General features: G+C 44.7%; 53 protein-coding genes (2 of these 53 only partly in view). 51 read left to right on the top strand and 2 right to left on the bottom strand.

The genetic code is table 11. From position 1 onward, the window contains the following. From MKY14_RS09525 to dut, 25 genes are all read left to right on the top strand, one after another. Positions 1–175, top strand: the final stretch of a protein-coding gene (locus tag MKY14_RS09525; protein WP_340976371.1) for an endolytic transglycosylase MltG. Its footprint begins 482 nt before the window's first position; 175 of the gene's 657 nt are visible here — the last part of the coding sequence; its start codon lies beyond the left edge, outside the window; it ends in the stop codon at positions 173–175. Positions 176–336: 161 nt separating this feature from the next. Next, complete coding sequence (rpsB, locus tag MKY14_RS09520; protein ID WP_036688493.1) at positions 337–1,038, top strand: 30S ribosomal protein S2; 702 nt, start codon at positions 337–339, stop codon at positions 1,036–1,038. Positions 1,039–1,170: 132 nt separating this feature from the next. Then, positions 1,171–1,821 (top strand): translation elongation factor Ts, encoded by a 651-nt coding sequence (gene tsf, locus MKY14_RS09515; RefSeq protein ID WP_036688492.1) that lies wholly within the window; start codon positions 1,171–1,173, stop codon positions 1,819–1,821. A gap of 102 nt (positions 1,822–1,923) precedes the next feature. After that, positions 1,924–2,652 (top strand): UMP kinase, encoded by a 729-nt coding sequence (gene pyrH, locus MKY14_RS09510; RefSeq protein ID WP_036688491.1) that lies wholly within the window; start codon positions 1,924–1,926, stop codon positions 2,650–2,652. Continuing rightward, positions 2,652–3,206, top strand: a complete 555-nt coding sequence (gene frr, locus MKY14_RS09505) for a ribosome recycling factor (RefSeq protein WP_076127832.1) — start codon at positions 2,652–2,654, stop codon at positions 3,204–3,206. The genes pyrH and frr overlap by 1 nt, the downstream gene beginning before the upstream one ends. A gap of 78 nt (positions 3,207–3,284) precedes the next feature. Beyond that, entirely contained in the window at positions 3,285–4,052 is a 768-nt protein-coding gene (locus tag MKY14_RS09500) for an isoprenyl transferase (protein WP_076127834.1), read from the top strand. Positions 4,053–4,072: 20 nt separating this feature from the next. Then, entirely contained in the window at positions 4,073–4,876 is an 804-nt protein-coding gene (locus MKY14_RS09495; protein WP_248548835.1) for a phosphatidate cytidylyltransferase, read from the top strand. Between the two features lie 23 nt (positions 4,877–4,899). Continuing rightward, on the top strand, positions 4,900–6,039 hold the full coding sequence (locus MKY14_RS09490) for a 1-deoxy-D-xylulose-5-phosphate reductoisomerase (protein WP_076190901.1): 1,140 nt from the start codon (positions 4,900–4,902) through the stop codon (positions 6,037–6,039). A 247-nt stretch (positions 6,040–6,286) separates the two neighbouring features. Continuing rightward, positions 6,287–7,561 carry an RIP metalloprotease RseP gene (rseP, locus tag MKY14_RS09485; protein ID WP_076127839.1) on the top strand — a complete coding sequence of 425 codons (1,275 nt, stop codon included), beginning with the start codon at positions 6,287–6,289 and terminating at the stop codon, positions 7,559–7,561. A gap of 25 nt (positions 7,562–7,586) precedes the next feature. Beyond that, entirely contained in the window at positions 7,587–9,035 is a 1,449-nt protein-coding gene (proS, locus tag MKY14_RS09480; RefSeq protein WP_036688477.1) for a proline--tRNA ligase, read from the top strand. 268 nt (positions 9,036–9,303) lie between these two features. After that, positions 9,304–13,632 (top strand): PolC-type DNA polymerase III, encoded by a 4,329-nt coding sequence (locus MKY14_RS09475; RefSeq protein ID WP_248548834.1) that lies wholly within the window; start codon positions 9,304–9,306, stop codon positions 13,630–13,632. Positions 13,633–13,831: 199 nt separating this feature from the next. Beyond that, complete coding sequence (gene rimP, locus MKY14_RS09470) at positions 13,832–14,299, top strand: ribosome maturation factor RimP (RefSeq protein WP_076182620.1); 468 nt, start codon at positions 13,832–13,834, stop codon at positions 14,297–14,299. A gap of 26 nt (positions 14,300–14,325) precedes the next feature. Next, positions 14,326–15,423: a transcription termination factor NusA gene (nusA, locus tag MKY14_RS09465; protein WP_076182615.1), complete on the top strand. Its 1,098-nt coding sequence runs from the start codon at positions 14,326–14,328 to the stop codon at positions 15,421–15,423. Between the two features lie 28 nt (positions 15,424–15,451). Then, complete coding sequence (gene rnpM, locus MKY14_RS09460) at positions 15,452–15,760, top strand: RNase P modulator RnpM (RefSeq protein WP_036688467.1); 309 nt, start codon at positions 15,452–15,454, stop codon at positions 15,758–15,760. Beyond that, complete coding sequence (locus MKY14_RS09455; protein WP_036688466.1) at positions 15,753–16,076, top strand: YlxQ family RNA-binding protein; 324 nt, start codon at positions 15,753–15,755, stop codon at positions 16,074–16,076. The genes rnpM and MKY14_RS09455 overlap by 8 nt, the downstream gene beginning before the upstream one ends. After that, positions 16,069–18,720 carry a translation initiation factor IF-2 gene (infB, locus tag MKY14_RS09450; RefSeq protein ID WP_076309717.1) on the top strand — a complete coding sequence of 884 codons (2,652 nt, stop codon included), beginning with the start codon at positions 16,069–16,071 and terminating at the stop codon, positions 18,718–18,720. The genes MKY14_RS09455 and infB overlap by 8 nt, the downstream gene beginning before the upstream one ends. A gap of 18 nt (positions 18,721–18,738) precedes the next feature. Then, positions 18,739–19,086, top strand: coding sequence for a 30S ribosome-binding factor RbfA (rbfA, locus tag MKY14_RS09445; RefSeq protein ID WP_076127845.1), 348 nt, complete (start codon positions 18,739–18,741; stop codon positions 19,084–19,086). 72 nt (positions 19,087–19,158) lie between these two features. Next, a complete protein-coding gene (locus MKY14_RS09440; RefSeq protein ID WP_340010502.1) occupies positions 19,159–20,136 on the top strand; it encodes a DHH family phosphoesterase in 978 nt (325 codons plus the stop codon). Beyond that, a complete protein-coding gene (gene truB / locus MKY14_RS09435; protein WP_076127847.1) occupies positions 20,133–21,047 on the top strand; it encodes a tRNA pseudouridine(55) synthase TruB in 915 nt (304 codons plus the stop codon). Before MKY14_RS09440 ends, truB begins: the two co-directional genes overlap by 4 nt. Positions 21,048–21,084: 37 nt before the next feature. Then, positions 21,085–22,032 carry a bifunctional riboflavin kinase/FAD synthetase gene (locus tag MKY14_RS09430; RefSeq protein ID WP_076127848.1) on the top strand — a complete coding sequence of 316 codons (948 nt, stop codon included), beginning with the start codon at positions 21,085–21,087 and terminating at the stop codon, positions 22,030–22,032. A gap of 148 nt (positions 22,033–22,180) precedes the next feature. After that, positions 22,181–22,450 carry a 30S ribosomal protein S15 gene (gene rpsO, locus MKY14_RS09425; RefSeq protein ID WP_036656390.1) on the top strand — a complete coding sequence of 90 codons (270 nt, stop codon included), beginning with the start codon at positions 22,181–22,183 and terminating at the stop codon, positions 22,448–22,450. A 292-nt stretch (positions 22,451–22,742) separates the two neighbouring features. Then, entirely contained in the window at positions 22,743–24,845 is a 2,103-nt protein-coding gene (pnp, locus tag MKY14_RS09420) for a polyribonucleotide nucleotidyltransferase (RefSeq protein WP_340976370.1), read from the top strand. A 235-nt stretch (positions 24,846–25,080) separates the two neighbouring features. After that, positions 25,081–26,064, top strand: a complete 984-nt coding sequence (locus MKY14_RS09415) for a polysaccharide deacetylase family protein (protein ID WP_076182607.1) — start codon at positions 25,081–25,083, stop codon at positions 26,062–26,064. A 78-nt stretch (positions 26,065–26,142) separates the two neighbouring features. After that, positions 26,143–27,411: a M16 family metallopeptidase gene (locus tag MKY14_RS09410; protein WP_036688449.1), complete on the top strand. Its 1,269-nt coding sequence runs from the start codon at positions 26,143–26,145 to the stop codon at positions 27,409–27,411. Further along, the gene (gene dut / locus MKY14_RS09405; protein ID WP_172628834.1) at positions 27,386–27,832 is read left to right on the top strand and encodes a dUTP diphosphatase; all 447 of its coding nucleotides are present in this window, start codon (positions 27,386–27,388) and stop codon (positions 27,830–27,832) included. Before MKY14_RS09410 ends, dut begins: the two co-directional genes overlap by 26 nt. A 314-nt stretch (positions 27,833–28,146) precedes the next feature. Here the strand turns inward: dut and MKY14_RS09400 are convergent, their stop codons facing one another. Then, entirely contained in the window at positions 28,147–28,359 is a 213-nt protein-coding gene (locus MKY14_RS09400) for a hypothetical protein (protein WP_340976368.1), read from the bottom strand. 80 nt (positions 28,360–28,439) lie between these two features. Here MKY14_RS09400 and dpsA point away from each other — a divergent pair, with 80 nt between their 5' ends. The 8 genes from dpsA to MKY14_RS09360 all read left to right on the top strand — a co-directional run bounded on the left by dpsA (position 28,440) and on the right by MKY14_RS09360 (position 38,419). Then, positions 28,440–29,336, top strand: a complete 897-nt coding sequence (dpsA, locus tag MKY14_RS09395; protein WP_076182605.1) for a dipicolinate synthase subunit DpsA — start codon at positions 28,440–28,442, stop codon at positions 29,334–29,336. Position 29,337: 1 nt separating this feature from the next. Next, positions 29,338–29,934 carry a dipicolinate synthase subunit B gene (locus MKY14_RS09390; protein ID WP_036688443.1) on the top strand — a complete coding sequence of 199 codons (597 nt, stop codon included), beginning with the start codon at positions 29,338–29,340 and terminating at the stop codon, positions 29,932–29,934. A 260-nt stretch (positions 29,935–30,194) separates the two neighbouring features. Next, positions 30,195–31,418: an aspartate kinase gene (gene dapG / locus MKY14_RS09385; RefSeq protein ID WP_036688442.1), complete on the top strand. Its 1,224-nt coding sequence runs from the start codon at positions 30,195–30,197 to the stop codon at positions 31,416–31,418. A 16-nt stretch (positions 31,419–31,434) separates the two neighbouring features. After that, positions 31,435–32,310, top strand: a complete 876-nt coding sequence (gene dapA / locus MKY14_RS09380; protein WP_340010494.1) for a 4-hydroxy-tetrahydrodipicolinate synthase — start codon at positions 31,435–31,437, stop codon at positions 32,308–32,310. Positions 32,311–32,820: 510 nt separating this feature from the next. Then, entirely contained in the window at positions 32,821–34,500 is a 1,680-nt protein-coding gene (locus MKY14_RS09375; protein WP_076127859.1) for a ribonuclease J, read from the top strand. 203 nt (positions 34,501–34,703) lie between these two features. Next, entirely contained in the window at positions 34,704–35,471 is a 768-nt protein-coding gene (locus MKY14_RS09370; RefSeq protein ID WP_076136428.1) for a ClpP family protease, read from the top strand. Beyond that, positions 35,468–35,680: a YlzJ-like family protein gene (locus tag MKY14_RS09365; protein WP_076127863.1), complete on the top strand. Its 213-nt coding sequence runs from the start codon at positions 35,468–35,470 to the stop codon at positions 35,678–35,680. Before MKY14_RS09370 ends, MKY14_RS09365 begins: the two co-directional genes overlap by 4 nt. Positions 35,681–35,758: 78 nt before the next feature. Continuing rightward, positions 35,759–38,419 carry an FtsK/SpoIIIE family DNA translocase gene (locus MKY14_RS09360; RefSeq protein ID WP_076127865.1) on the top strand — a complete coding sequence of 887 codons (2,661 nt, stop codon included), beginning with the start codon at positions 35,759–35,761 and terminating at the stop codon, positions 38,417–38,419. An 89-nt stretch (positions 38,420–38,508) separates the two neighbouring features. Here MKY14_RS09360 and MKY14_RS09355 read toward each other — a convergent pair whose 3' ends face one another. Continuing rightward, on the bottom strand, positions 38,509–40,473 hold the full coding sequence (locus MKY14_RS09355; RefSeq protein ID WP_340010491.1) for an AraC family transcriptional regulator: 1,965 nt from the start codon (positions 40,471–40,473) through the stop codon (positions 38,509–38,511). Between the two features lie 172 nt (positions 40,474–40,645). On the opposite strand from MKY14_RS09355, the gene sleB reads away from it, so the two are divergent. From sleB to pduL, 18 genes are all read left to right on the top strand, one after another. Then, on the top strand, positions 40,646–41,512 hold the full coding sequence (gene sleB / locus MKY14_RS09350) for a spore cortex-lytic enzyme (protein WP_076127869.1): 867 nt from the start codon (positions 40,646–40,648) through the stop codon (positions 41,510–41,512). A 176-nt stretch (positions 41,513–41,688) separates the two neighbouring features. After that, the gene (gene yfmF, locus MKY14_RS09345; RefSeq protein WP_340012748.1) at positions 41,689–42,927 is read left to right on the top strand and encodes an EF-P 5-aminopentanol modification-associated protein YfmF; all 1,239 of its coding nucleotides are present in this window, start codon (positions 41,689–41,691) and stop codon (positions 42,925–42,927) included. Between the two features lie 2 nt (positions 42,928–42,929). Continuing rightward, positions 42,930–44,210 carry an EF-P 5-aminopentanol modification-associated protein YfmH gene (gene yfmH / locus MKY14_RS09340; RefSeq protein ID WP_076179904.1) on the top strand — a complete coding sequence of 427 codons (1,281 nt, stop codon included), beginning with the start codon at positions 42,930–42,932 and terminating at the stop codon, positions 44,208–44,210. Then, the gene (gene ymfI, locus MKY14_RS09335) at positions 44,211–44,978 is read left to right on the top strand and encodes an elongation factor P 5-aminopentanone reductase (protein ID WP_036688412.1); all 768 of its coding nucleotides are present in this window, start codon (positions 44,211–44,213) and stop codon (positions 44,976–44,978) included. A 137-nt stretch (positions 44,979–45,115) separates the two neighbouring features. After that, complete coding sequence (locus tag MKY14_RS09330; RefSeq protein ID WP_036688409.1) at positions 45,116–45,379, top strand: DUF3243 domain-containing protein; 264 nt, start codon at positions 45,116–45,118, stop codon at positions 45,377–45,379. A gap of 177 nt (positions 45,380–45,556) precedes the next feature. Beyond that, on the top strand, positions 45,557–46,324 hold the full coding sequence (locus MKY14_RS09325) for a DUF3388 domain-containing protein (protein ID WP_036688406.1): 768 nt from the start codon (positions 45,557–45,559) through the stop codon (positions 46,322–46,324). Between the two features lie 93 nt (positions 46,325–46,417). Continuing rightward, positions 46,418–47,350: a helix-turn-helix domain-containing protein gene (locus MKY14_RS09320; RefSeq protein WP_339187533.1), complete on the top strand. Its 933-nt coding sequence runs from the start codon at positions 46,418–46,420 to the stop codon at positions 47,348–47,350. Between the two features lie 79 nt (positions 47,351–47,429). Continuing rightward, on the top strand, positions 47,430–47,591 hold the full coding sequence (locus MKY14_RS09315; RefSeq protein ID WP_169744781.1) for a hypothetical protein: 162 nt from the start codon (positions 47,430–47,432) through the stop codon (positions 47,589–47,591). Positions 47,592–47,801: 210 nt separating this feature from the next. Continuing rightward, entirely contained in the window at positions 47,802–48,293 is a 492-nt protein-coding gene (locus MKY14_RS09310) for a YajQ family cyclic di-GMP-binding protein (protein ID WP_076127877.1), read from the top strand. 155 nt (positions 48,294–48,448) lie between these two features. Then, positions 48,449–49,036 (top strand): CDP-diacylglycerol--glycerol-3-phosphate 3-phosphatidyltransferase, encoded by a 588-nt coding sequence (pgsA, locus tag MKY14_RS09305; RefSeq protein WP_036688397.1) that lies wholly within the window; start codon positions 48,449–48,451, stop codon positions 49,034–49,036. Positions 49,037–49,144: 108 nt separating this feature from the next. Beyond that, entirely contained in the window at positions 49,145–50,431 is a 1,287-nt protein-coding gene (locus MKY14_RS09300) for a competence/damage-inducible protein A (protein ID WP_036688393.1), read from the top strand. Between the two features lie 300 nt (positions 50,432–50,731). Continuing rightward, positions 50,732–51,796: a recombinase RecA gene (recA, locus tag MKY14_RS09295; protein ID WP_076127879.1), complete on the top strand. Its 1,065-nt coding sequence runs from the start codon at positions 50,732–50,734 to the stop codon at positions 51,794–51,796. 110 nt (positions 51,797–51,906) lie between these two features. After that, positions 51,907–52,632, top strand: a complete 726-nt coding sequence (locus MKY14_RS09290; protein ID WP_340976367.1) for a regulatory protein RecX — start codon at positions 51,907–51,909, stop codon at positions 52,630–52,632. 316 nt (positions 52,633–52,948) lie between these two features. Next, positions 52,949–54,493, top strand: coding sequence for a ribonuclease Y (rny, locus tag MKY14_RS09285; RefSeq protein WP_370510565.1), 1,545 nt, complete (start codon positions 52,949–52,951; stop codon positions 54,491–54,493). Positions 54,494–54,704: 211 nt separating this feature from the next. Continuing rightward, positions 54,705–55,499, top strand: coding sequence for a TIGR00282 family metallophosphoesterase (locus MKY14_RS09280; protein ID WP_076218617.1), 795 nt, complete (start codon positions 54,705–54,707; stop codon positions 55,497–55,499). A 199-nt stretch (positions 55,500–55,698) separates the two neighbouring features. Continuing rightward, on the top strand, positions 55,699–55,959 hold the full coding sequence (locus MKY14_RS09275) for a stage V sporulation protein S (protein ID WP_019910496.1): 261 nt from the start codon (positions 55,699–55,701) through the stop codon (positions 55,957–55,959). Positions 55,960–56,080: 121 nt separating this feature from the next. Further along, positions 56,081–57,046, top strand: coding sequence for a dipeptidase (locus MKY14_RS09270; protein WP_076281618.1), 966 nt, complete (start codon positions 56,081–56,083; stop codon positions 57,044–57,046). Between the two features lie 138 nt (positions 57,047–57,184). Next, a protein-coding gene (gene pduL, locus MKY14_RS09265) for a phosphate propanoyltransferase (RefSeq protein ID WP_036688383.1) crosses the window boundary here: on the top strand, positions 57,185–57,671 show its 5' portion. Its footprint extends 86 nt past the window's final position; only the first 487 of its 573 coding nucleotides appear in the window; its start codon is at positions 57,185–57,187; its stop codon lies off the right edge, out of view.

Below are 57,671 nucleotides of genomic sequence, written 5' to 3'. Positions count from 1 at the left end.
ATTGACCGCAACAACAGATATTTTAGCGAAGGCTGGCGTCATTAAAGATAAGTCTACTTTTCTAGAGGCTGCAAACAAACGTAAGATTAATACCAAAATTCAATCCGGTTCTTATAGCTTTAATAAGGGAGAAAGTATTGACTCCATAATAGAGAAATTAATAACTTTAAAGTGATCGTTGCATACACTGAGATAATATGGTATAGTAATTGACGGTGTTAAAACACACGCCGGTTGATTTCGACAAGGGGTGCTTTCTTCTGAAGAAAGTCTTGCTGAAAGATGACGCATGGCGGAGGAGACACACAATAAACCAAACTTAGGAGGTGTGTGAAGATGGCAGTAATCTCCATGAAACAGCTTCTAGAAGCTGGGGTACACTTCGGTCACCAGACTCGTCGTTGGAACCCAAAGATGGATCGTTATATCTTCACTGAAAGAAACGGAATTTACATTATTGACTTGCAAAAAACAGTCAAAAAGGTAGAGGAAGCTTACAACTTTGTAAAAAGCGTCGCTGGTGACAACGGCACAATCCTATTCGTAGGAACAAAGAAACAAGCTCAAGATTCCGTAAAAGAAGAAGCAGAACGTTCCGGTATGTTCTTCATTAACCAACGTTGGTTGGGCGGAACTCTTACCAACTTCCAAACTATCCAAAAGCGTATTGATCGCTTGAAGAAATTGGAATCTTGGGAAGAAGACGGTACTTTTGAAGTACTACCTAAGAAAGAAGTTATCCTTCTTCGCAAAGAGAAAGATCGTCTTGAAAAATTCTTGGGCGGTATCAAGAACATGAAAGGTCTTCCAAGCGCGCTGTTCATCATTGACCCGCGTAAAGAGCGTATTGCAGTTGCAGAAGCTCGCAAATTGGGTATTCCAATCGTAGCTATCGTTGATACTAACTGTGATCCAGACGAAATCGACTACGTAATTCCAGGTAACGACGACGCTATCCGCGCTGTTAAATTGTTGACTGGTAAAATGGCAGACGCTGTTGTTGAAGCTCACCAAGGCGAAGACACAACTACTGCTTAAGTAGCGACTAACACATACAAGAACTTAAATGAAAAGGGTGGTTGGCAGGTGGATAACCTCTCACTGCCCTTTTTTTAGGATAAAGGCCTTGAATAATGTAAGAAAACGACAATTACCTGGAGGGAATAAACAATGGCAGTTGATGCAAAAGCAGTAAAAGAACTTCGTGAAAGAACAGGCGCTGGTATGCTTGATTGTAAAAAAGCGCTTGAAGAAGCTAATAACGATATCACTAAAGCAGCAGAATTGCTTCGTGAAAAAGGTCTGTCTGCAGCAGCGAACAAAGCAGGACGTATTGCTACTGAAGGCGTTGTAGAATCTTACATCCACGCTGGCGGCCGTATTGGTGTACTTGTAGAAATCAACTGCGAAACTGACTTTGTTGGTAAAACAGATTCCTTCAAGGAATTTGCTCGCGATATCGCTATGCAAATCGCTGCAGCAAACCCACGTTATGTTCGTCGTGAAGAAGTTCCACAAGAAGATGTTGAGAAAGAAAAAGAAATCCTGAAAGCTCAAGCTTTGAACGAAGGTAAGCCTGAGAAAATCATTGAAAAAATGGTTGAAGGACGTATTGGTAAATATTACGAAGAATATTGCTTGCTTGAGCAAACTTTCGTTAAAGACCCTGACAAAACAATCTCCCAATTGTTGAATGAAAAAATCAGCACCATCGGAGAAAACATCTCGATCCGTCGTTTTGCTCGTTTTGAACTAGGCGAAGGTTTGGAAAAGAAAGTGGATAACTTTGTTGAAGAAGTTATGGCACAAGTTAATCAATAATAGTTTCATCATAAATGTGAAGAATTGAATAAAGGCAAGCATCAGAAGAGCGGAACACGTACACGTAGTGTTCCGTCTTTTGCAGAAAGTGAGGGTATACATTTGGAACAGCCGGTATTTAAGAGAGTAGTCCTTAAGGTAAGTGGAGAGTCTTTGGCAGGACAAAACGGATATGGTATTGATGCCGACATGATTATTTCCATCGCTGAACAGATCAAGGAAGTTGTAGAACTTGGCGTTCAGGTTGCGATTGTTTGTGGCGGGGGGAACATTTGGCGCGGGATCGCGGGCAGCGCAAGCGGCATAGATCGCGCTACTGCAGATTATATGGGCATGCTGGCAACAGTAATGAACTCACTTGCACTGCAGGATGCATTGGAGCAAATCGATGTGCCAACAAGAGTACAGACTTCGATCTCGATGCAGCAAATTGCTGAACCATACATTCGTCGTCGTGCGATTCGCCACTTGGAGAAGGGCCGTGTTGTTATTTTTGCAGCAGGCACAGGTAACCCATTCTTCTCAACAGATACTACTGCAGCGCTTAGAGCGGCAGAGATCGAAGCAGAAGTTATTCTGATGGCGAAAAATAAGGTTGATGGAGTATATTCTGCTGATCCGTTCAAAGATAGTACCGCTGAGAAATTCGAACAGCTTACTTATATGGATGTTCTGAACAAAAACCTCGGTGTTATGGATTCAACAGCTTCATCTTTATGCATGGATAACAATATACCGCTCATTGTATTTGCCATTACAGAACAAGGCAATATCAAACGTGTCGTTCTCGGTGAGAAGATCGGAACGATTGTTAAAGGGAGTGTAGATTAATGCCACAATCGGTCAAAAAAAATGCAGAAGAGCGTATGGAAAAAGCGATTTCATCGCTGAAACGTGACTTGGCGACATTACGTGCAGGACGTGCAACAACATCGCTTCTCGATCGTATTCAAGTTGAATATTACGGGGCACCTACTCCAATTAATCAGCTGGCCAACATTAGTACTCCGGATTCCCGGACACTGTTGATTCAGCCGTGGGACAAAACATCGATGTCTGATATTGAACGGGCGATCATGAAATCCGATATCGGATTGACACCTGCCAATGACGGCACCATTATTCGTCTTTCTATCCCTCCGCTGACTGAAGAGCGTCGGACGGACTTGGTTAAGCTGACTAAGAAATTTGGTGAAGAAGCGAAAGTAGCGATCCGCAACATTCGCCGTGATGCCAACGATGATATTAAAAAGATGGAGAAAAACGGTATCTCTGAAGATGAGTCCCGTGGCCATCAGGAAGACATTCAAAAAACAACGGATAAGTTCATAGCCGAAGTTGACAAAGTGCTTGTTTCCAAAGAAAAAGAGATTATGGAAGTTTAATGATATTCAAGAGACTTAAGGCCCCTCCGTTAATGGTGGGGTTTGTCTCTTTCTGATAAGAGCTTGGAGGAAACGGAAATGATCAAACGGATTCAAGCGTGGCTGAGCCGTAAAGACAGGCAACAGTCAGTCGAGATTTCACCGGATAACATTCCCCGGCATGTGGCTGTGATAATGGATGGTAATGGACGCTGGGCTAAACGGCGCGGCTTACCGCGCGTTATGGGTCATCAGAACGGCATGAAGGCTGTCAAACGTGCTACGATCGCTGCAGACGAATTAGGTATTAAATACTTAACGATGTATGCGTTCTCGACAGAAAACTGGATACGCCCGAAAGAAGAAGTCGATTACTTGATGCGTTTGCCTGGGGAGTTTCTGGCGATTGAGCTTGATGAGCTAATCGAGAAGAATGTTCAAGTACGCATGATGGGTGATGCTGACGCTTTACCTTCATATACCCGTAAGGCTATGGAAGAGGCGGTAGCTCGAACAAAAGAGAATACTGGATTGATCTTAAATTTTGCTCTTAACTATGGTGGACGCAATGAAATAGAAGGCTGTATGCGCAGCTTAGGGAAAGATATCCAAGCTGGTATATTGTCGCCAGAAGAAATTACATCAGAGTTGATTAACAACAGACTATTAACTGCTGGTTTACCCGATCCTGATTTGCTGATACGTACAAGCGGAGAAATTCGGCTTAGCAATTTTATGTTATGGCAGGTTGCCTATAGTGAACTGTGGTTTACTGATGTGTACTGGCCTGAGTTCGACAAAGAGCATTTGCATCAGGCCGTTGCTGAATATCAACGACGAACACGCCGTTATGGTGGACTGAAGTAGCTTGTTAGGAGATGGAACCTTTGAAGCAGCGATTGATTACCGGAATTGTTGCCGGAGTATTATTTTTAGGGTTATGTGTACTGGGAAACTGGCCGTATCAGGTTCTGCTTATTGCTATGGCTCTTATAGGTTTTTATGAATTTGTCAAAATGATAGGTATTCCTACGCTTTCCGGTACTACTGTTCTGGGTTACGCAGCTATTCTAAGCTTCATGATCCCATGGAATTTGCTTGGTGTTAATGAGCCGTTGTCCTGGGAGCAAGGGATTTGGATTCTGCTGTTATTGTTCCTTCTGGTCACCGTTTTTACTAAAAATAAATTAGATATTCGAGTAACAGCCTTGCTGTTTACTGGTATTGTATACATTGGAATGGGCTTCTCTTATATGGCCGTGGCTCGTGCATCGGATGACGGACATGGTTTGTTCTGGACTTTTTTGCTCCTGTTCTGCATTTGGGGCAGTGATGCGGGGGCATATTTTGTAGGCAGAAGCTTTGGCAAGAACAAGCTCTGGCCGGCCATCAGTCCTAACAAAACGGTGGAAGGTGCTGTTGGCGGGGTACTGATCTCGATGCTTATTTCTATCGTGTTTGCGCTGCTTGCTCCTGAATACTTGACGATAGGACGAGCATTGCTTATTGGGCTTTCTTGTGCGATATTAGGACAGCTTGGAGATCTTGTGCAGTCAGCTTATAAACGTGCGTATGGCATTAAAGACTCAGGTACACTTTTGCCAGGGCATGGCGGTATTCTTGATCGATGTGACAGCTGGATTATCGTATTTCCATTCGTACATATTGTAATGCTTATGCCTTACTATTAAACGAAGGGAGAGAGAGTATAACTATGAAAAAAATAAGTGTTCTAGGTTCGACGGGTTCGATCGGCACTCAGACTCTAGATGTCATCGCAATGCACCCAGACTCTTTTGAAGTAGATGGCTTGGCGGCCGGAACAAATACAACATTATTACTGGAGCAAGTTCGTCGTTTTAACCCGCGTAGAGTCTCTGTGGCAACGAAAGAGCTGGCAGATGAGATTAGATCCAGCCTACCTTCTGGTATAGAGCTTTACAGCGGGAATGAAGGGCTTGTTGAAGTGGCGGCTGGCGGCGATGCCGAAATGGTCGTAACGGCTGTTATGGGAAGCGTAGGGCTTCAATCAACACTAGCGGCAATTGAAGCTGGCAAACATATTGGACTCGCCAATAAGGAGACATTAGTAACGGCCGGACATTTGGTCACTGATCTCGCTAATCGTAAGGGAGTTAAGCTGTTGCCGATTGATAGTGAGCATTCAGCTATTTATCAATGTCTCAATGGCGAGAACATCTCAGATATTGCCTACATCACTTTAACAGCATCCGGCGGCTCATTCCGTGACTTTACGCGTGATCAGCTTAAGGATGTGACGGTAGAAGATGCGCTTCGTCATCCGAATTGGAGCATGGGCGCGAAAATAACGATAGATTCTGCTACAATGGTGAACAAGGGCCTAGAGGTTATTGAAGCACATTGGTTATTCGGTCTTCCGTATGAACAAGTGAATGTGCTGCTGCACCCGGAGAGCATCATTCACTCTTATGTTGAATTCCGTGACAGCAGTATTATTGCCCAGCTTGGCAATCCCGATATGCGTGTCCCGATTCAATATGCACTTACTTATCCAGCTCGTTGGGAATCTCCGGCACAGCGGTTGTCGTTAGCTGAGATAGGACGTTTGACCTTCCGTGAAATGGACTTTGAACGTTACCCTGCACTGAAGCTAGCGATAGATTGTGGAAAAGCTGGTGGAACGGCGACTACAGCTTTTAATGCTGCGAACGAAATAGCTGTTGCTCGATTCTTGAGTCATGAGATCTCGTTCCTGCGTATTGAGGAGATTATCGGAGAAGTGCTAGATCGTCATAATAACGAGCATAATCCGAATCTGGAACAAATTGAATCCTGTGATAGACGTGTTCGAGAACTGGCAGCTACGCTGTAGAACGTAGAAAGATATCCTTTTCAAAATATAAGAAAGTATAAGTTTCACTTTATACATTATCCTTATATTTCTCGCGTAAACGCGTACCGTCTCCTTAAGGGACACCGATGGCGTTATTGCTTGAATGGAAATACTTACTTTGCCCTAAAAATAGGTTGGGACAGTTGATTCTCTTGTGCCTGATCGGAGAATAATGATAAATTAAGAGGACATACTTCGGTCTTACACCTAAAGGGGGATGATACGTTTGGAAATGGTTCAGGTCGTTTTTTTAACGGTGCTCATGTTTTTTGTACTTGTGACTGTACACGAATGGGGTCACTATTATTTTGCCAAACGCGCCGGTATTCTCGTGAGGGAATTTGCTATCGGTTTCGGTCCGAAACTGTTTTCTTATAAACGGAATGAGACTCAGTTCACTCTTCGCTTACTGCCTTTTGGCGGTTATGCCCGCATGGCTGGTGAAGATCCTGAGATTGTCGAGATAGGTTCTGGACAGACCATTGCGGTAAGGCTCGGACAAGACAATAAAGTTAAAAACATTTATCTGGATGCACTAGACACCCGTAGAAATGTTATCCGTGGTGAGGCGCTGAATACCGATCTCGAGGATAAATTGCAGATTACCTTAGATGTGGACGGAGAAGTTACAACTTATGATGTTCATCCGCAAGCGATGATGATTAAAGGAACGCAACAGACACAAATTGCACCTAAAGATCGTCAATTCGGCAGCAAGACCGTGGGTCAGCGTGCGTTGGCTATTGTTGCGGGTCCTGTGATGAACTTTCTGTTAGCCTTTGTACTCTTCGCCATCCATTTGCAAATGGTCGGTATTCAAGTTGAAAATCCTACTTTTGTTAAGATTGGCGACGTCTCCGAAGGAATGCCTGCGCAAGAAGCAGGACTCCAAAAGGGCGACATCATTGTCTCCATCAATGGTGAGAAGATCGGTGCTGATTACCAAAAAATGATTAGCTTGACCTCGGAGTCCAAAGGGAAAGAAATGAACTGGACGCTGCAGCGGGGAGAGGAAACCCTTAACGTTACGCTAGTTCCTCGTAGTATGGAAGGGCAAGAAGGCGGTAAAATAGGCATCACTCCTGAGCTGCCTACTCGTAAAGCTGGTTTTGGCGAGACGATAACAGGTTCAGGAAAAGCTATGGTCGATACGACAGAAGCTATCTTTTTGGGCTTTAAACAATTGATCAATAAATTCAATATGGATGATATTGGAGGTCCGGTTCGTACGTTTGAGGTAACCGGTCAAATTGCTCAACAAGGTATTCAGTATCTTACATACTGGGCCGCTATTTTGAGTCTATATCTGGGGATATTTAACCTCTTGCCGATTCCGGCACTCGATGGAAGCCGTCTGGCATTCCTAGGTGTAGAGGCACTGCGTGGCAAACCTGTGGATCCGGGTCATGAAGGCATGGTTCACTTTGTAGGTTTTGCACTGCTATTTTTATTAATGATTGCTGTTACGTATAATGATATTTTACGTTTGATCAGCGGCTAATTTTCTTCGGGAGGCATTCCATTACATGGCAAAAGATAAACAATTCGTTACGGAAATCACGCCGCAAAGCGAGGATTTCTCACGCTGGTATATTGATGTTATTAAAAAAGGAGACTTGATGGATTACTCTCCTGTTCGTGGCTGTATTGTATTTAAGCCAGAAGGCTATGAAATATGGGAGCATATTCAGGAGGAAATGAACCGTCGACTCAAGGAAACTGGGCATCGAAACGCTTATTTTCCAGTGTTCATTCCAGAGAGTTTCTTTCAGAAGGAAAAGGATCACATTGAAGGCTTTAATCCAGAGCTGCCATGGGTAACAGAAGCGGGTGGTGACGTACTTGAGGAACGTCTCGCAGTTCGTCCTACTTCAGAGACCATGTTTGGCCACATGTACTCCAAATGGATTCAATCTTATCGTGACCTTCCTGTACTTATCAATCAATGGGCGAACGTGGTTCGTTGGGAGAAACGTACATTGCCATTTATCCGCACTACTGAGTTTCTTTGGCAAGAAGGGCATACCGCGCATGAGAATGAAGCGGAAGCTCGTGAAGAAACTATGCGGATGCTGGATAACTACCGTGATTTTGTCGAGACCTATCTTGCCATTCCGGTTATTACCGGACAAAAGACACCTTCCGAGCGTTTTGCCGGTGCGGTAGATACTTATTCTATTGAAGCGATGATGAAGGATGGACGCGCTGTTCAGGCTGCTACTTCACATTACCTTGGCACCAAGTTTGCCACAGCTTTTGAGATTCAATATTTAAGCCGTGACAATAATTTGGAGTATGTACACACTACTTCATGGGGCTCAACCACTCGCTTGATTGGCTCCTTGATTATGGTACATGGAGATGACCGCGGTCTTGTTCTGCCGCCTAAGGTAGCTCCAACGCAAGTTATTATGATTCCTATCGGACCTCCTAAGACCCGCGAAGCTGTGATTGGGCGGACGGACGAGCTGTTTAAGGAATTGAAGAATGCTGGCGTTCGTGTACGAGTAGATGATCGTTCAGATGTTACCCCAGGCTGGAAGTTTAATGAATATGAAATGCGTGGAGTGCCAGTACGTTTGGAGCTTGGACCACGCGATATGGAGAATGGCGTCTGCGTTCTCGTCTCACGTGTCACTGGTGAGAAGAAGGTTATTCAACAGGAAAACCTCGTAGAAGAGGTTCAAACAATGCTTGAACAGGTTCACAATGAAATGTTCGAACGTGCGCTGAAATTCCGTGAGGACCATTTCTATTCTGTAGATTCCTTGGAGGAAATGAAAGCTTCGATGGACGAAAAACGTGGATTTGCTCTAGCGGGATGGTGTGGTTCCGAAGAATGCGAGTCCAAAGTTAAGGAAGAGACAGGTGCGGGTAGCCGCAATATTCCTTTTGATCCAGCGGAGACTAAGCAAGTCTGCATTTGCTGTGGCCAACCAGCCAAGCATACTGTGGTTTTTGCAAAGGCGTATTAATCATTAGGCACCGATCAACAGTCTTGTAGTATTTTAATTTAGCTTCTGGCGAAAGGAGTCGGCGGGCCGTAAGAACCCAATGCTTTTTGAAACCAGAAGCTTTTTAAAATATAAGAATTTATAGGAATTCGCTATAAATTATCCTTATATTTTACGAGAAACAGTTGTCGTCTTTAAAAGGCGACTACATCGTTTCTTCTTATCATATTGTACTTTCACTGTATATCATGGATAGTTTTAACTGGGTTATTAAAGGTGGGAGGAAAGCATGGAACAAAACCAGGAGAGAAGAAAAAGGTTCGAGCTCTTGATGAAGCAGGGTGAAATTCCGCCTGCAATCATGGACCCCTACTTTTTGGACGGGTATATAGAACGTGTTGAGATCAGTCGCGGTAATCGGGACTGGCAAATCATTATTGCGAAAGAAAGTCTGGTTCCAGCACAGGTATATCGGACATTTTGCCTTAGAATGCGTGAGAAGCTACAGCATATAGCTAAAGTAAGCTTTTTGTTCCTATATGATGAGAAGGTTAGTAGAGCGGAGCTTGTCCAGGAATATTGGGGACTGTTTCTGGAGTGGGTGCATCGGGAGATTCCATCGGTGAACGGCTGGCTGACCCGCTCCTCACAGGAGCTTAAAGAGGATACTTTAATGTTAACGATGAGTGATTCCACCTCGATGGAGCTGGCTCGCAAAAAAGGCATCGATGGAGCAATTATTAAATTTTATGAAAAGTATTTCGGTCTCTCCTTAAAAGTTAAATTACTAATGGCGGAGAACGAAAATAATAATGTTGAAGCATTCGAAGAATTTCAGCAAAAGCTTCAGCAAGAACAACGCGAGATCGTTGAGCAGATGATGACTGCTGTGGAAACAGAAGCTCCTGCTGATGATAGCGATCCTAATGAAGTAATTAAGCTTCAAGTGGGGTATGAAATTAAGGAACAGGCCGTGCCGATTCTTGAAATTCAAGATGAAGAGAAGAAAATTACAATTCAGGGTACCATTTTTGGTCTGGATCGTAAGGAGCTTCGCAATGGCAGTACCTTGTTCACTTTCAGTCTGACCGATTTTACGGATTCTCTACAAATGAAGATGTTCGCGAAGACTAAAGATGATCTGAAGGTTATGAGTCAGCTAGCTAATGGCAAATGGGTAAGAGCACGCGGGAAAGTAGAATATGACCGTTTTATGCAGATTCCTGAGCTCGTGATGATCCCTTCAGATTTAACGGAAGTTAAGGCACCGCCTGCGCGTAAAGATACAGCTCCTAAGAAACGGGTGGAATTCCACCTTCACACTACGATGAGTACGATGGATGCGGTCACTCCGATCACTACCTATGTCAAAACAGCTGCCCAGTGGGGGCATCCTGCGATTGCGATTTCTGATCATGGCGGCGTTCAGGCTTTTCCTGATGCAAACCATGCAGCTCATAAGCATAAGATAAAAATGATTTATGGCGTGGAAGCTAATGTTGTAAATGACTCTGTAAATATTGTCGAGAACGCTCAGCCTTTGGACTTGAAGACAGCTACCTATGTAGTGTTTGATATAGAAACCACGGGTTTATCGATTACCCGCAATAATATTACGGAGCTGGCGGCCATTAAAATGTGCGAAGGCAAAGAAGTAGACCGTTATTCTACTTTTGTTAATCCGCATGAGAAAATCCCTTATCATATTCAGCAATTGACCAATATTACGGATGAAATGGTTAAGGATGCTCCTGATCTTGAGCCAGTACTGCGTAAGTTTGTTGAATTTGTGGGTGATAGTATCCTTGTAGCTCATAACGCCAGATTTGATATGGGTTTTATTCAGGCCTCGTTACGTAAAATAGGTGAACCTGTGCTTCCGAATCCATCTCTTGATACGCTTGAGCTCGCGCGGTTACTATATCCAAGCATGAAGAATCACAGGCTGAACACATTAGCCGATAAATATAAAGTTCTTCTGGAAAGCCATCACCGTGCGATTGATGATACCATAGCACTCGGCGGTATATTAACAGGATTGCTCGCAGATGCTGAAAAGATGAAGGGCATGACCCGCCTTGATCGACTAAACGATTATGTGGGTAATGATCTTTCGAACACACGACCGTTCCACTGTAATATTTATGCACTAAATCAAATAGGGAAAAAGAATCTCTATAAGCTCATTTCCATGTCACATACGGAATATTTCAAACGTGTACCTTGTATTCCAAAATCCAAGCTGGAAGAGCATAGAGATGGACTGCTAGTGATTTCCGGTTGTGAACGTGGAGAGTTTTTTGAAGCAGTACTCAACAAAACGACTGAGGAAGCCATGGAGGTTGCTCATTTTTATGATGTGCTGGAGATTCAGCCATTGACCATGTACATGCACTTGGTGGACAAGGGCTTTGTAGCAGGCCCTGATGAGCTTCGCGATGTAGTCCGGAAGGTTTGCGAAATAGGGGAACAGTTGAATAAACCTGTTATCGCAACGGGGAATGTACATTATCTTGAACCCCGGGACAAGCTGTATCGTGATATTACGATTAATGGGATCACGGGCTTTAGTCCGCTTAAAGACCAACGCAAACCGGATGCACACTTCCGCACAACAGATGAAATGCTGTCTGAATTCGAATTTCTTGGTGCTGAAAAAGCGATGGAAGTCGTTGTCACAAATACAGTTGAGCTGGCGGAGCGTTTTGAAGAACTGGAGCTATTTCCAGATAAGCTATTTACACCAATTATTGACGGGGCGGACGAAGAAATTCGCGAGACCTGCTACAATACTGCCAAATCCATTTACGGTGAAGAGCTGCCTGAGGTAGTTATTGCCCGTTTGGAGAAAGAGCTTGCACCGATTATTAAATACGGGTTCTCTGCCAACTATTTGATTTCTGAACGTCTCGTTAAAAAGTCAAATCAGGATGGGTATCTCGTAGGCTCGCGGGGTTCCGTAGGTTCATCTGTAGTAGCTACATTTCTAGGAATTTCAGAAGTTAATCCTTTGCCTGCACATTATATTTGCCTAAACCCCGAGTGTCGCCATAATGAATGGTTCCTGGACGGTAGTGTGCGGAGCGGATTCGATTTACCAGATAAAGTCTGCCCGGATTGCGGTCAGAAGCTCAAAGGTGAAGGCCAGGATATTCCGTTCGAGACCTTCCTTGGATTTAAGGGGGATAAAGTCCCCGATATCGATTTGAACTTCTCAGGGGAATATCAGCCGAATGCACATAACTTTACCAAAGAAATGTTTGGTGAGAAAAATGTATTCCGTGCCGGAACGATTGGTACCGTAGCTGAGAAGACAGCCTTCGGATTTGCAAAAAAATACGAAGAACTTCACCAGAAACGTTGGCGTGGAGCTGAAGTTGGCCGTCTGGCGGCTGGCTGTACAGGCGTTAAACGTAGTACGGGACAGCATCCGGGTGGTATAGTCGTTGTTCCAGACTATATGGAGGTAGAAGATATTACGCCAGTACAATTCCCGGCGGATGATGTCAATGCTGAATGGAAGACCACACACTTTGATTATCACGCTTTTGACGCGAATTTGCTGAAGCTTGATATTCTGGGTCATGATGATCCGACGATGATGCGTATGCTTCAGGATTTGACAGGTGTTGATCCAACTTCTATCCCGATGAATGATCCGAAAGTAATGAGCATGTTTAACTCTACAGATGCACTTGGAGTAAGACCTGACGAAATCAGATCACCGGTTGCGACCTATGGTGTGCCCGAAATGGGTACCAAGTTCGTACGTCAAATGCTTATTGAGTCGAAGCCGTCCAGCTTTGCTGACTTACTGCAAATATCAGGTTTGTCTCATGGTACTGGAGTTTGGCTTGGTAACGCTCAAGAGCTTATAAAGAATAACACTTGTAACATTAAGACCGTTATCGGTTGTCGTGATGACATCATGCTCTTCTTAATTTATAAAGCGGGAATGGATGCGAGCTTGGCCTTTAAAATTACCGAGAGTGTTCGTAAAGGTAAAGGTTTGTCTGACGAATGGATCGAGGAAATGAAAAAGTGCAAGGTCCCACAATGGTATATTGATTCTTGTCTAAAGATTCAATACATGTTCCCGAAGGCGCATGCTGCTGCATACGTAATTTCTGCAGTGCGTACCGCCTACTTCAAGCTGTATCATCCTATTGAATATTATGCGACTTATTTCTCTGTACGTGCAGCAGATTTTGATATTGAATTGTGCTGTAAGGGGTATGAAGCCATCAGCCGTCAGATCGTAGAAATTGAGCAAAAAGGATTTCAAGCTTTGCCTAAGGAAAAGGCTATGTTGCCTGTCCTTGAGATGGCTTTGGAGATGACGGCACGTGGGTTTACATTCAAAAACATTGATCTTTACCGCTCAGAAGCGAATAAGTTTATTGTTGATGACAAGAGTTTGATCCCTCCGTTTTCTGCTTTAGCGGGAATTGGTGAGAATGCTGCTATCAACATAGCTGCTGCGAAAGATGCTGGCGAGTTCCTGTCTATTGAAGATTTCCAGCAGAAATCAAAGGCAAGTAAGACGGTTATTGAGCTGCTGACCGGCATGGGCTGCTTCCGCGGCTTACCGGAAAGCAATCAACTTTCCCTATTTTAAAGGCTTTAACAACACTTATTTCATGGCTAGAAAAGAGTGCTCCAAAGGGGGAGTCAAGGGCTAGCACTTGTCAGTCCAGTTTCCCTATGGTATAATTTCTTTGGTAATAATGAGATAAGTCCGTTGTGTAAAGAGTGGGGAAACCCACTCTTTATCTTTGGTATATAGCAAAAGACAAGTTCGTGGAGGTAATTTTCTTTTGAGCACACCCAAATCTAAAATTAAACAAACGGTAGAGCAGATGCTCGGGCCCTATCTCGACGACAATGGTTTCGAACTGGTGGACGTTGAATACGTGAAGGAAGGCTCCAATTGGTTTCTGCGTATATTCGTAGATAAAGAAGGCGGCATTGATATTGATGACTGCGGGATCATTAGCGAATATTTCAGTCAGAAGTTAGATGAGAATGATCCTATTCCTGAGGCATATTTCCTTGAGGTTTCCTCGCCGGGAGCAGAGCGTCCTCTCAAAAAAGCTTCGGATGTAGCTAAAGCGGTAGGTAAGGACGTGTATGTGACTGTTTATGAGCCGATTCAAGGACTCAAAGAATTTGAAGGTCGTTTGCTCTCGTTCGAGAACGAGGAACTGCTCATCTCCGCGGGCAAAAAAGAACATGTAGTACCGTACGCCAAGGTCGCAAGTGCGAGATTGGCCATTATTTTTTAACGTCTTGAAAGGGGGGCCGGAAATTCATGAGTATGGAGTTTATTGAAGCAATGAATGAGCTGGAGAGGGAGAGAGGCATCAGTAAAGATGTGCTGTTTGAAGCGATTGAAGCGGCGCTGATCTCTAGTTATAAACGTAATTTCAATGCAGCACAGAACGTGCGTGTTGACATGAATCGCAATACAGGTGTCATTAAAGTGTTTGCCCGCAAGTTAATTGTTGAGGAGGTCCTGGATACAAGGACTGAAATCTCATTGCCGGCAGCCAGAGAAATTAACCCGCATTTCCAGCTGGAAGATATCGCTGAGCTTGAAGTGACACCGCGTGATTTTGGACGTATTGCCGCACAGACTGCTAAGCAGGTTGTAACTCAACGAATTCGCGAGGCAGAGCGTGGACTTATCTATAATGCTTTTATCGACAAAGAAGATGATATCGTTACTGGACTAGTTCAACGTCAAGATATGCGGAACATTTACATTGATCTTGGTAAAATCGAAGCGGTTCTTCCGCTTAGCGAATTGATGCCAGGTGAAAAGTTCAAACAAAGCGAACGCATCAAGGCTTATATCACAAAAGTTGAGAATACAACAAAAGGTCCGCAGATTATGCTCTCCCGCAGTCATCCTGGATTACTGAAGCGTCTGTTCGAGCTTGAAGTTCCTGAAATATTTGACGGTGTAGTTGAGATTCGTTCTGTAGCTCGTGAAGCTGGCTTCCGCTCGAAGATTGCTGTGTATTCCCGCAATCCAGAAGTAGATCCCGTTGGTTCTTGCGTAGGTCCAAGAGGCACACGCGTTCAGACCATCGTTACTGAGCTTCGCGGTGAGAAGATCGATATCGTCCGTTATTCTGATCTGGTGCAGGAATATGTTGCGAATGCACTTAGCCCTTCAAAGGTTCTTGAAGTTCAAGTCTTTGAAACGGAGAAGATGGCGAGAGTTATCGTTCCTGACTATCAATTGTCACTGGCTATCGGTATTAAAGGGCAAAATGCACGTCTTGCCGCTAAACTTACCGGCTGGAAGATTGATATCAAGAGTGAAACTCAAGCGGAGCAGGAATACGGCAGACCGAAATCTTCTATTGATGAAATGCATCAGGATTCCGTCTCCATAGATTAATTAACCTGCTTGACGGGAGGCGTTTGTAATGAAACAAAAAAAGGTGCCGCTGCGTAAATGCGTTGCTACCCAAGAGATGATGCCTAAAAAAGAGCTGATTCGTGTGGTAAGAACGCCTGAAGGTGAAGTGCTGATTGATCTGACGGGCAAGAAGTCAGGCCGTGGTGCTTACATATGCGGCAAGCTTGAATGCTTTCAGCTGGCACAAAAGAACAAAGCACTTGACCGTGCATTGAAATGTCAAGTGAGTCCTGAAATCTACGCCCAGCTAGCCCGGGAGTTTACTTCCGTGGAAGAGCAGTTTCTAGCAGCAAAGGATAGTGAGGATAATGAGTAAGGCGCTTTCTTATTTAGGGCTTGCCATGAGAGCAGGCAAGATAGTCACCGGTGACGAGGCTGTACTCAAAGCTGTACGGTCTTCAGAGGCGAAGCTGGTCGTTCTGGCAGGTGACGCTTCAGATAATACCCAAAAAAAGTTCCGTGATAAATGCGGAACTTACGATATTCCACTAGTAATCGCATTTCACCGGGATGAACTCGGTGCAAGTATTGGTAAAGACCAGCGCGTAGTACTGGCCATTACGGATAAAGGATTCGCGGAAATGATCTCCAAGCAACTCGGAGATACTGTCGGAGGTGGATTTATTGACTAAAGAAGAGAACAAAGATAAATTGCGCGTGTACGAATACGCCAAGTCACTAAACATGAGCAGTAAAGAAATTATTACTATTCTGAAGCGTTTGAATGTCCCTGTGAATAATCATATGAGTGTCATGGAGAATGGATCCGTGAACAAAGTTGAACAGTTCTTTAAGGATATCAAATCAAACGCTGCAGCCAAGCGGGATACCGGCACCAGCAGCCGGCCGGTAACAACCGGTGCGGTAACAGCCGAACCTCAAAGTGCTCAGAATGCCAACAAAAATCAACAGGAAAAGCAGGTAGGTATGAACAGTAACCAAAACAACAACCAATCGACGACGTCCCCAAGGCCCCAAAGCGGACAAGATTCCCGCAGAACACAAACAGGTTCAACGCAGAATGCACGTCCGCAACAAAGCGGTGCTCCACGTACTAACAGTACTAGCAGCAGCCGCCCGCAAGGCAGCACTACTGGCGGCAATCGCCCACAAGGTAGCAATACCGGTGGCAGCCGTCCGCAAAGCAGTAATACTGGCGGCAACCGTCCACAAGGTAGCAATACTGGTGGCAGCCGTCCGCAAGGCAGCAATACTGGTGGTAGCCGCCCACAAGGCAGCAACACTGGTGGAAGCCGTCCACAAGGCAGCAACACAAGTGGCAGCCGTCCGCAAGGACAAAGCAGTGCACCACGCACTGACAGCCGTCCACAAGGTCAATCTGGCACAGGCGGAGGTTTCACACGCGGTGATGACAGAGGTCCTAAAAAGAACACAACTGGTGGCAGACCGAATAATAATCAAAGACGTTTCGATGATGGTAAAGGTGGTAACTACCGCGGTCGTGGTGGTAAGAATGGCCGTGGCAAGAACCAGCCAATGGTACACCGCGAGAAGATCGATAACACACCTAAGAAAATCATCGTTCGTGGCAGCATGACCGTTGGTGAAACAGCGAAATTGCTTCACAAGGATGCTTCTGAAGTAATCAAAAAGCTGATTTCGATGGGTGTTATGGCTACCATCAACCAAGAACTTGATATCGACACCATTTTGCTACTCGCTGCTGAATTTGGCGTAGAAGTAGAAGTGAAGATTCCTGTTGACGAGGACAGCTTCGAAACAGTGGAAGAGAATGACAATGAAGAGGATCTTCAGACTCGTCCTCCAGTAGTTACTATTATGGGTCACGTTGACCATGGTAAAACTACACTACTTGATGCTATTCGTTCGACCAATGTGACGCTAGGCGAAGCCGGCGGAATCACTCAGCACATCGGTGCTTATCAAGTCGAAATCAACCAAAAGAAAATCACGTTCCTTGATACACCTGGTCACGAAGCATTTACTGCTATGCGTGCTCGTGGTGCACAGGTTACGGATATGACAATTATCGTAGTAGCTGCTGATGACGGTGTTATGCCTCAGACCGTTGAAGCTATTGCACACGCTAAGGCTGCTGGACTTCCGATTATTGTCGCTGTTAATAAAATCGACAAACCGGGTGCAGATCCTGATAAGGTGAAGCAAGAGCTTACAAGTTATGAACTTGTTCCTGAAGAGTGGGGTGGAGATACCATCTTCGTTAACCTCTCTGCGAAACAACGTATTAACTTGGAAGAACTGCTGGAAATGATCCTGCTCGTAGCTGAAGTTAATGAGTACAAAGCGAACCCTGACAAACGGGCACGCGGTACTGTTATAGAAGCTGAGCTTGATAAATCCCGTGGACCAGTTGCTCGTATACTCGTTCAGAACGGTACGTTGAAAGTCGGCGATGCCTTTGTAGCAGGTAACTGCTTCGGACGTGTACGTGCGATGGTCAATGATAAAGGTCGTAAGATCAAAGAAGCTGGACCATCTACTCCAGTAGAAATTACTGGTTTGACTGAGGTGCCACAAGCTGGCGATCCGTTTATGGCTTTTGAAGACGAGCGTAAAGCGCGTGCGATTGCTGATAGACGTTCTACTTCCCAACGTCAATCTGAGCTGAATACGAACACCCGTGTAACTTTGGATGATCTGTTCCAGCACATTAAAGATGGCGAGATCAAAGACCTTAACGTGATTATCAAAGCTGACGTACAAGGTTCAGTCGAGGCGCTTAAAGGATCCTTGGCTAAGATCGAAGTGGAAGGCGTGCGCGTGAAGATCATTCACAGCGGTGCTGGTGCGATTACTGAATCCGATATTACGCTTGCAGCAGCATCGAATGCTATCGTTATCGGCTTTAACGTTCGTCCAGACGCACAGACCAAAGCAGCTGCTGAGCAAGAAAAAGTAGATGTTCGTCTGCACAACATTATCTACAATGTAATTGAAGAAATCGAAAGTGCCATGAAAGGTATGCTCGATCCTATCTATAAAGAGAATGTTATCGGTCACGCCGAAGTTCGCAGCGTGTTCAAAATCAGCAAAGTGGGTACCATTGCAGGATGTATGGTTACTTCCGGTAAAATTACCCGTAATGCTGAAATGCGCTTGATCCGTAGCGGAATCGTAGTGTTCACAGGTAAGGTTGATACTTTGAAACGTTTCAAAGATGATGCCAAAGAAGTGGCGCAAGGTTATGAATGTGGCATAACTTTGGAACGCTATAATGACGTCCAAGAGGGCGACATTATCGAAGCGTTTCTTATGGAAACTGTAGAGCGCTAAGCGAAGAGGTGAATATAGATGTCTAAAATTAGAGCAGGACGAGTGGGCGAGCAGATCAAGAAAGAGCTTAGTCAACTTATCCAAAGCGGTCTGAAAGACCCTCGAATCGGTTTTGTAACTGTAACTGGCGTAGACGTGACTAACGATCTATCGCAAGCCAAGGTATACCTAAGCGTGTTCGGGGATGAAGAGCAGAAGTCAGACTCGCTTAAAGCGATTGAGAAAGCCAATGGTTTTCTTCGCTCAGAGCTTGGCAAGGCCATTCGCCTTCGGCATACACCGGAGCTGATCTTCAAGTTCGACGAATCTGTCGCTTATGGCAGTCATATTGAGAAGCTTCTTGGAGAGCTTCATAAGAACGATTAGAAATAAGTGATTAAAGTGGGGTTCAAAATAGCGTTATGCTATTTTGAACAACCTTTAAAAAGGAGACGGCGAATGCAGAGCTATGAACAAAGTCTCCAGCAGACCCGTGAGTTTCTGCTGGAACACGACGATTACCTTGTAGTGTCGCATGTTCAGCCGGACGGAGATGCAGTCAGCTCCACCCTTGCGGTGGGCTGGCTTCTCTCATGTCTGGGCAAAAAATATACTATGCTGAATGAAGGACCGATCCCGAAGCGAATGGAATACCTATGGCATTCGGATGAAATCATCAATATGGCCTCTAGTGAACCGCCCCGTCAATACAGCAACGTCATCTGTGTGGATTGTGCGGATTTTCAGCGAGTAGGGCTGACAAATCGCTATTTTGCGAATGAGGCTTTTATCCTGAACATTGATCACCATCCAACAAATAACGGTTATGGATTCGTTAATTTAATCAAACCGGATGCAGCTGCGACAGCGGAAATTTTGTTCGACCTGCTGAAGACATTCGAGATCGAATGGGATATTGATATCGCCACAGCTATATATACGGGTCTGTTAACAGATACCGGTGGTTTTCGTTATACCAACACATCACCAAAAGTAATGGCAGCTGTATCTGAGCTATTATCCCTTGGGGTTAACGGTCCTGAACTCGCTGAGACATTGCTTGAAGAAATGACGCTGCCACAGGTTAAAATATTAAATAAAGCCTTAAATACGCTGGAATTATCTCCTGAAGGAGATATTGCCTGGCTATATGTTACACCCGAGCATATGATCGAATGTGCTGCTGCTAATGAAGATTTGGAAGGAATCGTAAACTACCCTCGTAATATTCGGGGCGTGGAAGTAGGCATTCTTTTTAAAGTTATTCACGAACATGCGGTCAAGGTTAGCCTGCGTTCTGCCGGTAAAGTTGACGTGGCTGCATTGGCGCAAACGTTTGGAGGCGGCGGTCATACCCGTGCTGCAGGTGCGCGTATAGAAGCTACGCTTGAAGAGGCAATAGCTCAGGTGCTTGAGGAGGTAAGACGTCATTTATGAGTGAATTAGAAGGTGTTCTGGCGGTTTATAAACCGGCAGGCTTCACTTCACATGATGTTGTAGCCAAGGCACGTCGGATTCTCGGCATGAAACGAATTGGTCATACGGGGACACTAGATCCCCAAGTGACTGGTGTATTGCCGCTTTGTCTGGGACGTGCGACTCGCGTTGTGGAGTATATTCAGGAGCTGCCCAAAGAATATGTGGCAACACTGAGACTGGGGATGTCCAGTGATACTGAAGACTTAACTGGAACCATTACGGAAACTGTTGATGAGGTTCATGTAACTGAGGAAGAGATTCTTGCAGTGCTTGCCTCTTTCAAAGGCGTAATTTCTCAGGTTCCTCCCATGTACTCTGCGGTGAAAGTCGACGGCAAACGTCTTTATGAATTGGCTAGAGAAGGCAAAACCGTTGAACGGAAAAGTCGCGAAGTAGAGATTTATGAAATCGAAATGACGGATATGACTTGGGAAGGTAATCATCCCGACATCACTTTCCGGGTATTATGCTCCAAAGGCACGTATATTCGTACACTTTGTGTAGATATCGGTCGTGCGCTTGGACTGCCGGGTGTAATGGTGAAGCTGGAGAGAACAATGTCGGCAGGAATTTCTGCCAGCCATTGCTTATCCCTTGAGGATATTGCCGCGCACAAGGAAGCCGGAACATTGGAAGATCATTTAATCGCTGCTGATGAGGCAATTTCGCATTTGCCTAAGCATACCGTTATGGATGAGAAGAAGAAGGCAGCACTGCAGGGTCAACGTTTGTCTTCGCGGTTCATTGCTCCAGAAGTGAAGACAACAGGTCAAATTCGGCTATACGATCTTCAGGGATTGTTTCTTGGCATTTATGAGCTGGAAGAGACAGGTGCTATTGCCCCAGTAAAGGTGTTTGCACAAGCTTAAATCAATTTTACCAAGTGAATTGTAGGTGAGAAACAGCGTGAGAACCGTAACGTTAACCTATCCGATGTCGCCGGAGACTGCTGCCGAATGGGCACAACCTCAAGTGGCTGCTCTAGGGCAGTTTGACGGCCTGCATCGTGGACATGCCAGCGTCATTACATCCGCTGTAGCCTTAGCCCGTAAACAAGGTGTGCCGGCTGCAGTCCTTACATTTCATCCTCATCCCAAAGATGTTATGGGTAAGGGAGATTATGAAGGGTACTTGACGCCACCCTTTGAAAAGCAAGAGATTCTTGCCAGCATGGGTGTCGATATCCTGTATGTTGTTGAATTTAATGAGCAGCTTTCCCGGGTTAGTCCACAGAATTTTGTCTCTGTTATGCTTTTACCGCTACATATTGTAACAGCAGTTGTTGGCTTTGACTTTCGCTTTGGCTACCAAGGTGAAGGCGATGTTGAGATGCTTCGCAAACTGGGTGAAGGTGTTATGAATGTGGAAGTTGCTCCTCCTTTTCTGCTTGAAGGTGAAAAGGTTAGCAGCTCCGGCATTCGTAAAAGTCTCCAAAATGGAGATCTGGGGCTGGCAAACTCCTGGTTCGGACGTTGCTATCATCTGCGTGGTGAAGTGGGGCATGGTGAGAAGAGAGGCCGCACAATTGGTTTTCCAACTGCCAATTTGAAGCTCAGTGATCATTTTGTCATTCCGACCAAAGGTGTATATGCGGTCCGAGTCTTTTATAAGGATAAAGTTCTGTACGGGGTTATGAATGTGGGTGTTAAACCAACCTTTCATGAGGGTGTGTTAACTCCGAGCTTTGAGGTTCATCTTTTTGACTTCGAGGGTGACCTGTATGATCAAGAGCTTAAGGTAGAATTGGTAGCTTACATTCGTCCAGAACGGAAGTTTGACTCCATTGGAGCATTGATTACTCAGATTGGCGAGGATGCAGAAACCGCGAAGAAGATTCTGGAGTATAATTTATAGTCATCCCGGACAAGCCGTTTACTTTTGTTAATGGAGATGCTATACTAAGTAACGTTGCTGGCTTACAGCATCATAACCTTAGCTTGGTTGCACGTTCTCACCGACGGTGACGAGGCTAGTGGCGATTATATTGAAGGAGGTGAACAGGATGGCATTAACTCAAGAACGTAAACATCAATTGATCGACGAGCACAAAACTCACGAATCCGATACTGGATCCCCTGAGGTGCAAGTTGCTATCCTAACGGAGAACATCGTTAATTTGACTGACCACTTGCGTACGCACAAGAAAGATCATCACTCCCGTCGTGGATTGTTGAAAATGGTTGGACAACGTCGTAAACTTCTGGCGTATTTGAAAAACAAAGACATCAGACGTTACAGCGCCCTGATCGAAAGACTGGGATTGCGTCGTTAATTTTCCATAAGATTACTCTTAAAGCAGCCTGGTTGTATACCGTATGTCCTTCTCGGAGCGACAGCGGGACAGCTGGGTTGCTTTTTGAAAATTTAGGGAAAACTTAATATTAGGATCGATGAGATTATTCGCAAAAACGGCGACTTTACTTTTCAGTAAGGCCCAGCCGTTTCTTCTTATATGCATACAGAATAGGCAGCCTCCTTTGGGACAAGCCTTTCCAATTCATTTAGATCGATATGTGAACCTGCTATTTTAGACTGCGGGTCTACTACTATTCAAGGAGGTATTTATGGAAAAACGTGTAGAAATGCAGCTGGGTGGAAGACGCCTTGTGCTGGAAACGGGCCGCCTGGCTAAACAAGCAAACGCAGCCGTTATGGTGCGTTACGGGGATACTTCGGTATTATGTACCGTTACGGCTTCAAAAGAGCCTAAGGATCTGGATTTTTTCCCGCTTACAGTTAACTATGAGGAAAGATTATATGCGGTAGGTAAAATTCCTGGCGGATTTATTAAACGGGAAGGTAGACCGAGTGAGAAAGCGATTCTGTCAAGCCGTTTGACAGACCGTCCAATCAGACCACTATTCCCTGAAGGATTCCGTAACGATGTTCAGGTATTGAACATGGTAATGAGTGTGGATCAGGACTGCGCACCAGATATTGCTGCTATGATCGGTACTTCAGCTGCACTTAGTATTTCCGATGTGCCTTTTGATGGACCCATCGGCGGCGTTGCTGTAGGTCGGATTAATGGAGAGTTCGTGATCAATCCGGATATGTCTCAGCAAGCAATCAGTGATGTTTATGTGGTGGTTGCTGGAACGAAGGATGCAATCATGATGGTTGAAGCAGAAGCGAACGAAGTGACGGAAGATGTGATGCTCGAAGCGATTATGTTCGGTCATGATGAAATCCGCAAGATCGTTGCAACCATTGATGAACTGGTTAAAGTGGCTGGTAAAGAAAAAATGGCTGTGAAGCTGCATACAGTGAATGCTGACGTGAATACTGAGGTCCGTGCATTTGCTGAGGCTCGTCTGGTGGAAGCCGTTAAAATAGCTGAAAAACATGCGCGTCAGGAAGCGATTGATGTCGTTAATGATGAAGCGGTTGCGTATTTCGTAGAGAAGTACATAGAAGCACCGGAGCTTCTGAAAGATGTTAAAGAAGTCCTACATGATATCGTGAAGGATGAAGTAAGACGTCTAATCACACATGATAAGGTTCGTCCAGATGGACGTAAACTTGATGAAATCCGTCCGATTGAATGTGATACAAGTCTGTTACCGCGTACACACGGTTCCGGTCTGTTTACACGTGGACAAACACAAATCCTTAGCGTTTGTACTCTTGGGGCACTAGGTGATGTGCAAATTCTTGACGGAATCGATCCTACTGAAACGAAACGTTTCATGCACCATTACAACTTCCCGCCGTTCAGCGTAGGGGAAGCTCGTCCGCTTAGAGCACCAGGACGCCGTGAAATCGGTCATGGAGCACTTGGAGAACGTGCATTATCCAAGGTTATTCCTAGTGAAACTGAATTCCCGTACACGATTCGTCTAGTATCAGAAGCGATTGAATCTAACGGTTCTACTTCCCAGGCAAGTATCTGTGCCAGCATTCTGGCTATGATGGACGCTGGTGTGCCAATCAAAGCACCTGTAGCCGGCGTAGCAATGGGTCTGATCAAAGACGGAGAGCATGTCTCCATCCTGACGGATATTCAAGGTATGGAAGATCATCTCGGAGATATGGACTTCAAGGTAGCTGGTACAGCAGAAGGTGTTACAGCTATTCAAATGGACATTAAGATTGCCGGTATCGACCGCAAAATTCTTCAGGATGCACTTCAGCAGGCTAAAGAAGGCCGTCTGTTCATCTTGGACAAAATGAATGAAGCGATCTCTGCGCCAAGACCTAATCTGTCCAAATATGCTCCAAAAATCATTATTATCAACATCAATCCGGACAAAATCCGTGATGTTATCGGTGCTGGCGGTAAGATTATCAATAAAATTATTGAAGAAACCGGCGTAAAAATCGACATCGAACAAGATGGCCGTGTCTTTATCGGTTCTTCAGATGAAGAAATGATCCAAAAGGCGCGTTCGATTATCGAAGGACTTGTGCGTGAAGTACAAGTTGGAGAAATCTATGTGGGTACAGTTAGACGTATTGAGAAATTTGGAGCATTTGTTGAACTAATTCCGGGTAAAGACGGATTGGTACACATTTCCCAATTGTCTACTGAGCGCGTAGCTAAGGTTGAAGATGTTGTAGCTGTCGGGGATACAATTACCGTTAAAGTTACCGAAATCGACCAACAAGGCCGGGTTAACCTGTCGCGTAAAGCGGTATTGACTTCGGAAACTGGAGCTAAAGCTTAAGTTTCGATTGTAGAGGTACCTTTTCTAAAGTACCTAATAGCATAATAAAAGGAGACAGAAGCGATTGCGTTCTGGCTCTTTTTTTATATGAAATAAAGTAATGTGCATCACTATCACGCCTCTGGCCTCTGTTCTTATGACATAAATTCCTCTCTTGTCTCATAGATTGGGACAAAGTGTCTTTGTATTCGTGTGGAACGGACTACAAGTCGTTTCTACCGGGGAGGAAGTCGTCATGAAGACGGAAAAAGTGGCTTTAGTGGTTGCTTGTATTGCGATCGTGATAGGAATTGGCAGCACTCAGGGACCGGTAAAGGACATGCTTGCGCAATTGAAGCCGCAGGATGACCTAGCTGTGTGGAAGGATATTTCTAAGGCGGAGAACAATGATCTTCGGGCACGGATTGAGACCGCCGCAGCCAAGCTTAATGCCCCTCCAGTGAATGCTGTGGTTGATCGGGTATGGAAGGCGATTCCGGGTTATAACGGGCTTGAAATTGATGTAGAGAGTACATATCGGAATGCTCTTTTGGCACCAAAAGAACCTATAAAATTTGTGTATCGGCAGATCGAACCACAGATATCCCTGAATCAACTGGGGGCTGAACCCATATATCGTGGGAATCCGGCTAAGCCGATGGTATCGCTGATGATTAATGTGGCGTGGGGAAATGAGTACATTGTGCCAATGTTGGATGTTTTGGATGAAGAGAACGTTAAAGTTACGTTTTTTCTGGATGGGAGCTGGCTGAGTAAAAACCCGGAACTGGCTAAAGAAATGCTAAAACGCGGTCATGAGATGGAGAATCACGCTTATACCCACCCTAATATGAGTACTTTAAGTCGTGCACGAGCTACTGTAGAAATTGAGAAGACACAAAAGCTGTTAAAGGAATCGCTTGGAGTCACTAATAAATGGTTCGCCCCCCCTTCTGGTGATTTCGATCAGGAGACGGTAGAAATTGCAGGCAGCTTAGGGCTCAAAACCGTACTATGGACCGTAGATACCGTAGATTGGCGAAATCCGTCTCCTGAATCTGTGGTTGCCAAAATCACAAGCAAAGCGGAACCCGGCACTCTAGTCCTAATGCATCCCACAGCCGCATCCTCCAAAGCTCTGAAGGCCATGATACGTGGAATCAAAGCAAAAGGGTTACAGCTAGGCACAGTAAGTCAAACGCTCTCAGCAGAGCGGCTAATCCCCTCTAATGTTGAGTGAGAGATGTATTTCTGGTAGGATTATAGGCACGTGTAATTAAATTAGATAGAACATGGCTATTAGCCAGGAGGACTTGAAGTGGAAAAAATAGTGTTATCCAATGGTTTACGAGTGGTAATGGAGAAAATCCCGACCGGCCGGTCCGTTTCTTTCGGAATCTGGGTAAAGACAGGCTCTCGGAATGAACATCCTGGAAACAACGGGATATCCCATTTTGTAGAACATATGCTTTTTAAAGGTACGGATCGGTACAGCGCCAAGGATATTGCTGAGCAGTTTGACGCCATCGGCGGCAATGTAAATGCGTTTACCTCAAAGGAATATACATGTTATTATGCTAAAGTATTGGATGAGCATCTGCCTATCGCTGTAGATGTGTTAGCGGATATGTTCTTCCGTTCACGGATGGACGCTGAAGAGCTGGAGAAAGAAAAAAATGTCATCCTTGAGGAAATTTCCATGTGCGAGGACACGCCGGATGATCTTGTGCATGATTTGATGTGTGCTGCTGCCTACAAGGACCATCCGCTTGCGTATTCCATCCTTGGCTTGAAGGAACGGCTAATGGAAATGAAGCCGGATGATCTTCGGGCGTATATGAAGGAACAATACACGATTGAGAATACGGTTATAAGCGTTGCCGGCAACATTAGTGATGGATTGATTGAACTGCTGGAACAGCATTTTGGTTCTTTTGATAATCATGGTACAAGTGCGCCGCTGACTCCACCAGATTACTATGGAGAGCTCTTATTTCACCGCAAGAAAACAGAGCAGAATCACATCTGTCTTTCCTTACCAGGTGTCCGTTCTGGCGATCCCTTGCAGTATGCTATGGTGCTGATTAATAATGCCGTAGGCGGAGGGATGAGCTCCCGCATGTTCCAGGAAATTCGTGAAAAGCGCGGATTAGCTTATTCGGTGTATTCCTATCACAGCTCCCAGGCAGATTCTGGTCTGTTTACGGTCTATGCTGGAACAGCGCCCAAGCAAACAAAGGATGTCATGGAGTTAATCAAGGAAATGATGTACGAACTTGCTACCAACGGCCTCAGTGAAGATGAGCTGAGAAAAGGTAAGGAGCAGCTTAAAGGCAGCCTCATCCTTAGTCTCGAAAGCACTAGCAGCCGAATGAACCGTATCGGAAAAAATGAACTTATGCTCGGAAGACATAATACATTGGACGATATGATCGCCAAAATTCAGCTAGTGACGATGGACAATATCAACAGTGTGCTGGACCATATGTTCGCGGAGCCGCTTTCTTTAGCGATGGTAGGCTCATCAGATAAAGCTATTGCAAATGTTAGGAGAGATGATCTTGTCTTATTACGTACAAATCAATAAACTTGCTGGAAACGAGGATGTAAATCTTCCTTGTAAAATGTCGGAGCAAGCTTCCGGTTATGATCTTTATGCTGCCGTTGCGGGTGAAATTGTACTTGCACCAGGAGAGCGGGCATTAATTCCAACAGGGATTTCACTGGCTATGCCAGAGGGGCTTGAAGCGCAGATCCGTCCGCGTAGTGGACTGGCCTTGAAGCACGGGATTACCTGCTTGAATACACCTGGAACTATAGACGCCGATTACCGCGGAGAGATCAAAGTGCTCTTGATCAATCTGGGGCAGGAGCCTTTTGCTATCGCTCGCAATGAGCGGATTGCCCAAATGGTATTTCAAGCCGTTCCAGTGGTTAATTTGGTGGAAGTGGAAGAGTTGTCCGAAACTCAACGCGGAGCCGGAGGCTTTGGCCATACTGGCAAGTAAGATTGTTGTTACAATTCATTTAAAAAGCTTACGAATTCATGCCCAAGGCATGATTCGTGAGCTTTTTTTATTATGCAGAGTTAATTATCCAAAACTTTAATTTCTTCGATTGTTATGCAACTAACTCCGATTCCCCCATCGAATAAACTCAGCATTTTCATTGGCGCTCTGCCACTACTCTAACCCTACCGTCAAAGTAAAGACGAAGCCCCTATCGGACCCCAGTGCTCTTATTTATAACAATTCTGCTTAATTCGGCTGTTTTCGGACCCTAGTGTCACTATTTGATCAATAACACCTGTTAACGAACCTATTTACATCGAATAAGAGCTCTCCAGTCCGAAACTCCTCCTAAAAGGCAAAAAATACACAAATAGTTGCATCTCGGTCCTTAACTCATCAGCCGTAACCCGTAACCCGTAACCCGTAACCCGTAACCCGTAACCCGTAACCCGTAACCCGTAACCCGTAACCCGTAACCCGTAACCCATTAGTTCATCATCAGCCTTGCGTGCCGGGGATTTCATTTCCGCTCTTCACCCATTAACTATGCCCAGCATAAGATGCTTTATAGTCGATAGTGTATGTTGAAAGGAGCGTCATCCCTATGCTTACTGGCGTCAGGATCGTGTTCCTGGGCGGGGACGCGAGACAGCTTGAAGTGATTCGGAAATGTGTGGAATTGGATGCGACGGTAAGCGCTGCCGGGTTCGATAAGTGGGAGGCCCCTAGCCCAGGGGTGAGCCTGGAACAATTGACGGTAGAGCTGCTGAGTAATGCAGATGTATTAGTGTTGCCTACGGTAGGCTGTGATGATGAAGGAAATATTAGTGCTCTATTTTCTTCTGAGCGTTTAACGATTCTGGAGGAGCATTTCACTGCGCTGCCATCCGATTGTTTAGTGTATACCGGTATGGCTAAAAGTTACTTGCGCGGGATGTGTACCAAGCACTCACTGAAGTTAATCGAACTGCTTAATCGTGATGATGTGGCTATTTACAACTCTATCCCGACAGCGGAGGGAGCGCTGGTAATGGCCATTCAGAACACGGATTTTACAATTCACAGCTCGAAGTCAATGGTGCTGGGTTTAGGTAGAACTGGATTTACAATGGCTCGAAGTCTACAGGGACTGGGGGCCAGTGTAAAGGTTGGTGTCAGAAAACAAGAACATTATGCACGTGCTGAGGAAATGGGCTGGAAGCCTTTTATGACCAATGAGCTGCTGCTTCACGTACCGGATGTGGATCTTATATTTAACACGATACCAAGTATGATCATCACCGCGCAGGTGCTCTCGCGGCTTGCGCCGCATTGCGTAATTATTGATCTGGCATCTGCACCAGGCGGCTGTGACTTTCGTTATGCTGAGAAACGTGGGATTAAGGCGATGCTGGCTCCAGGACTCCCTGGCATTGTAGCTCCAAAAAGCGCTGGGATTATTATGGCAAATGCGCTGGTACAGTCGATTTCGGACGAGGCTTTAATCAAGGGGGACGAATAAAATGGATTGGCACGGAAAAACAGTAGGGTATGCGATCACTGGATCTCATTGCACTTTTGCTGAGGTAATGCCACAAATTCAGCGCTTCGTAGACGGGGGAGCAAACGTAGTACCTATAGTTTCTGCCTCTGTACTAGGAACAGACACCCGCTTTGGGACATCGCAAAATTGGTTAAAACAGTTGAAAGATATAACAGGGAATGATATCATTTCTACAATTGTTGAAGCGGAGCCGCTGGGTCCTTCCAAGCTGCTGGATGTGCTGACAATAGCACCTTGCACAGGAAATACAACGAGTAAACTGGCTAATGCCATGACGGATAGTCCCGTGCTAATGGCAGCTAAATCACAGATGCGCAACGGACGTCCACTAGTTCTAGCGATATCTACAAATGATGGATTGGGCCTAAATGCCGCAAATATTGCTAAGCTTCTGGTGGCTAAACATATTTATTTTGTACCATTCGGTCAAGATAACCCTGAGGGTAAACCTAACTCGCTCGTGGCACGCATGGATCTTATCCCGGAAGCTTGCTATGCCGCTTTGCAAGGTAAACAACTACAGCCGATGATCATCGAACGGTTTCATTCAGCATAGAAAATTGACAGAGCTCGGCTGATTTTGTTGTGGACAATAAAAGGGGAGATGCACCAAATGAGCAATGAGAAGTGCCAAGATAACGTAGTGGAACCAGCTAAGTTCATTGCTATCAAAAAAATATAAGCAGTATTGCTACCGTCCTCAGGTTCGAGGGCGGTACAGCCATTTAACAACTTACTTAACGAATAAGCTCACGTACCGTAATCTTTTCACGAATGATTAGTGTGTTTGCTTTGATAATAATGGGGGAATTATACATGGGTATTCTGGTACAAAAATTCGGAGGAACATCGCTATCCACACCGCAAGCTAGAGAACACGTAATCCGCAATGTCAAAAGGGAGCTGGCAAGTGGCTATAGTCTTGTAATTGTTGTATCGGCTATGGGCCGTCGCGGAGAACCTTACGCAACTGACACTTTGCTGGATTGGGCCGTGCAGAACGGAGATGCACTTCCAGACCGGGAAAAAGATCTCTTGATGTGCTGTGGCGAAATTATTTCAGCTACTACTCTATGTGGGCTGCTGGAGAATGAAGGCATCGCTTCTACAGTATTAACGGGAGCTCAGGCAGGATTTCTGACAGACAGCAACTACGGTAATGCCAGAATTCTGGATGTACGTCCGGAACGCATTCTCCGTGAGCTGCGTGAGGATAAGGTAGTTATTGTTACCGGGTTCCAGGGCCAGACTGAAGCGGGTGATTTGACAACTTTAGGCCGTGGCGGCAGTGATACCTCTGCTACAGCACTGGGTGCTGCTCTTCATGCTGATATGGTGGATATTTATACGGATGTGAACGGAATTCTTACAGCAGATCCACGGATCGTTGAAGATGCTAAGCCATTAACTTACGTTAGTTATACTGAAATTTGCAATATGGCTCATCAGGGAGCAAAAGTCATTCATCCACGTGCGGTTGAGATTGCTATGCAGGCACAGATCCCAGTTCGTGTTCGTTCAACCTTTTCAGAAGCTGAAGGTACGTTGGTTACGAATCCAGAAGGATTTAACGATATCCAAGCAGGGGGAATTGTGGATCGATTCGTTACAGGGATTGCTTATGTCAGCAATGTTACACAGATTTCTGTGGAATGCCCGGACGGTAACGGAACCGGAGTGCAGCTGCAAATCTTTAAGAGTATGGCAGATAACGGGATAAGCGTTGATTTTATTAATGTAACACCTACGGAAGCTCTTTATACGGTTTTTGATGACAAATCAGAGAAGGCTATTTCTGCTCTACAGCAGCTGGGTTTGCGACCTAAGAGTTTGTCGGGTTGTGCCAAAGTTTCTGTTATCGGGGGCGGAATTAATGGTGTGCCTGGTATTATGGCGCGCATTGTTGAGGCGCTTAGCTCGCAAAACATTCAAATACTACAATCCGCGGATTCGAATACAACGATATGGGTGCTTGTGAAAAAAGAAGATATGGTGCAGTCCCTGCGTTCGCTGCATGCTATGTTTGAATTGCACCGCTGACAAGGAGGAATTCAAAGTGGATTTCGGAAGATTAATAACAGCCATGGTAACCCCTTTTGATGGGGATGGAGAAATCAACTGGGATGTAACTTCACAGCTTGTCGATTATTTAATTGAGGTACAGAAATCAGAGGCTTTGGTTGTCTGCGGAACGACAGGGGAATCGCCTACGTTAAGCGATGAGGAAAAGCTGCAGCTGTTTTCTTTTGTGCTGGAAAAGGCGAATGGACGTTGTAAAGTTATTGCTGGAACTGGCAGCAATAACACGAAACATTCCATTCAGCTGACGAAGGAAGCGGAGAAAATAGGCGTAGATGGAGTGCTTTTGGTCGTTCCTTATTATAATAAACCGAATCAAGAAGGTCTGTATCAGCATTTTTCCACGATTGCTTCAGAGACTTCATTACCAGTGATTTTATATAATGTTCCAGGTCGAACAGGTGTAAGTATGAGCGTGGCCACTACCCTGCGGCTTGCTGAGATTCCGAACATCGTTGCTACGAAAGAATGCGCGTCTGTAGATCAGGTAACACTTATTGCCTCTGATTGTTCAGATGATTTCCGTGTATATACGGGTGATGATGCCTCAGGTCTTGCCAGTCTGGCTGTCGGTGGATACGGAATTATAAGTGTATCTAGCCATGTGGTTGGTGCGCAGATGTCAGAAATGATTTACGCTTATACCTCCGGCAATGTTCAGCTTGCTGGAGAGATTCATCGCCAGCTGTTCCCGATTTTTAAAGGAATGTTTGAATGCCCACAACCGCTGCCCAATCCTTCAGCTGTAAAATATGCTTTAGGACTCAAGGGGATCCCTGTGGGCGGAGTCAGATTGCCGCTTATTTCGCCAACGGAAGCGGAAGCGGCTTTTATTGAAGCACTTTTTCACTAAGAATTAATCATTGCTGATGTACGTTCTAAACCGGCTACTCTATTGAGGGAGCCGGTTTTTGCATTTATATTTTTTTTCTGAAATATTGAGGCGAATTTAAGGAAAGAATTTGGATACGAGGCGGATGACTTGTCTTTTGCCAAAAAAATCATGTATAATGATCTTAAGTGACTGGGTGCGGTTAAAATTAAATATGCGGTAATCTTCCGTCAATGTAATACATTGTGAGACAGGATAGGTCCCAAGATGAGTCTGTTTAAATAAATGACATGTCTTCGCGCGAGGGGCGCGACGGTGAATTTTGACGGCGTTTGTCCGCTTCAATATGAACTTTACTGCCCGGAATCGGGAGCTTTCGCATTGCGCATTTTACAGATTTCAGGAATTTCCTCGTCGATTGGAAGTTATTGGCTGTTTGAAAGAAATGTGTTCAGCGCCGCTGAAATAATCGAAGTTCGATATTTACCAATAAAAGTATGACGTCCAACATCATAGGAGGGTTAGATTCATTTGTCCAAAAAAAACAACAACGATAAATTGACGATTTTCGCATTGGGCGGAGTCGGAGAAATCGGGAAAAACATGTATGTTATTCAATACGGAGCTGACATTGTAGTCGTGGATTCGGGACTCAAGTTTCCGGAAGAGGATATGCTCGGTATTGACATCGTAATTCCTGATATCTCGTATTTGACAGAGAACCGTGACAAGGTAAGAGGTATTGTGCTTACTCACGGACACGAGGATCACATCGGTGGTCTACCTTATGTCCTGAAGAATTTGAATGTTCCAGTCTATGGAACAAGATTGACTTTAGGTCTTGTAGAGAACAAATTGAAGGAAGCGAACCTGCTGGGTGACACCAAACGGATTCTGATCAACGAAGATTCAGAAATTCAATTGGGGAACTCACTTAAGGTAACTTTCTTTAGAACCAACCACAGTATTCCTGATTCCGTGGGTGTATGCATTGAGACTCCGGAAGGAAATGTTGTTCATACGGGCGATTTCAAATTTGACCACACCCCAGTCAACGGTCAATTTGCAAATCTGCATCGGATGGCAGAGATTGGCCAAAAGGGCGTACTTGCTCTTTTGTCGGATAGTACGAATGCTGAGAAACCAGGCTTTACCCCATCTGAAAAGAATGTCGGTATTGTGCTGGAAGATATTTTCCGCAAGGCTGAGCAACGTGTCGTTGTAGCAACTTTTGCTTCCAATGTGCACCGTATTCAACAAGTGGTTAATGCAGCAGAATCTACGGGTCGTAAGATTACAGTAATTGGCCGTAGTATGGTCAACGTTGTATCCATCGCTTCAGAGCTTGGATATTTGAACGTACCTGACGGAATGCTGATCGAACCGGAAGAAATGAATAGAATGGCAGCAAATCGTGTAGTTGTTCTTTGCACAGGCAGCCAAGGCGAGCCAATGTCTGCATTGACACGTATGGCACGTTCTAGTCATCGCAAAGTAGATATCCTGCCAGGCGATACCGTTATTATTGCAGCAACACCTGTACCAGGTAATGAGAAGTATGTAGGCCGTACTATTGATGAATTGTTCCGTCTTGGTGCTAATGTGATTTACAGCGGCTCCAACTCCGGCGTTCACGTATCCGGTCACGGTAGTCAAGAAGAACTTAAGCTTATGCTTAACCTGATGAAACCGAAATTCTTCATTCCGATCCACGGTGAATACCGCATGCAGCGCAAACATGCTTTGCTGGCAGAATCGGTTGGCGTAGAGCCACAGAACATTTTCATCACTGAAATCGGTGAAATTGTTGAAATCCAAGGCGGTGCCGCTCGTAAGGCTGGCAAAGTAACAGCTGGTAACGTATTGATTGACGGACTAGGTGTAGGCGATGTTGGTAACATTGTATTGCGTGACCGTAAGTTGCTGTCTCAAGATGGTATCTTGGTTGTCGTGGTTACACTTAGCAAGCAGAATGGTGCAATTGTTTCTGGACCTGACATCATTTCACGTGGTTTTGTTTATGTTCGGGAGTCCGAAGGGCTGCTCGACGAGGCTAACCGAATTGTATCCAGTACATTGCAACGCCTGATGAGTGAAAAAGTAAATGAGTGGGCTTCCCTTAAAACAAGCGTAAAAGATTCGCTGGGCCGTTTCTTATATGAACAAACGCGCCGCAGACCGATGATTTTGCCAATTATCATGGAAGTGTAAGGAGAGTTTCTCCTTCAATGAATATATAGCTAGGGCTGAGCCCCTTTTCCCCGGAAATATTGGACGGTTTCCACGGGAGAAGGGGTTTTTGTATGTTCATAAGCTGAAAATTGCATAATGCAGCACCCTGAAACGTCATACTAAGGATTGTTAGTAAGGCAACAGCAGACTAGAGCTGCATATAACAAGGGAGAGCTGCGAAGATGAACTACATCGAAGGATCAAATGGAGCAAAAAATGAGGAAGTTGTCCCAGGAGAAACTAATCCGAATCCTAATGAAAATATGCCGCCCACTACAATGGGAGCGATTAAGGAGCTTGGACAAACAGTAGTCCCAAGTGGAGAGCCTGATATTTTTTGCTTAACGATTATTGGTCAGATTGAAGGACATATTGTTATGCCTCCACAGAACAAAACAACAAAGTATGAGCATATCATTCCGCAGCTGGTGGCAGCTGAGCAGAATAAAAACATCAAAGGCCTGCTTATCATTTTAAATACGGTAGGTGGAGATGTAGAAGCGGGATTAGCAATTGCGGAAATGATTGCATCCCTCTCCAAGCCAACGGTAACCGTAGTCATTGGAGGCGGGCACAGCATCGGGGTGCCGATTGCAGTTTCCTCCACTTATTCGATTATTGCTGAAAGTGCAACGATGACGATTCATCCGATTCGAATGAATGGTTTAGTGATCGGAGTGCCGCAAACTTTCGAGTATATGGAGAAAATGCAGGAACGCGTCGTTAAATTTGTGACTTCCCATTCGCGCATTTCTGAAGAACAGTTCCGTGATCTCATGTTTAAGACAGGTGAGCTCAATCGTGATATCGGGACGGCTGTGGGGGGCTTGGATGCCGTTAAATATGGTCTGATGGATGAGGTCGGCGGGATCGGAGCGGCACTTGCGCATCTTAACCGAATGATCGGCGGGGATTTCTCAGCATCGACTCCAGGAGGGATTACGCAATGACACTGTACACAGTAGTTGCAATGGAACAGGTGTGGGAGGGGGCATTTAACAATTATGCCGCAACCCGAGAAGTTAGTGTGCAGGGCATGCTGATGCAGGTTGAACCGATGGAGGAAGGACGTGCGCGGATTGTGAGATTATTGGATTGTCCGCTGAACCGTTATCTAGATCCGGCGTTCTCTCCAGGTTCGATAATTACATTAACATAAAGATTCATTTTCTGACAAAAGAGAACATAGGTACGCCACGCCATTATATGGTATAATGTTGTTCCGGGGGTGGCTGGCGTGGCTAAACGAAAAAAGAAGAAGAAAAAAGCGCTGCTCGGCAGCGTTTTGAAATATGAAATATATGGAATTTTATTAATAACTATTTCCGTCATTGCACTGTCTGGTGAAGCAGCCGTAGGGCGCTCACTTTCAAGTATGGCGGGTTACTTATTAGGGAGATTCTATTTTGTGTTGCCGCTTATCGGCATTTTTTATGGACTTATGGTGATGATCCATCGAAGATGGCCTTCCTCGTGGAACAGCAGGCATACTGGCGTGCTTCTGCTTCTATTGTCTATGTGCCTTATGAGCACAATATCTGCAATGGAGCAGAAGCTTGGCCCGTTGTCTTTGTTACATCCTGGCAATGTAATGACACAAATACATAATGATCTTTCGGGATCACTTTCACCTGGCTCGAACGAAAGCAATGTCTATATGCTGGGTAAGGATATAAGCGGAGGGTACATTGGCGGGTTGGAGTATGCAGCGCTGTTATGGCTTTTTGGTAGTCTGGGCGCTAAGCTGCTTATGATCGTCATGCTGGCGATCAGCTTTATGCTAATTACCAACTTGTCCTATGTGGAGATTTTTACGCTTTTGCGAGTGCGCTTGGTTAAGTTTGTGGAGGGGATTCGTCTCCATGCTGCAAACCGTCCTAAGGCGGTTCCCGTAGCGGCCAGACCTTCTAGAGCCGCTGCTCCAGCTAAAGCTCGGCAGGTGAAGCAGCCTGTCTATGATGACGAGGAGGAAGAAGACGAAGACGATCGGTATTTGCCTAATCGCAAACAACCTGTCCTTTTGAAAAAAATATCTGGCTGGTTCTCAGGCTCCACGCGTTCACAGGTGGAAGCAGATTCTGAGGATGACGATCAGGGTCCAATTGTGACAAGTGCTTCAACCGGTCCGATTATTTCGGGATTAACTCCAGATAGTCATGTAATTCCATTAGACGATATCGATCATGATTTTGATGATGCGGATCTGGATATTGAACCTGTGACGCCTATTATTCGTGACTTCTTTGAACATATCCGTTCAGAAGGGTTAAACGAAGAAGACCGGGAAGAGTGGAGTGAATTCTCACCCGCAGCTCGTGGTGAAGCAGCTAAACCTGCTGTAGCCGGACCTAATGCCGTTAAGCAGCAGCCTGCGGATGAGTCTGAGGAGAATGTAAGCATAGACTTGGAAGGCCTGCTAGGTGCTTCTCCAGATGGAGAGATTATTCCCGCTCCTCCAGCACCACCGCCACCGAAGCCATATAAGCTGCCATCGTTCCGTCTTCTAGCCAAACCTAACAATGGTGGCAAAGCTGGAGATCAGAATGATTATATGCAGACAGCCCGTAAGTTAGAAGCAACACTTGAAAGCTTTGGGGTACGGGCTAAGGTGCTGGAGGTAGTAAGAGGCCCAGCGGTTACGAGGTATGAGATACAACCGGATATTGGGGTTAAGGTTAGCCGTATTGTAAATCTGACGGATGACATTGCCCTTGCACTTGCAGCCAAAGACATTCGGATGGAAGCGCCGATTCCGGGTAAATCTGCGATTGGGATAGAAGTTCCGAACTCTGAGGTGTCTATTGTTACCATGCGCGAAGTTATGGAAACACAGATTTTTCAGGAGGCTGAATCCAGATTATCGATTGCTTTTGGCCGTGATATTTCCGGCCAGACCATTATTGGCAATCTGGCTAAGATGCCCCATTTATTGGTGGCCGGTGCAACAGGCTCCGGTAAATCTGTCTGCATCAACGGGATTATAACAAGCATCTTATACAAAGCTAAACCTGATGAAGTCAAATTCCTCATGGTCGATCCTAAGATGGTAGAGCTGAATGTGTATAACGGAATTCCCCATCTTCTGGCTCCGGTTGTCACAGATCCCAAGCGGGCAAGTCTTGCTTTGAAGAAGATTGTTGTGGAAATGGAGAAGCGTTACGAGCTATTCTCCAAATCGGGAACACGGAATATGGAAGGTTATAATAAGCTAATGGCTGAGAATCCAGCGGCAATTCTCCCGTATATCGTTGTTATTGTGGACGAGCTTGCGGATTTGATGATGGTTGCAGCCAATGATGTCGAGGATGCAATTTGCCGACTTGCACAAATGGCGCGGGCGGCTGGAATTCATTTAATTATCGCTACACAACGCCCTTCAGTAGATGTAATCACAGGTTTAATTAAAGCTAATATTCCATCCCGGATCGCTTTTGGCGTATCGTCCAATGTGGATTCACGTACCATTTTGGATATGCCCGGTGCAGAGAAGCTGTTAGGCCGAGGTGATATGTTGTTCTTGCCAATGGGCGCATCTAAACCTATTCGTGTACAGGGAGCTTTTATGAGCGACCAAGAAGTAGAGACTATTGTTCAATATGTCAGCAGTCAAGGTGAAGCCGAATACGATGAGTCCATCGTTCCTGAAGTGGATGATACAATCACTGAGGATCAGGAGCCACAGGATGAATTATACGAGCAGGCCGTACAAATTGTACTGGAGGCTAAGCAGGCTTCAGTGTCGCTGCTACAGCGTCGAATGCGTGTCGGTTATACCCGTGCAGCCCGGTTGATTGACTCTATGGAGGCTCGTGGGGTCATCGGTCCTTACGAGGGCAGCAAGCCGCGTGAGGTACTGGTGTCACTTGAGCAATATCAGCATAACAAGATCAGCTCCTAAGCTGGACAAGCCCGTCGAAACTTTCAATAGACAGCAAAAGAGATGGCCACTTTATGAAGTGGACTATCTCTTTTTTGTATCCTGAGTACTTATTTGACTCTTGGTGCAGCAAGCAAAGCTTCAACAATATAATCCAGTTGCACATTTAGAGAATAGATATCACTGTAATAACCTAATCCAAAATCAATTTCCATCAAACGGCCTTCTTTCACGGCAGGGATATTGTTCCAAATTGGGTTTTGGGTCAGATCAGCCATACCATCATAAGAGGAGCGGAAGATATAGTCACCGCTGTATTTGCCAAGGACTTCAAAGGATACGGATTCGCCATCCGCACCAGTCGCCGTATCTATTTTCTGTTGAATGATTTCCGGCGCCTTCATGCCTAAATATTCATAAATGATTTGCGAACCACGTCCGAATTGTTTGCTTGCCACAACAGCCATACTGTTGTCTTTTCCACCTTCCATGATGGATATTGTGTGATCCAGAATACCAGCTTCTTGCAGCTTTTGTTTGCTGTCTTCAACTTTTTTATGGAAATCAGTAAATAATTCTTTTGCTTGATCCTCTTTGCCTACGACTTGTCCAATAAAGGACACCCGTTCTTCTGTTGACATTTTTTCATACGGAACTAACACTGTTGGTGCAATTTGGTGGAGGGCTTCATAAGTTTCCTCTGACGGCACGATGATTAGTTCGGGATTTAGAGCAAGGATTGCTTCAGGGCTAGCCTCAAACCAGGTGCCAAGCTTTTGCACATCTTTTAGCTCATCTTCAAATGCAGCACCCTCGGATACATCGGATACACCTATAGGTTTAATGCCTAGAGCCAGTACATCACCGAGCAAATAAAGAACTACGACTCTTTGTGGACTAGTGGGAACGGCAATGTCTCCTTTAACTGTGGAAATTATCCGGGTTTGTGCTTCGACAGCAGCTTTGTCTGTATTTGCTCCTGTACTTGTTTCTGCTGAGGGGGTTGGTGTCCCATTGCTTGACGCATTTGAATTTGTGGTTCCCGTGGAACAAGCGCTTAACACTATGGTAAAGCATAATAACAGGGTGAGCAGTAAGGATGGTTTGGCATTTCTAAACATTGGTAATTCCCCTTCTCCGTTATATTGATAATGATTATCATAATCAATATAACGGAGAGGTTGTGTTCGGGCAATGTCAATTTGTGCACCTTGGGATGGCATATCACGCCAACTGGGTTGGGTGATCAATTTATTTTTGTATCGGACAGGGGAGGTTCCGTAATATTTTTTGAACATTTTTCCTAGATAATAGCCATCAGGATAACCTACTGCAATTGCGATGTCATGCAAGCTCGCCTCAGTGTTCAGGAGCAGTATTTTCGATTTTTCCATGCGGATGCTGATTAAGTACTGAGCAGGGCTAGTCTGCAGCCGTGTTCTGAATAATCTGGATAATGTTCTAGGGCTGCTGTTTACCGCTTTAGCTAATTTTTCAAGAGAGAAGGTTTCCTTATAATAAGTCTGCATATAGCGAATTGCTTGATCTAGCGGATCAGGTTGTATTAACTGTGTTTCCAGCGTATGCAGCTGCCTAAGCAGCTCATAAATCCATTGATAAAACAGTGTTTTAACATGCAGCCGATCCAAAAGACCTGTTTTGCCCCAATCAGTAAACATGTTCTCCATCTTATCAAATAAGGGCAGTGGACTAGTAGGCGTAAATCCATATTGAAGATTAAAGGGATTATTGTGTTCCATAATTGCTTTTAGATTGTTGCGTGAGGCGAGTGAAAGGTTTGCTTTATATAAAATTAAGTAATACTCCAGTAGTTCCTCCGTGCGTAAAAATTGAATGTTCATTCCTTTTCCACCATGAAGGATATGAAAGTTGCCGATCTCATGCGGGATCTCGTTAATCAGTATTTCGGCTTTGCCGTTTATGATCAACAAGAATGCGCTTGAGGGCAGCTGATAATGTGAATTCAGATCACTTGATCGTTGAAAAGTATGGCGTATATCAATAATTTCTATTAATGCGTGGTTCCACAATAAAATGTGGTCCTTTAAATTCATGATTAATATCAACTCCAACGTTTTCTTATTTCGATTATAGTTGATAATTATTCTCAATTACAATGAAACGCTATTACTTCTTTTTTAGTAATGCATAGGATGTCCTGACAGTCGTCATAATAACTTTAGCCATCCATGCAGAACTCACAAAAGAAAGGTAGAGCGAACCCCTATGAAGAAACATAAGTTGTGGATCTTTGCTTCTTTAACCCTTGCACTTGCTGCCGCGCCGTTTGCAGGAATGCTGCTCCAGGGTAATGGCATACTACAGACCAAGCAAAGTGCTGCTGCGTCATTTGTCCATGAACTAAATCATCCTGAAGAAGAGGCCTTGCCTGCCTTCAGCACGACTCCGATTAAACTCGGTTCTTCTGGTCAGGATGTTTATGAGTTGCAAGGACGTTTAAAACATCTGGGCTTTTATGAAGGGAAAATAGACAGTCAGTTTGGTCCGAAAACGAAAAATTCAGTAACGTGGTTTCAATGGAAGTTTGGAATGAAGTCTGATGGCATCGTAGGCGCTAAGACTAAGCTGAAATTGTATAACGCAACTAAGAACTGGAAGCCGACAGAGTCGGCTTCAGCAACCGGAAATAATACAGCAAACAACAACACCGGTAACAAAACAAATACAACCAATAATTCGGATTCAGCGTCTCTGTCTTCAGGGAATACGATGGGATTATCAGAAAATGATCTCAAAATTATGGCTAATGCCGTCTATGGTGAGTCAAGAGGTGAACCTTTCGAAGGACAAGTTGCTGTTGCTGCAGTAATCTTGAACAGGGTAAAATCTCCGAGCTTTCCAAATACGCCGTCTGGCGTTATTTTTCAGCCGGGAGCTTTTACAGCTGTAGCTGACGGGCAGATTTATTTGGAGCCAAATGAGCAGGCACGAAAAGCAGTGCAGCAAGCGCTGAATGGCTGGGATCCTTCGGGTGGGTGTTTGTATTATTTCAACCCTAAAACGGCGACCTCCAAATGGATTTGGACTCGTCCACAGGTCAAGACTATCGGCCAGCATATTTTCTGTATGTAGATAAGTAAAGAAGTAAATCCAGAGAGCAACCGGGAAGAGGCATCCGGTTGCTTCCTTACTTTGGAATGGTTTAGAATGGTTATTAATTCATAAACATGTTAATGAGCAACTATCCACGCGGTAAAGGAGTTTTGGACTTGACTAATAATGTATTTCAGCATGGCAACGTTGCAGGTATGCGTATTCACGTGATGCCTACCAAGGCGTTCAAGACCTACGCCATCTCACTTTATGCCGGCGTCCCACTTAATGAGGATACGGTAACCCCTACAGCACTTGCCCCATTTGTGCTCCGCAGAGGTACCGCTTCTTATCCAGAGACTACTCAATTCCGCGAGCGTTTGGAGGAGCTGTATGGCGCTGGATTTGGTTTTGATATTTATAAAAGAGGCGATTATCAGATTGTTCAGTTTCGCATGGACACCATTAATGACTCCTTCGTGCAGAGTCAGGAGAGCTTGCTTGAACAATCCTTTGCTTTCCTAGGAGAAGTCCTGACCCGTCCGTTGGTGGAGGATGGAAGCTTCCGTTCTTCCTATGTTGCAACAGAGCGTGAAACAGTGCGCAAGAAGCTGGAATCTATCGTAAATGATAAGATTCGTTATGCTGCGGAACGCTGTATCGAAGAAATGTGCCGTAACGAGCCCTATCGTCTTCATCCACTGGGTCAAAGAGCAGATTTGGATCGGATTACCCCAAAAAGTTTGTACGAATCTTATAACTCATGGCTGGATGGAGCTATTTTGGATCTCTATGTTGTGGGAGATACGACTACTGAGGAAGTTGAAAAGCTTGTGCAGCAGCACTTCGGACGCATTCAGTCGGAGGTGGGCTTATATAGCTCCAAGTTTGTCCCAGTATCCGTCAGCGAGGTGCGGACGGTAGAGGAGAAGCTGGATGTCAGTCAGGGCAAGTTGAACATGGGTCTGCGCACATCGATTACGTATAAGGACGATACATATGCGTCCGCACTTATGTACAACGGAATATTAGGAGGGTATCCACACTCCAAACTCTTCGTCAATGTACGGGAGAAGGCCAGTCTTGCATACTATGCTTCTTCACGCTATGACGGTCACAAGGGGATTGGAACGATACAATCAGGTATTGAAACGCAAAATTACAACAAAGCTGTTGAAATTATAGAGAAACAACTGGAAGAGATGAAAGCTGGCAATATCAGTGATCTGGAGTTAAGCCAGACCAAAGCCATGATCCGCAATCAGCTTTCCGAGATTCCGGATTCTGCTTTTGAGATGATCTCTTACGACTTCAACCGCCAGTTGTCAGGAAAAGAACGGACAGCGGATCAGCTGCTAGAAGAGGTGGAACAAATCGGTGCAGGGGAAGTAAAAGCTGCAGCGGAGACCTTTCAGCTGGATACGATTTATTTCTTGACAGGGAAGGAGGAATAGAGATGGAACAGATTCAATACGACAGACTTCAAGAGACCCTTTATCATGAGGTGATGGAGAATGGGCTTCAGGTTTATGTATTGCCAAAACCAACATTCAAAAAAACTTACGCCACATTTGCAACTAAATATGGTTCTGTAGATAACCATTTTCATGTCGCAGGTGGAGAAGAGACCACTGTTCCTGATGGTATAGCTCACTTTTTGGAGCACAAAATGTTTGAAGAGCCAGAAGGCGATATTTTTGCCACTTTTGCCTCAAATGGAGCTTCAGCTAACGCCTTTACAAGTTTTGATCAGACGGTTTATCTTTTCTCGGCAACAGAGAACATAGAGACCAACCTTAGTACACTCGTTGATTTTGTACAACGACCTTATTTTACGGATGAAAATGTAGAAAAGGAAAAAGGGATCATTGGTCAAGAAATCAATATGTATGCAGATAATCCAGACTGGCGCGTGTACTTTGGCCTTATTGAGGCGATGTATTCGAAACATCCGGTTCGGATTGATATTGCCGGAACTATAGAGTCGATTAGTACGATTACGAAAGAAACACTGTACACTTGTTACAACTCTTTTTATCATCCCAGCAATATGCTGTTGTTCGTAGTGGGTGGTGTGGATCCGGAGAAGGTATTCTCCTTGATTCGCAGCAATCAGCAGGGGAAATCTTATGGTAAACAAGGTGAGATTAAGCGTATTTTTGAAGAGGAGCCGGAACAAGTCGCTACGAAGCGCTTAGAAAGCAAACTCGCTGTTTCGATGCCTAAGATTATGTTTGGATTTAAGGAAAAAGTTGATGGTCTTACAGGCGAAGCTGCGCTTAAGCGTGATCTCGCCACAAAGCTTATGCTTGATTTGCTGGTTGGCAGCAGCACAGCGTTGTACCAAAAACTCTATGATGAAGAACTGATCTCAGACAGCTTTGGCCATGAATTTAATAGTTCAGAACAATATGCTTTTTCAGCTATGGGTGGAGATACCAAGGACCCGGATTTGCTGCTAAAACGAATTAAAGAAGAAGTGGATCAGATCTTAAAGTCTGGCTTTGCTGAGAAGGACTTCGAGCGGGCACGGAAAAAGAAAATAGGCGGATATTTGCGCATGCTGAACTCCCCTGAAAGTATCGCACATGAATTTACACGTTACCAATTCCGTGGTGGTGACCTGTTTGAAGTTCTGCCTATTTACGAATCGATTACTTTAGCTGAAGTGAATGAGCGTTTACATGCCCATGTAAATTGGGAGCAGCTCGCTGTTTCACTAGTGGTGAGTCCTTAAATGGCGCTTTTGGGAGAGAGCAACAAACCATTAGGAGAAATGACAGTTCTGGTGACAGGGGGCAGCGGGGGAATCGGTGGCGCCATTGCAGAACGGTTTGCCTCTGTAGGCATGAATATTGTTATTCACTACAAGCACTCACATGAAGCTGCTAATGATGTCGCTCGGCGTTGTATGGCCCTTGGAGCAAAGGTAATGACTGTAAATGCGGATATGAAGGATCGCAGTCAGATTGTACGAATGGCGGAGAAGCTTGAAAGTAATGGAATGCAGCCGGATATTCTTGTCAATAATGCCGGTAAATCTCATTATGGGATGCTGGCTGATGTGAGTGAAGAGGAATGGGACGATATTATGGCCATTAACTTGAAAGGTACCTTTATGTGCAGCCAGATTTTTATGCCGTACATGGTATCCCAGCGTTATGGTCGAATCATCAACGTTTCTTCCGTGTGGGGAATATCGGGAGCCTCTTGCGAGGTCGCTTATTCAGCCAGTAAAGGCGGAGTAAATGCGTTTACTAAGGCGTTAGCCAAGGAACTAGCACCTTCTGGCGTAACTGTGAACGCGGTAGCTCCAGGAGCGGTTAATACGAATATGTTGTCTAACCTACAGGAGGATGAGGTCCGGATGCTGGAGGATGAGATTCCGGCGGGACGTTTGGCTACACCGAACGAGATCTCCTCACTGATTTACTTTTTAGCATTGCCTGAATCCGGGTATATTACTGGGCAGATCATTAGCCCTAACGGTGGCTGGATTACTTAATGCTTAACTTGGAGAAAAGCTCCAGCATAAGAATCTATCGTCTGAGACATATTATAAGTGTTGTTTTTTAATCTCTCGTAAGGCGGCTTACAGCCTGTATGCAGGTGTTTGACCGTAAACATGAAGGAGGATTTAAGATGACACAAGACGATAGCGTAATCAAAAATTTTGACACCTGGAAGAAATTCCTAGGTAAACGGGTTGTACAGGCGGAGAAACTTGGGATGAGTCAAGATACAATCTCAAAGCTGGCTTTTGAAATCGGGGAATTCCTTGATGAAAAAGTGGATCCAGCAAACACTCAAAACCGTGCGATCAAAGAGCTATGGGATGTCGGCAACGATGAAGAAAAGCAAACGATTGCTAAACTCATGGTCAAGTTGGCGAAAGACAACGCCTAAGCTTGCGGAAAAGCTCCCCCTGTGGGAGCTTTTCTGCAATTATTACAGGACTGACCTTGCCTTTCATTTTTATTTTATATATCATTAACATGACCCGTGTAAAAGACCGCTTTGCCGGGGCAGCTTTTTTTGCTGTATTGGCAAAGGGTAGGGAAAAGGAATCTATGAGGTGTACAAGTGGAATATAAACAGTGGTATATGGAATACAAGATTCACAAGAACAGACCCGGTCTGCTTGGTGATATCGCTTCAATGTTAGGGATGCTGGAAGTTAACATTCTGACGATTAATGGAGTTGAAGGAAAAACTCGCGGAATGTTGCTGGAGACCAATGATGATGAGAAAATTATGCTGATGGGCGAAATGCTCAAAAAAGTTGATAATATTACAGTTTCAGCTCTGCGGTCTCCAAGGCTCGTGGACAAGCTGGCTGTGCGCCATGGGCGATATATTGAACGGGATTCAGATGATCGGAAGACGTTTCGTTTCACCCGCGATGAGCTAGGTCTATTGGTTGATTTTCTCGGTGAGCTGTTTAAAAAAGATGGGAATCAGGTTATAGGACTTCGTGGTATGCCCCGTGTAGGAAAGACGGAATCCATTATAGCTGGCAGTGTCTGTGCTATGAAACGCTGGACATTTGTCTCCTCCACATTATTGCGGCAGACGGTGCGCAGTCAATTGGCTGAAGATGAGATGAACCCACATAATGTATTTATAATTGATGGTATAGTTAGTACGATCCGCTCTAATGAGAAACATTATAATTTATTGCAAAATGTTATGAGCATGCCAAGCACAAAGGTTATTGAGCATCCAGATATTTTCGTACGCGAATCTGAGTATAGTTATGATGACTTTGATATTATTATTGAGCTGCGGAATAATCCAACGGAAGAAATCTTGTACGAGTCATTTACGACGAGCTACAGTGATGATTTATAGAACACAAACGATGAAGAATACACTTCCGAGCATGTTTTTTTATAAAGCTGGTTAAGGAAGTTTACATTCATAGAACTTACAGGAGGTGATGGTATGTCGGAACTGGGCCGGCAATTGAAAGAGGCACGTCTGCAAAAAGGGATGAGTCTTGACGATGTCCAGGAAGTAACAAAAATTCGCAAAAAGTATTTGGAAGCCATCGAGTCTGGAGACTACAAGGTGCTTCCAGGAAGTTTTTATGTGAGGGCGTTTATCAAAACGTATGCAGAAGCAGTAGGCATGAGTCCTGACGAACTGCTCGAGGAGCATGGGAACGTACCTGCACCACCCGCAGACACGACCATGGAGACGGTGATTCAAAAGCGCAGCCGTAGACCCGAAACCGAACGGAATGCAAAATGGCTGCCAACGGTGCTGATGTGGACATTCCCTATATTGATTATTGTAGTGATTTACATTTATGCTTCTAGTTTAAACAAAGCAGACCCTGATCAAGTTGATCAAACAAATATCACCAATAATGTGCAGGATCCTAATACAGCACAAACATCTCCACCCGCATCAGGAGGCGGTGTAGTAGCGCCTACTTCCTCGGCAGGTGCAGAAGCAACTACTGAGCCAACTACGGAGCCTACGCCAACACCGACACCAACGCCGTCTCCTCAATCTATCACGGTTACACCAGATGGGAAGTCAGGCAAAACAACGAAATTTAAGGTTACAGCTCCTGCCGGAAGCGAAGTTAAGGTTGAGATTGTTGCATCCGGAGTAAGCTGGCTTGAAGTTTACAAAGGCGAGAACTCTAAAGGTGAAAAACTCTCCTTCGGAAATACAGCAGCAGGAGAAACTATGAACTTCGTTCTGGGCAGTGAAGGCATGTATATTAAGTCTGGGTATTCCCCAGCAACTGAGATTACCGTAAATGGTCAAGTAATCACGGATGAGAAGACGTCCTCACGTCTCCTGCTTAATCTTGACGACGGTTCTGGAAGTGAAGGTACCCAAAGTGAAGGGACAGGCGAATAACAAATAGGATGTATAGACTTTGGCTTTAGGGAGAACATAAGAATGTTTTCAGTTTTAGCCAAAGTGAGGTGTACATCTTATGACAGTTAGCTGGATTGTAGCTGGCCTTGGGGTTGTTGTCAGTCTCATCGGATACTATTTGACACCAGGTGCTTGGGGATACGGAATTCTCGGATTCGGTATTGCACATATTGTGCTAGGAATTCTGGATATGTTTCGTAATCCGGTCCGAAGCAGATAGAAGCTGTAGAAATGAACGTCTCCAACGGCGTACTTCCGGTGGAGACGTGTTTCTACCCTTTGAACCAAACTCACTCGAAGGAAAAGCTCCACTTAGTGGGGCTGTTTTCTATGTCGGGTGAGCTACATAATGATTTATCCAAAATTAGACTTAATAGTACCATTCTCTTATAATAGTAGCAGACTAATTGTATAAAGGACGTGGAGTTTAATGAGTTCAGAATGTTCATTTGATATTGTATCCAAAATGGATATGCAGGAGTTAACGAATGCTATTCACCAAACAGAGAAAGAGATCGACAACCGCTTTGATTTTAAGAACAGCAAAAGCAGTCTGAAGCTGGAGAAAGACGCACTTATAATCGCCTCTGAAGACGAATATAAGCTCAACGCTGTTATTGATATTTTACAATCAAAGATGGTGAAAAGAGGCATTACCCTAAAAAATCTGGATTTCGGTAAAGTAGAACCGGCCTCCCTGGGATCTGTACGTCAACGTTTAGGGCTTAAGCAAGGCATTGATCAGGAGAATGCGAAAAAGATTAATATTCTGATCCGTGATTCAAAATTAAAGGTGAAGAGCCAGATCCAAGGGGATCAAATTCGTGTGACCGGTAAGAGCCGCGACGATTTGCAGCAGATTATTCAGATCTTGCGTAAAGCTGATTTGCCGCTGGATCTACAATTCATGAACATGAAATAGAATTTTGTGCCCCGCAGTGCTTATTAGCACTAACAACGCGGGGTGCTTTCTGTTTTTTTGACACCTATTTATTGCTATAATATACTTGCTTAAGTAGAAATGGATTAGCCTGATTTAGGCAATTTGTATGAACGATTTAGGGGAGGAAAACTTCAGTGAATTTGCCCAACCGCATCACGCTAGCTCGTATTTGCCTGATCCCGATTATGATGTTTTTTTTACTGGTGGATTTCAGTTTTTATCCAGAACCGATACATTGGGGCTCGTTTCAGCTATCTGTTAATCATTTGGTAGCAGCTGTAATCTTTTTGCTTGCGGCCAGCACGGATGGAATAGACGGCTACATTGCTAGGAAATATAATATGGTCACCAATCTCGGTAAACTCCTTGATCCACTTGCGGACAAACTGCTGGTATCTGCAGTTCTGATTTCACTTGTGGAGCTGGGCAGATGCGATTCATGGATTGCTATTGTAATCATCAGTCGTGAGTTTGCAGTCACCGGACTTCGCCAGATTGCATTGCTAGAGGGAAAAGTGGTTGCCGCCAGCAAATGGGGCAAGATAAAGACGGTTGTACAAATTGTTGCGATCTCACTGCTGTTGTTGAATAATTTCCCATTTCAATTTGTCAGTATTCCTGTAGACGATATTGCTATTTGGGCCGCAGCGCTGATCACTATTTATTCTGGAATTGATTATTTTGTGAAGAATAAGGATCTGCTACAGCTGCATAATGCGTAAGCATGTAAGCTGGATATACAAGGAAAGGTAATAGGTGAAGCACCTATTACCTTTTTTGAAATCCAAAAGCAGTGTACCTACATTATAACGAGGAGGCGAAAGCCAGGTATGAAAGCGGAGATTATTGCAGTAGGGACAGAGCTTTTGCTCGGTCAAATCGTGAATAGTAATGCCCAGTTTTTGTCTATCGAGCTAGCTGCCATCGGGATCGATGTATACTTTCAAACCGTTGTCGGTGATAACAGCAGCCGCCTACAGCAAGCCATCGAGATCGCTCAGAGTCGGGCTGACGTTATTATCTTTACGGGCGGAATTGGCCCCACTGAGGATGATCTGACTAAAGACGCACTGGCTGCATCGCTAGGTAGAACGCTCCATATTGATCGTTTGGCGATGGATCATGTACAACGTTTCTTTGATGATCGTAAGATCGTTATGACCGAAAATAACCGCAAACAGGCACTTATAATTGAAGGAACTACACCGTTGCCGAATGAAATCGGTCTTGCGGTTGGGATTGCTTTTGAGCATGAGAAGAAATATTATATTGTGCTTCCAGGTCCACCTCGTGAGATGAAACCGATGTTCGTTGATAAAGCAGTACCGTGGCTACAGCAGCACGCCTTGACGAACGAAACACCGCTTTATTCAAAAATGCTCAAATTTGCCGGCATCGGAGAATCACTGCTGGAGGACAAGCTCATCGAACTGATTCGCAGTCAGACTGATCCAACGATTGCTCCGTATGCCAAAGAGGGAGAGGTAACTGTTCGTATTTCGACAAAGGCCCCTTCTGAGCATGAAGCTACAAAAAAGCTGGAGATACTGGAACAACAAATCAAGGAGATTTTGCCGGAACATTTGTATGCGAACATTGATGTGCCGCTGGAGCAATTGATTGTGGATTGGATGGCGGATGCCGGCCTGACCTTAAGTGCGGCAGAGAGCTGCACCGGAGGTTTGCTGATGGAGAGCATAACAAATATTCCAGGCAGTGCATCGATGTTTGCCGGCGGAATCGTCTGCTATTCGAATGACCTAAAGAAAAAGCTACTGAATGTGCCAAGTGCTTATTTGGAGGGACCCAATGCTCCTGGAGCCGTAAGTCGAGAAGTTGCCGAGGTGTTGGCTGACCAAGTGAGAATGATTGCAGACAGCGATTTCGGCTTATCTGTTACGGGTGTGGCTGGACCGGGTTATTCTGAGCGCAAGCCTGTTGGACTTGTATTTATCGGCTTGGCTGAACGGGGACGTAAGACAGAGGTCTATGAGCTTAATCTTAAAGGTACACGGGAAAATATCCGGTTGCGTACTGTAAAGGCTCTGCTGTATCGTCTGTGGCGGAGACTTGAGGAACGCAAGGTGGAGACACCTCTTGAGGGTTCAGACTTGTAATGGGAGATTAGCCCAGTTATAATAAACACATACGGAAGAACCGTGGCACTGAGATTTCTTTGCTGCGGTTTTTTGTATATTTGCAGAGATTTTGATCACGATGACTACTCATGATCATAAGTCGTTGATGTCCGGTGAAGTGGGGAATTTAATTAACTTCTATCTCCGGAGGGAGGCTTACAATAAAAGGGATAAATAACGCCCAAGACAAAAAAAACGAATGTATGTTCGAAAAAAAGCTTGGCAAGACCTTAAAAACACGTTATTATATTACTATAAACAGTGAAGGAAGTGGTCTGATTGTCAGATCGTCGTGCAGCGCTTGATATGGCGCTTCGTCAAATAGAAAAACAATTTGGTAAAGGTTCGGTAATGAAACTGGGAGAATCCACGCATATGCAAGTGGAAGTTGTACCTAGCGGATCTTTGGCACTTGATATTGCGTTAGGTATAGGCGGACTTCCAAAGGGACGTATTATTGAAGTATATGGACCGGAATCTTCAGGTAAAACAACAGTTGCTCTTCATGCTATTGCAGAAGTGCAAAGACAAGGCGGACAAGCTGCATTTATCGATGCCGAGCATGCGCTTGATCCGAAATATGCACGTAACTTGGGCGTAAATATCGATGAGTTGCTGCTTTCTCAGCCAGACACGGGTGAACAAGCGCTGGAAATCGCCGAAGCACTCGTTCGTAGTGGAGCCGTTGATATTATTGTCGTTGACTCCGTTGCTGCTTTGGTACCTAAGGCTGAAATTGAAGGCGATATGGGTGATTCCCACGTCGGATTGCAGGCTCGCTTGATGTCTCAAGCACTTCGTAAGCTTTCTGGTGCCATTAGCAAATCCAATACGATCGCTATCTTTATCAACCAGCTTCGTGAGAAGATCGGTGTTATGTTCGGTAACCCTGAGACAACTCCGGGTGGTCGTGCATTGAAATTCTACTCTTCTGTACGTTTAGATGTACGTCGCGTAGAGAGCATCAAGATGGGGAACGATGTGGTTGGTAACCGTACTAAGATCAAGATTGTGAAGAATAAAGTAGCCCCTCCTTTTAAACAGGCTGATGTTGATATTATGTACGGTGAAGGGATTTCCAAAGAGGGAAGTCTTGTAGATATCGGTACTGAAATGGATATCGTGAATAAGAGTGGTGCATGGTATTCCTACGAAGGCGAGCGTCTCGGTCAAGGCCGTGAGAATGCTAAACAGTTTTTGAAGGAACATCAGGATATTGCCCTTATTATTGAGAATAAGATCCGTGAAGCAAGTAATTTATCCACTATTGTTGCTGCGCCGAAGAATGAAGATATTATTGCAGAGCAAGAAGAAGAAGAGAAATTGCTTCTCGAAATCGAATAGTATATTAAGCAATAGGACGCCCTGTGATTGATTGTTGCAGGGTGTCTTTTCTTAACAAGTAACGAAAGTAAGACGATAACCGATCTATTGCTACGAGGTGACAAACAACTATGGTAATACAACTGGATTTTGAAGCAGAAGAACAAGATGAGCAGGTGTTATCTGATTTTCCTGAAGGAGAACTCTTAGAGATCACTAAAGTAGAACGTCAAAAGAAATCTGACCACCGTTATATCATACATTTCGGAGCATATAACATGACTGTGCACGAGGACGTCATGATTAAATATCGAATGATTACTAGTAATTCTTTTATGAAGGCTGATTTGGTGGAAATTGTTGTAGCTGATGAGCGTCAACGAGCTTATGTAGAAGGCCTCCGTTATCTAGAACGTAAACCACGCACCGCTATGGAAATGACTCGCCGTTTACGCCAGAAGGAAATAGGAGAGACTATTATTGCGGAAGTGGTGCAGCGGCTGCAGGAGGAAAGACTTCTTGATGACCCTTTATATGCTAAGCAATGGGCAGAGCAACGAATAGCGAACCAGCGGAAAGGGAAGATGTGGATTCGACAAGAGCTACGTGAGAAAGGGATAGACAAAACCCTTATATCGGAAGCTTTGGAGAATATTACTCCTGAACAAGAGCTGGAGAGTGCACTCGAAACTGGGCGCAAGAAATGGAATCTCATCCGTGGAGAAGCTTCAGATAAGCGAAGAAAGACTGGAGCCTTCCTTATGCGCCGTGGATTTTCGGGCGATATGGTTCGCCAAGTGATCAATACTTTACTTGCGGAAGACAATTATGAAGGTGAAGATGAGGAGTTTTACTAGAATCACTGATTCTCTTGACATTAATGCGTATATCGACTCTCTTGACAATGTCTTTTTATAAATAATAAAATATAACATGAATCGGCATAAAATTAGAATCCTTTTTCCTTCCCAAAAAGGAGACTGTTTTAAACGGTTCACGTACAACTCATATGAAATGTAATCGCCGGATAAGGCGGGCAGTGTGCATGTGCAGCATGTGCAGTATGGCAATCGGTTGTTTACCGGTTTTTTGTATGGTGATGAACGGATAGTTAAACAACTGCACAATTCCCAGGGATATACCTTGGAGAGGAACCAACGAGGAGGTGAACAGATGCTGGAATCATGGATCTGGGTCATTATCGTTCTCGTTGTAGCTGCAATATTCTTTGGGTTCGGTTATTTTATTCGTAAATCCCTTGCAGAAGCTAAAATCCAAAGCGCAGAAAGAGAAGCCGTTGTCATCGTTGAGAATGCGAAGAAGGACGCTGAGGCGCTGAAGAAAGAAACAGTATTGGAAGCTAAGGACGAAGTCCATAGAATCCGTACTGAAGCTGAGAAAGAAACTCGTGAACGTCGGAATGAAATCCAACGGCAAGAGAGACGTTTGCTGCAAAAGGAAGAATCTCTGGATAAAAAAATGGAATCGCTTGAAAGAAAAGAAGAACAAGTAGCTAACAAAGAGAAACGAATTGATGAAACCCAACAGCAAATTGATGTTATTTACAAAAACCAAGTCACTGAATTGGAACGTATCTCCAATTTAAGCATCGAAGATGCAAGAAGTATCATTCTTAGCAATGTTGAGCAAGAAGTTCGCCATGAAACGGCACAAATGATCAAAGAAATTGAACAGCAGGCGAAAGAAGAAGCGGATAAGAAATCCCGTGAAATCATCACACTCGCTATCCAACGCTGTGCAGCTGATCATGTAGCGGAAACAACGGTTTCAGTTGTTACGTTGCCGAATGAAGAGATGAAAGGTCGGATTATCGGTCGTGAAGGCCGTAATATTCGTGCTTTGGAAACTCTTACAGGTATCGACCTCATTATTGATGATACGCCGGAAGCAGTTATTTTGTCAGGATTTGATCCAATCCGCCGTGAAGTGGCCCGTACGGCACTTGAGAAATTGGTGGCTGATGGACGTATTCACCCCGCTCGTATTGAAGAGATGGTGGAGAAATCCCGCAAAGAAGTGGACGAACGGATTCGGGAATATGGTGAACAAGCTACTTTCGAAGTGGGCGTTCACGGTTTGCATCCAGATTTGATCAAGATTCTGGGGCGTCTGAAATTCCGTACAAGCTATGGTCAAAATGTATTGAAGCACTCCATGGAGGTTGCTTATTTAACAGGACTGATGGCCGGTGAGCTTGGGGAAGACATCGTGCTTGCAAAACGTGCAGGATTACTCCATGATATCGGCAAAGCGCTGGATCATGAAGTGGAAGGTTCGCATGTTGAGATCGGCGTTGAACTAGCGAAGAAATATAAAGAACATCCGGTTGTTATCAACAGTATCGCATCTCATCATGGAGACTGCGAAGCTACCTCGGTTATTGCTATGTTGGTTGGTGCCGCTGACGCATTGTCGGCTGCTAGACCTGGTGCTCGCCGTGAAACACTGGAAACGTATATTAAACGTCTAGAGAAACTGGAAGAAATCTCAGAGTCATTCGAAGGCGTTGAGAAATCATTTGCTATTCAAGCGGGCCGTGAGGTGCGCGTGATGGTACAGCCAGAGAAGATTGACGATGCAGAGGCATTCCGTCTTGCTCGCGATATTACGAAGATGATTGAAAGTGAACTGGATTATCCAGGACATATCAAGGTTACCGTTATTCGTGAGACACGGGCTGTCGAATACGCTAAATAGGCAATAAGTAGATAACATACGCTTCGGAAATAACGATATTTATGATCGTTTCCTGGTATATGTTTCTGCTAGGAATATAAGGTTAAAGGATAAGATATAACTTATACTTTCTTATATTTGATGAAAATTGGCCCCTAAGCGGGGCCTTTTTTCTTTTAAATATGAAGACTTTTCCGCTAGATGCAGAGGTTAAGATTAGGAGGAGAGAAACATTAAAGTACTATTCATTGGAGATATCGTAGGTAGTGTAGGCAGGAAGGCACTTCGGGAGATGTTGCCCTCATTAAAAAGCAAATATCAACCACATATAATCATAGTTAACGGTGAAAATTCTGCTGCCGGTAGAGGTATTACTAAAGCGATCGCAAATGAATTTTTTAACTGGGGTGTTCACGGAATCACCATGGGCAATCACACATGGGACAACAAGGATATCTTCGAGTTTATCGACGACGAGGCCCGGATTATCCGTCCTGCTAATTTTCCTCCAGGAACACCGGGAAGAGGATATACAGTTGTTAAAGGTAACGGCAAAGAGCTGGCAATAGTTAACTTGCAAGGCCGTACATTTTTGCCTGCGATTGATTGTCCTTTCCGTGTGGGTGAAGAAATTGTGGAAGAGCTACGTAGAGATCATAAATGCATTCTCGTTGATTTCCATGCAGAGGTTACCTCTGAGAAAATCGCCATGGGCTATTTCATGGATGGTCGCGCATCAATTGTAGTAGGGACCCATACTCACGTTCAGACGAATGATGATGTGATTTTGCCGGGTGGAACGGCTTACTTGACCGATGCGGGCATGGTTGGTTCAAGCGAAGGGATTCTGGGTATGGAAAGAGATGCAGTACTTTATAAGTTCACTACACAGCTTCCAGCACGATTTGTTGTTGATGAAGGCAAATGGCAGCTTCACGGTTTATTTGCAGAGTTAGATGAGAATACTGGCGCGGCTATCCGTCTGGAGAAAATACGGCTACGTGAAGATGAATGGGTAATGAGCTAGTAGTAGGATAAGATAAGTGATTTTCCGGGTAATTTCGCCGAATAAGGGTAAAGTGTGATATTTATTATATCGAAAAAGAGTATCTATTGTACCATTTTCTCCAGAGTAGTCCGCAAAAAGAAGGAATTATTTCTTCTCTCGCGAATAACATCTAAAGTAGTGGAAGAACACCATTATTTTCCCAGGGGAGGTACTTACTATGGATGTATTAAAAGTATCAGCTAAATCCAATCCAAATTCCGTCGCCGGCGCTTTAGCAGGTGTTCTTCGTGAACGTGGATCGGCCGAATTACAAGCTATTGGAGCTGGAGCACTGAATCAAGCAGTCAAAGCAGTTGCCATTGCCCGGGGATTTGTTGCACCAAGCGGAGTAGATTTGATCTGCATTCCGGCATTTACAGACATTGTGATTGATGGAGAGGATCGAACCGCGATTAAATTGATTGTAGAACCCAGATAATAGAAGCATAGAACGGATGAACCTGTTTACTTATGTAAACAGGTTTTTTGCTTTTCGTATATAGTCTGGCGTTTTTAAGCATAGAATCTGGAATAGGGCTGCATGAAAGCGAGGGCTTGGGATGAGAACCGATAAGCTACAGGTTGCGGATTTTCATTGTGATGTGCTGAGTAAAATGCAAGCATCACCAGATATGGATTTTAAGAATGATCCTCGGCTGGATGTTACCGGAGAGCGGCTGGTAGCGGGCGGTGTGGAATTGCAGATTTTTGCAATATACCTTTCGGCAAGTAGAGGAAGACCTAGCTTTGAGAATGTTTTAGGACAAATTGATTTGTTCCGGCAAAAAATAATAGGCGCAGAGAGCCTTCAGTGGCTGCGTTGGAAGGAGGAGGTAGGAAAACGAACAACTGGAGCATCTGCATGGGGAATGCTCTCTCTGGAGGGTGTAGACGGTCTAGAAGGGAACTTGTTTTATGCACAGCTCTGTTTTGAGCTTGGCGTGCGGTTTTTGGGAATCACTTGGAATTATGCTAATTGGGCAGCGGATGGTGTACTGGAGCAGCGCAACGGCGGATTTACGGAAAAAGGGCGAATGCTGATCGAATGGTGCAACGACAGTGGAATGCTGCTTGATGTGTCGCATTTGTCTCAGGCAGGTTTTTGGGAGCTAGCCGACTTAAGCACACGTCCGTTTATAGCTTCCCATTCGAACGCCGCAGCAATCTGTGGGCATGTTAGAAATTTAAATGATGAACAGATTAAAGCTTTGATTGCAATGGACGGAAGAATGGGCCTGACCTTTTATCCGTGGTTTGTATGTGATGATGGAAAAGCTCGTATGGATGATTTATTAAAGCATATTGATCATGTATGTAGTCTGGGTGGCGAGAAACATATGATGTTTGGTTCGGATTTTGACGGCATTGACACTTGGGTAGAGAACATGGAGCATCCGGGAAAATACCCTGAGCTCGCGGAGCACCTGCTTCGTTACTATCCAGAAGCTTCCGTAAAAGGTTGGTTATATGAGAATGCGGTCTCCTACCTGCGCACAAACTTACCTTCTCAGGTGTCTAAATCATGACAATCCTGCTCTAAAAGTATGAATTGTCGAAAAAAAGGCCCTCGTTATGATGTGGGGCTTTTTATTTTTGGTTAAGAAGATGTATAATGGTTAATGGCTTGTACAGATACTAGAGAAAATACAAGGAGTGACTTTACTATGAGTAAGACTGTACCCGTAGGTGTGTCGGCTAGACATATTCACCTTACGCAAGAGCATGTGGAGGCTTTGTTTGGCCCAGGATATCAACTAACGGAGTTCAAACCCCTCTCTCAACCAGGACAGTTTGCAGCAAATGAGCAAGTAGCAGTTATCGGCAGCAAAGGTAAATTTGACAAAGTAAGAATTTTGGGACCTGCTCGTCCGGCTTCCCAATTAGAAATTTCCCGTACTGACTCCTTCGCACTTGGCGTGAAAGCTCCAGTTCGCGAATCTGGAAATATTGATGGAACACCTGGCATTACGCTTAAAGGACCTGCTGGCGAAGTAGAATTGGAACAAGGCGTTATCATCGCCGCTCGTCACATTCACTTCCATACTTCTGAAGCTGAAGCTTGGGGCATTGCTGATAAGCAATTGCTTAAAGTTCGCCTCGGAGGCGACCGTGGTCTCGTATTGGAGAACGTAATTGCACGCGTATCAGACA

The sequence above is a fragment of the Paenibacillus sp. FSL R5-0887 genome, from assembly GCF_038002305.1.
In the GTDB taxonomy this organism is placed as follows: Bacteria; Bacillota; Bacilli; order Paenibacillales; family Paenibacillaceae; genus Paenibacillus_AQ; species Paenibacillus_AQ odorifer.
The sequence above is the reverse complement of the archived record's forward strand: the minus strand, read 5'-3'. Positions and strand labels throughout refer to the sequence as shown.

Coding starts and splice junctions, on each gene's coding strand:
- rpsB (WP_036688493.1), top strand. CDS start 337: ATGGCAGTAATCTCCATGAAACAGCTTCTAGAAGCTGGGGTACACTTC.
- tsf (WP_036688492.1), top strand. CDS start 1,171: ATGGCAGTTGATGCAAAAGCAGTAAAAGAACTTCGTGAAAGAACAGGC.
- frr (WP_076127832.1), top strand. CDS start 2,652: ATGCCACAATCGGTCAAAAAAAATGCAGAAGAGCGTATGGAAAAAGCG.
- MKY14_RS09500 (WP_076127834.1), top strand. CDS start 3,285: ATGATCAAACGGATTCAAGCGTGGCTGAGCCGTAAAGACAGGCAACAG.
- MKY14_RS09490 (WP_076190901.1), top strand. CDS start 4,900: ATGAAAAAAATAAGTGTTCTAGGTTCGACGGGTTCGATCGGCACTCAG.
- proS (WP_036688477.1), top strand. CDS start 7,587: ATGGCAAAAGATAAACAATTCGTTACGGAAATCACGCCGCAAAGCGAG.
- MKY14_RS09475 (WP_248548834.1), top strand. CDS start 9,304: ATGGAACAAAACCAGGAGAGAAGAAAAAGGTTCGAGCTCTTGATGAAG.
- nusA (WP_076182615.1), top strand. CDS start 14,326: ATGAGTATGGAGTTTATTGAAGCAATGAATGAGCTGGAGAGGGAGAGA.
- rnpM (WP_036688467.1), top strand. CDS start 15,452: ATGAAACAAAAAAAGGTGCCGCTGCGTAAATGCGTTGCTACCCAAGAG.
- MKY14_RS09455 (WP_036688466.1), top strand. CDS start 15,753: ATGAGTAAGGCGCTTTCTTATTTAGGGCTTGCCATGAGAGCAGGCAAG.
- rbfA (WP_076127845.1), top strand. CDS start 18,739: ATGTCTAAAATTAGAGCAGGACGAGTGGGCGAGCAGATCAAGAAAGAG.
- MKY14_RS09440 (WP_340010502.1), top strand. CDS start 19,159: ATGCAGAGCTATGAACAAAGTCTCCAGCAGACCCGTGAGTTTCTGCTG.
- truB (WP_076127847.1), top strand. CDS start 20,133: ATGAGTGAATTAGAAGGTGTTCTGGCGGTTTATAAACCGGCAGGCTTC.
- rpsO (WP_036656390.1), top strand. CDS start 22,181: ATGGCATTAACTCAAGAACGTAAACATCAATTGATCGACGAGCACAAA.
- pnp (WP_340976370.1), top strand. CDS start 22,743: ATGGAAAAACGTGTAGAAATGCAGCTGGGTGGAAGACGCCTTGTGCTG.
- MKY14_RS09415 (WP_076182607.1), top strand. CDS start 25,081: ATGAAGACGGAAAAAGTGGCTTTAGTGGTTGCTTGTATTGCGATCGTG.
- MKY14_RS09400 (WP_340976368.1), bottom strand. CDS start 28,359: ATGAAATCCCCGGCACGCAAGGCTGATGATGAACTAATGGGTTACGGG.
- dpsA (WP_076182605.1), top strand. CDS start 28,440: ATGCTTACTGGCGTCAGGATCGTGTTCCTGGGCGGGGACGCGAGACAG.
- MKY14_RS09390 (WP_036688443.1), top strand. CDS start 29,338: ATGGATTGGCACGGAAAAACAGTAGGGTATGCGATCACTGGATCTCAT.
- dapG (WP_036688442.1), top strand. CDS start 30,195: ATGGGTATTCTGGTACAAAAATTCGGAGGAACATCGCTATCCACACCG.
- MKY14_RS09370 (WP_076136428.1), top strand. CDS start 34,704: ATGAACTACATCGAAGGATCAAATGGAGCAAAAAATGAGGAAGTTGTC.
- MKY14_RS09365 (WP_076127863.1), top strand. CDS start 35,468: ATGACACTGTACACAGTAGTTGCAATGGAACAGGTGTGGGAGGGGGCA.
- MKY14_RS09355 (WP_340010491.1), bottom strand. CDS start 40,473: ATGAATTTAAAGGACCACATTTTATTGTGGAACCACGCATTAATAGAA.
- sleB (WP_076127869.1), top strand. CDS start 40,646: ATGAAGAAACATAAGTTGTGGATCTTTGCTTCTTTAACCCTTGCACTT.
- yfmF (WP_340012748.1), top strand. CDS start 41,689: ATGCGTATTCACGTGATGCCTACCAAGGCGTTCAAGACCTACGCCATC.
- yfmH (WP_076179904.1), top strand. CDS start 42,930: ATGGAACAGATTCAATACGACAGACTTCAAGAGACCCTTTATCATGAG.
- ymfI (WP_036688412.1), top strand. CDS start 44,211: ATGGCGCTTTTGGGAGAGAGCAACAAACCATTAGGAGAAATGACAGTT.
- MKY14_RS09330 (WP_036688409.1), top strand. CDS start 45,116: ATGACACAAGACGATAGCGTAATCAAAAATTTTGACACCTGGAAGAAA.
- MKY14_RS09320 (WP_339187533.1), top strand. CDS start 46,418: ATGTCGGAACTGGGCCGGCAATTGAAAGAGGCACGTCTGCAAAAAGGG.
- MKY14_RS09315 (WP_169744781.1), top strand. CDS start 47,430: ATGACAGTTAGCTGGATTGTAGCTGGCCTTGGGGTTGTTGTCAGTCTC.
- MKY14_RS09310 (WP_076127877.1), top strand. CDS start 47,802: ATGAGTTCAGAATGTTCATTTGATATTGTATCCAAAATGGATATGCAG.
- MKY14_RS09300 (WP_036688393.1), top strand. CDS start 49,145: ATGAAAGCGGAGATTATTGCAGTAGGGACAGAGCTTTTGCTCGGTCAA.
- MKY14_RS09290 (WP_340976367.1), top strand. CDS start 51,907: ATGGTAATACAACTGGATTTTGAAGCAGAAGAACAAGATGAGCAGGTG.
- rny (WP_370510565.1), top strand. CDS start 52,949: ATGCTGGAATCATGGATCTGGGTCATTATCGTTCTCGTTGTAGCTGCA.
- MKY14_RS09275 (WP_019910496.1), top strand. CDS start 55,699: ATGGATGTATTAAAAGTATCAGCTAAATCCAATCCAAATTCCGTCGCC.
- MKY14_RS09270 (WP_076281618.1), top strand. CDS start 56,081: ATGAGAACCGATAAGCTACAGGTTGCGGATTTTCATTGTGATGTGCTG.